This window comes from Pyxidicoccus fallax (assembly GCF_012933655.1).
Classification (GTDB): Bacteria; Myxococcota; Myxococcia; order Myxococcales; family Myxococcaceae; genus Myxococcus; species Myxococcus fallax.
Genome location: NZ_JABBJJ010000058.1, coordinates 1 through 46158 on the forward strand (window position 1 = coordinate 1; position 46158 = coordinate 46158).

11 protein-coding genes and 1 pseudogene are annotated in these 46158 nt (G+C 70.6%); 4 read left to right on the top strand and 8 right to left on the bottom strand.

The annotated features are described in order from the left end of the window. Positions 1-18 precede the first annotated feature (18 nt). Positions 19-32421: pseudogene (locus tag HG543_RS15135) on the top strand (non-ribosomal peptide synthase/polyketide synthase); the annotation flags it as partial. Between the two features lie 121 nt (positions 32422-32542). On the opposite strand, the gene HG543_RS15140 reads toward HG543_RS15135, so the two are convergent. From HG543_RS15140 to HG543_RS15150, 3 genes are all read right to left on the bottom strand, one after another. After that, the gene (locus tag HG543_RS15140) at positions 32543-33772 is read right to left on the bottom strand and encodes a serine hydrolase domain-containing protein (protein ID WP_169345468.1); all 1230 of its coding nucleotides are present in this window, start codon (positions 33770-33772) and stop codon (positions 32543-32545) included. Positions 33773-33812: 40 nt separating this feature from the next. Next, a complete protein-coding gene (locus HG543_RS15145; protein ID WP_169345469.1) occupies positions 33813-35228 on the bottom strand; it encodes a cytochrome P450 in 1416 nt (471 codons plus the stop codon). Between the two features lie 92 nt (positions 35229-35320). Further along, on the bottom strand, positions 35321-37294 hold the full coding sequence (locus HG543_RS15150) for an ABC-F family ATP-binding cassette domain-containing protein (protein ID WP_169345470.1): 1974 nt from the start codon (positions 37292-37294) through the stop codon (positions 35321-35323). Between the two features lie 254 nt (positions 37295-37548). Here HG543_RS15150 and HG543_RS15155 point away from each other — a divergent pair, with 254 nt between their 5' ends. Further along, entirely contained in the window at positions 37549-39123 is a 1575-nt protein-coding gene (locus tag HG543_RS15155) for a protein kinase domain-containing protein (RefSeq protein ID WP_246357038.1), read from the top strand. Between the two features lie 54 nt (positions 39124-39177). Here HG543_RS15155 and HG543_RS15160 read toward each other — a convergent pair whose 3' ends face one another. Beyond that, on the bottom strand, positions 39178-39915 hold the full coding sequence (locus tag HG543_RS15160) for an SIR2 family NAD-dependent protein deacylase (protein WP_169345472.1): 738 nt from the start codon (positions 39913-39915) through the stop codon (positions 39178-39180). Between the two features lie 104 nt (positions 39916-40019). Between HG543_RS15160 and HG543_RS15165 the strand changes: the two genes are divergently transcribed. Further along, positions 40020-40505: a free L-methionine (R)-S-oxide reductase MsrC gene (locus HG543_RS15165; RefSeq protein ID WP_169345473.1), complete on the top strand. Its 486-nt coding sequence runs from the start codon at positions 40020-40022 to the stop codon at positions 40503-40505. A 51-nt stretch (positions 40506-40556) separates the two neighbouring features. Here the strand turns inward: HG543_RS15165 and HG543_RS15170 are convergent, their stop codons facing one another. Then, the gene (locus HG543_RS15170) at positions 40557-41468 is read right to left on the bottom strand and encodes a pseudouridine-5'-phosphate glycosidase (protein WP_169345474.1); all 912 of its coding nucleotides are present in this window, start codon (positions 41466-41468) and stop codon (positions 40557-40559) included. A gap of 99 nt (positions 41469-41567) precedes the next feature. On the opposite strand from HG543_RS15170, the gene HG543_RS15175 reads away from it, so the two are divergent. Further along, positions 41568-42479 carry a DMT family transporter gene (locus HG543_RS15175; protein WP_343073361.1) on the top strand — a complete coding sequence of 304 codons (912 nt, stop codon included), beginning with the start codon at positions 41568-41570 and terminating at the stop codon, positions 42477-42479. Between the two features lie 3 nt (positions 42480-42482). Here HG543_RS15175 and HG543_RS15180 read toward each other — a convergent pair whose 3' ends face one another. The 3 genes from HG543_RS15180 to HG543_RS15190 are packed head-to-tail and all read right to left on the bottom strand — an operon-like array spanning position 42483 to position 46028. Continuing rightward, positions 42483-44186, bottom strand: a complete 1704-nt coding sequence (locus HG543_RS15180) for a sigma-54-dependent Fis family transcriptional regulator (RefSeq protein WP_169345475.1) — start codon at positions 44184-44186, stop codon at positions 42483-42485. A 55-nt stretch (positions 44187-44241) separates the two neighbouring features. Then, a complete protein-coding gene (locus HG543_RS15185; protein ID WP_171817793.1) occupies positions 44242-45417 on the bottom strand; it encodes a DUF2314 domain-containing protein in 1176 nt (391 codons plus the stop codon). Continuing rightward, on the bottom strand, positions 45414-46028 hold the full coding sequence (locus HG543_RS15190) for a deoxynucleoside kinase (RefSeq protein WP_169345476.1): 615 nt from the start codon (positions 46026-46028) through the stop codon (positions 45414-45416). Before HG543_RS15190 ends, HG543_RS15185 begins: the two co-directional genes overlap by 4 nt. Between the last annotated feature and the right edge of the window lie 130 nt (positions 46029-46158).

Genomic DNA, 46158 nt, shown 5'->3' on the forward strand with positions numbered 1-46158 from the left:
GCGCCCCTGCCCCTGCGCGTGGTGGACCTCACCCCCCTTCCCGAGGAGCAGCGTCAGGCCGAGGCCCGCCGTGTCGTGAGCGAGGACGCCGCGCGTCCGTTCGACCTCGCGAAGGGTCCGCTGCTGCGCGTCACCCTGGTGCGCCTGTCCGAGCGCCAGCACGCGCTGCTGCTCAACATGCACCACATCATCTCCGACGGCTGGTCGTCCGGAGTGCTGGTGCGTGAGATGGCCGCGCTGTACGAGGCGTCCTCCGCGGGCCGGCCCTCTCCGTTGCCAGAGCTGGCGGTGCAGTACGCCGACTACGCGGTGTGGCAGCGCTCGTGGCTCCAGGGCGAGGCGCTGGACGAGCAGCTCGGCTGGTGGAAGCAGCAGCTCGCCGGAGCCCCCGCGTACCTGGAGCTGCCCACCGACAAGACCCGTCCGCCCGTGCTGGCGCACCGGGGCAGCTCCGTGGACGTCCGCCTGCCGCGCGAGCTGAGCGAGTCGCTCAAGGCCCTGGCCCAGCGCGAGGGCGCCACGCCCTTCATGCTGCTGCTGGCCGGCTTCCAGCTCCTGCTGTCCCGGTACTCCGGCCAGGATGACGTAGTGGTTGGCTCGCCCATCGCGGGCCGCCGCCACGCGGAGACCGAAGGCCTCATCGGCTTCTTCGTCAACACGCTCGTGCTGCGCGCGCAGCTCGATGCGCGGGCCTCCTTCCGCGACCTCCTGGCCCGCGTGCGCGAGAGCACGCTGGGCGCGTACGAGCACCAGGACGTCCCCTTCGAGCGGTTGGTGGAGGAGCTGCAGCCGGCGCGCGACCTCGGCCGCAGCCCGCTGTTCCAGGCCTTCTTCGCCCTGCAGAACACGCCCGCGCAGGAGCTGGCGCTCCCCTCGCTGTCGCTCCGTTCCATGGACATGGAGGACATCGCCGTCGCCCGGTTCGAGCTGGCGCTCGACATGATGGAGACGCCGGACGGCTTCGCGGGCCGGCTCCAGTTCGACACGGACCTCTTCACCGAGGCCACCGCCCGCCGCCTGATGACGCACCTCCAGTCGCTCCTGGAGGGAGTCGCCGCGCGTCCGGAGGCACCGCTCGCCGAGCTGTCCCTGCTGACACCCGGTGAGCGCCAGCAGGTGCTCCACACCTGGAACGGCTCCGCGAACGCCGAGCCGCCGGACTCCACCTTCCACCACCTCTTCGAGCGCCAGGCCGCCCTCACTCCCGACGCGCCCGCCGTGCGCCACGAGGAGGATGTCCTCTCCTTCGCTCGGCTCAACGCTCGCGCCAACCAGCTCGCGCACCACCTGCGCTCGCTGGGCGTCGGGCTCGACACACCCGTGGCCCTGTGCCTGGAGCGCTCCGTCGACCTCATCGTCGCCATGCTCGGCGTGATGAAGGCCGGTGGCGCCTACGTCCCCCTGGACCCTGCCTGGCCCGCGCAGCGGTTGGGTTTCACGCTCCAGGACTGCGCCGCCCCCGTGCTGGTGACCCGCCAGCGCCTGGCCGACGCGTGGCAGCCGTCCGGCACGCGGGTGCTGTGCCTGGACACCGAGGCCGCGCTGCTCGCCTCGCGGCCCGTGAGCAATCCCTCGCCCACTGCGTCGGCGGACAACCTCGCGTACATCATCTACACGTCCGGCAGCACCGGCACGCCCAAGGGCGTCATGGTGCAGCACCGCTCGGTGCTGGAGCTGCATCGCTCGTTCGCGCAGGCGTTCTACGGTGGCCAGCCCTCCGGCCTGCACGTCAGCGTCAACGTGCCGCTGGTCTTCGACGCCTCCGTGCAGCAGCTCATCCAGGTGCTCGACGGCCACTGCCTGTGCATCGTCCCCGAGGCCACGCGGCAGGACGCCGAGGCGCTGCTGAAGTGGATCGAGCGCAACCGCATCGACGCGCTCGAGGGCACCCCGTCCATGCTGCGACTGCTGCTCCAGCAGGGCCTCCTGGACGGCGACGCCGCGCCGCGCCTGCTGTTCTCCGGCGGCGAGGCCGTGGACGAGGCCGCGTGGAAGGCCTTCTCCAGCGCTCCGCGCACGCGCACCTTCAACGTCTACGGCCCCACCGAGTGCACCGTGGTGGCCACGGCCTCGCGGGTGACGGCGGACACGCGGCCCAACATCGGCGGGCCGCTGCCCCACGTGCGGGCCTACGTGCTGGACGTATACGGGCAGCCGGCGCCGATGGGCGTGCCCGGTGAGCTGTGCATCTCCGGCACGGGCCTGGCCCGCGGCTACCTGAGCCGCCCGGAGCTCACCGCCGAGCGCTTCGTACCCAACCCCTTCAGCGACACGCCGGGCGCGCGCATGTACCGCACCGGCGACAAGGTGCGCTGGCTGGCCGACGGCACGCTGGAGTACCTGGGCCGCATCGACTTCCAGGTGAAGGTGCGCGGCTTCCGCATCGAGCTGGGGGAAATCGAGACCGCGCTCGCGCAGCACCCGGCCATCCGTCAGGCCGTGGTGATGGCGCGCGAGGACGTGCCCGGAGACAAGCGGCTGGTGGCCTGGTTCACCACGCATGGCCGCGCGCCCGAGCCCGAGGCCCTGCGGGCGTTCCTCAAGGAGCGGCTGCCCGAGTACATGGTGCCCTCCGCCTTCGTCCCGCTGGAGGCGCTGCCCCTCACGGTGAACGGCAAGCTGGACCGGCGCGCGCTGCCGGCGCCGGATGACTCCGCCTTCGCCGTCACCTACGTGGCGCCCGCCACCGCCACCGAGGAGCGGCTCGCCGCGGTGTGGGCCGAGGTCCTGCGCGTCCCGCGCGTGGGCCGGCTGGACGACTTCTTCTCGCTGGGAGGCCACTCGCTGGTGGCCACCCAGGTGATGGCGCGCGTGCGCTCCACCTTCGGCGTGGAGCTGCCGCTCCGGGCGCTCTTCGAAGCACCCACGCTGGAGGCGCTCGCCCGGCGCGTGGACCGCGCCATCGCCATGGGTCAGGTGGGTGGACTCTCCGCGCCGCCCCTGCGTCCGGCGCCGCGCGGCGAGGGTGGCGTGCCGCTGTCGTTCGCGCAGCAGCGGCTGTGGTTCCTGGATCAGCTCCAGCCGGGCTCGCCGACGTACAACATGCCGGTACCGCTGCGCCTGGAGGGCGCGCTGGACGTGGGCGCCCTGGAGCGCGCCTTCACGGAGCTGGTGCGCCGTCACGAGTCCCTGCGCACCACCTTCCGCGAGGAGGGCGGCAGCCCGGTGCAGCACATCGCTCCGCCCGCGCCATTCCGCCTCGCGGTGGTGGACCTGAGCACCCGTGAGGACCGCGAGGCCGAGGCGTACCGGCTCGCCACCGCGGAGGCGCAGCGTGGCTTCGACCTGAAGGCCGGCCCCCTGCTGCGCGGCACGCTGCTGCGGCTGGAGGCCTCGCGGCACGTGCTGCTGCTGACGATGCACCACATCATCACCGACGGCTGGTCGCTGGGGGTGTTGGTGCAGGAGATGGCCGCGCTCTATCAAGCGTGCGTGGCGGGCAAGCCGTCGCCGCTGCCCGAGCTGGCGTTGCAGTACGCGGACTTCGCGGCGTGGCAGCGCTCGTGGCTCCAGGGTGAAGCGCTGGAGCAGCAGCTCGACTATTGGAAGCAGCAGCTCTCGGGAGCGCCCCAGGTGCTGGAGCTGGCCACGGACTTCCCGAGGCCCGCGGTGCAGACCTTCCGGGGCGCGCTGGCGCAGGTGAAGTTCCCCACCTCGCTCTCCCGCGCGCTCCAGGCGTTCTGCCAGAAGGAGAACGTCACCCCGTTCATGGCGCTGCTGGGTGCGTTCCAGGCGTTCCTCGCGCGCTATTCCGGACAGGAGAACCTCGTCGTCGGCTCGCCCATCGCGGGCCGCCGGTTCGTGGAGACCGAGGGCCTGATTGGCTTCTTCGTCAACACGCTGGTGCTGCGCGCGCGGATGGAGGCCAACCCGTCCTTCCGCGAGCTACTGGCCCACGTGCGTGACGCCACGCTGGGCGCGTATGCGCACCAGGACATCCCGTTCGAGAAGCTCGTCGAGTCGCTCGCCACGACGCGCGGCCTGGACCGCTCGCCGTTGTTCCAGGTCTTCTTCGCCCTCCAGAACACGCCTGTCCCGTCCGTGTCGGGCGAAGCCCTGTCCATCCACCCGTTCGAGCTGGACAGCCCCGCCGCCAAGTTCGACCTGGAGCTCAACCTCTCCGAGTCCCCCGAAGGCCTCGCGGGCGCGCTCATCTACAACGCGGACCTGTTCCTGCCCGAGACGGCCGCGCGCATCGCCCGCCTGTATGTGGGCTTCCTGGAGACGCTGTTGGAGCGGCCGGAGCAGCCGTTCCACGCGCTGCCGCTGCTGCCCACCGAGGAGCTGCGCTCGGTGCTGGAGGACTGGAACCGCTCTCCTTCCGAGTTCCCTCGCGACGCCACGATGCCGGAGGTCTTCTCCCGCGTTGTCTCCGCGCACTCCGACTCCGTCGCACTGGAGTTCGGCGACCGGCGCCTCACCTACTCCCAGCTCGACGCCGAGGCCAATCGCCTCGCGCATCTGCTCGTCTCTCGCGGCGTGCGGCCCGATGCTCCCGTGGCCCTCGCCCTGGAGCGCTCCGTCGAGCTCATCGTCTCCCTGCTCGCCATTCTCAAGGCCGGCGGTGCCTACCTCCCGCTCGATACCTCGTATCCCCGCGAGCGCCTGGAGCAGATGATTGAGGACGCCCAACCCGTCCTCCTTCTCACCGCTTCGTCCCTCAAGGACGCCATTCCCTCCGGCGACTCGCTACCTGTCGTGCTCGTGGACTCGGTGGACACCTCCACCCTGCCCTCGCACTCCCCCAGCGTCGCCCTCGCGCCCGAGCACCTGGCCTATATCGATTTCACCTCCGGCTCCACTGGCCGGCCCAAGGGCGTGGCCGTCTCCCATCGCAACGTGCTGCGCACCGTCCTCAATGCGCCCTACGCGGACGTGTCGGCGGGCCACTCCTTCCTGCTCATCGCCCCCATCTCCTTCGACGCCTCCACCCTCGAAGTCTGGGGGCCGCTGCTCAACGGCGCTCGCCTCGTCGTCTTCCCTCCGTCGTCGCCGAGTGACCTCGACGTCCTCTCCTCCGTCCTCCAGCACCACTCCGTCTCCACCCTCCACCTCACCGCGGGCCTCTTCTCGCAGATGGTGGAGACCCACGTGCATGGCCTGAAGTCGGTGAAGCAGCTGCTCACCGGTGGTGACGTGGTCAGTGCGCCTCACGTCAAGCGCGTGCTGGGTGAGCTCGGCATCCCGGTGACGGCTTGCTACGGCCCCACCGAGGGCACCCTCTTCACCTCCACCTTCCGCATGACGAATGCGGCTCAGGTGCCCACCTCCATCCCCATCGGTACGCCCATCACCGGCACCCAGGTGTACCTGCTCGACTCGCACCTGCTGCCGGTGGCTCCCGGTACTCCGGGCGAGCTTTTCATCGGCGGCGAGGGCCTGGCTCGCGGCTACGTGCGCCGCCCGGACCTCACCGCCGAGCGCTTCATCCCCAATCCCTTCTCCTCCTCGCCCGGTGCGCGCATGTACCGCACTGGCGACCTGGCTCGCTGGCGCCAGGACGGCGTGCTGGAGTTCCTCGGCCGCAAGGACTTCCAGGTGAAGGTGCGTGGCTTCCGCATCGAGCTGGCCGAAGTCGAAGCGGCGCTGCTGGCCTTCCCGGGCGTGCGTGAGGCCGTCGCCCTGGCCCGCGAGGATGCCCCTGGTGACAAGCGCCTCGTCGGCTACGTCACCGGCGACGCCTCCCTCGACATGAGCGCGCTGCGCGAGGCGCTCAAGGCCCGCCTGCCCGAGTACATGGTGCCCTCCGCGTTGATGCGGCTGGACGCCTTCCCGCTGACGGCCAATGCCAAGGTGGACCGCAAGGCCCTGCCCGCTCCGGAAGCCCGTGCGGAGATGCGCCCCTTCGTGGCGCCGCGTACCGCCACCGAGCAGCAGCTGGCCTCCGTCTGGGCCGAGGTGCTCCGCATCGACAAGGTCGGCCTCCACGACGACTTCTTCGAACTCGGCGGCCACTCGCTGTTGGCCACGCAGGTGGTGGCGCGCATCCGTGCCACCTTCGGCGTGGAGCTGCCGCTGCGCGCGCTCTTCGCGTCGTCCACGCTGGAGGGCCTCGCCCGCGCCATCGACTCCAGTGAGCGCAGGGCCGCGAACGTGCCGCCGCTGCGCGCCGCGCCTCGGGGTGAGCACCTGCCGCTGTCCTTCGCGCAGCAGCGCCTGTGGTTCCTCGACCAGCTCGAGCCGGGTAGCGCTCAGTACAACATCCCCACCGCGCTGCTGCTCGACGGCGCGCTGGACGTGGATGCCCTGCGCCGTGGTTTCGAGGAGCTGGTGCGCCGCCACGAGTCGCTGCGCACCACATTCCGCGCCGAGGCCGGTCAGCCCTCGCAGGTCATCCACCTGCCCGCCCCGCTGCCGTTGAGCGTGGTGGACCTCACCCCCCTCCCCGAGGCGCAGCGTCAGGCCGAGGCTCGCCGTGTCGTGAGCGAGGACGCCGCGCGTCCGTTCGACCTCGCGAAGGGCCCGCTGCTGCGCGTCACCCTGGTGCGCCTGTCCGAGCACCAGCACGCGCTGCTGCTCAACATCCACCACATCGTCTCCGACGGCTGGTCCACGGGCGTGCTCGTGCGCGAGATGGCCGCGCTCTACGACGCCTTCCGCCAGGGCCTGCCCTCCCCGCTGCCGGAGCTGGCGGTGCAGTACGCCGACTACGCGGTGTGGCAGCGCTCGTGGTTGCAGGGCGAGGCGCTCGACTCGCAGCTTCGCTGGTGGAAGCAGCAGCTTGCCGGCGCGCCCCCGCACCTGGAGCTGCCCACCGACAAGCCCCGCCCGCCCGTGCTGTCCTCGCGGGGTGGCACGGTGCCCGTGCGCTTCAGCCAGGAGCTGAGCGAGTCGCTGAAGGCCCTGGCCCAGCGTGAGGGTGCCACCCCGTTCATGCTGCTGCTGGCCGCCTGGCAGCTGCTGCTGTCCCGCTACTCCGGCCAGGATGACGTGGTCGTCGGTTCGCCCATCGCCGGCCGCCGGCACGCGGAGACCGAGGGCCTCATCGGCTTCTTCGTCAACACGCTCGTGCTGCGCGCGAGGATTGACGCCCGTGCCTCCTTCCGCGCGCTGCTCGGCGGCGTGCGCGAGAGCACGCTGGGGGCCTACGAGCATCAGGATGTTCCCTTCGAGCGACTGGTCGAGGAGCTGCAGCCGGTTCGCGACATGAGCCGCTCGCCGCTCTTCCAGGCGTTCTTCTCCCTGCAGAACACGCCCGTGCAGGACATCGTCGCGTCCACGCTGTCCATGCGTCCCATGGACACCGAGGATGCGTCGGCCGCCAAGTTCGAGCTCAACCTCAACCTGAGCGAGATGCCCGAGGGCATCGCCGGCGTCCTCCAGTACAACGCCGACCTCTACTCGGAAGCGACCGCCGCGCGCATGGTGGCCCACCTCCAGGTGCTGTTGGAGGCCGTCTCCGCACGGCCCGAGGCGCCGCTCGCCGAGGTCGTGCTCCTCACCGCGACCGAGCGCCAGCAGGTGCTGCGCGCCTGGAATGACACCGCCGCCGACTTCCCGGTGGACTCCACGTTCCCCGTGGAGTTCGAGCGCCAGGTCGCCCTCACTCCCGACGCGCCCGCCGTGCGCTTCGCGGAGGAGGTCCTCACGTACACGCAGCTCAATGCTCGCGCCAATCAGCTCGCACACCACCTGCGCTCGCTTGGCGCCGGGCCGGATGTGCCCGTGGCGCTCTGCATGGAGCGCTCGGTGGAGATGGTCGTCGCCCTGCTGGGCGTGATGAAGGCCGGTGGTGGCTACGTGCCGTTGGACCCGACCTGGCCCGTCCAGCGCCGCACGCGCACGCTTCAGGACTGCGCCGCTCCGGTGCTGCTCACGCAGCCGCACCTCGCGGCCGCTTGGGATGTCGCCGGCCCGCGGGTCCTGTGCCTTGGCGCCTCGGACGCACTGCCGTCCGGGCTGCCCACGCACAACCCGGCGCCGGTGGCCTCGCCCGACACTCTCGCCTACGTCATCTACACCTCCGGCAGCACCGGCACCCCCAAGGGCGTCATGATTCAGCACCGCTCGGTGCTCAACCTGCACCGCGGCCTGCGTCGGTCCATCTACTCCGGACAGCCGGCCTCCGGCCTGCGCGCCAGCCTCAACGCCCCTCTGGCCTTCGATGCCTCCGTCCAGCAGCTCGTCCAGCTGCTCGATGGCCACTGCCTGTTCATCGTCCCCGACTCCACCCGCCAGGCCCCTCAGGCCATGGTGGACTGGGTGCGCCGTCACCGCATCGACGTGCTCGACTGCACTCCGTCGCTGCTCAAGCTGATGCTCCAGGCCGGCCTCTTCCAGGGCGAATGGGCTCCTCGCGTGCTGCTGCCCGGCGGTGAGGCCATCGACGAGGCCACCTGGTCGCAGCTCGCCGCCGCTCCGGCCACCCGCACCTTCAACGTCTACGGCCCCACCGAGTGCACCGTCGACTCCACCTCCTTCGAGGTGCGCGCTTCCTCGCGTCCCACCATCGGCGGGCCTCTGGCCAACGTGCTCACCTACGTGCTGGATGAGCGCCTGCAGCCAGTGCCCGTCGGTGTGCCCGGTGAGCTCTTCATCTCCGGTGCAGGCCTCGCCCGCGGCTACCTGCGCCGTCCGGACCTCACCGCCGAGCGCTTCCTCGCGGACCCCTTCAGCACTGTCCCGGGTGCCCGCATGTACCGCACCGGTGACAAGGTGCGCTGGTTGGCTGACGGCACGCTCGACTACCTGGGCCGCACCGACTTCCAGGTGAAGCTGCGCGGCTTCCGCATCGAGCTGGGTGAAATCGAATCCGCGCTCGCCCTGCACCCCGCCGTGCACCAGGCCGTGGTGCTCGTGCGTGAGGACGTGCCCGGTGACAAGCGTCTGGTGGCGTGGTTCACCTCGCGCACCACCGCGCCCGAGCTCTCCGCGCTGCGCTCCTTCCTCAAGGAGCGGCTGCCCGAGTACATGGTGCCTTCGGCCTTCGTCCCCATGGACGCACTGCCGCTGACGCCCAACGGCAAGGTGGACCGCCGCGCCCTGCCCGCTCCCGAGGCTTCGCAGCTGGCCTCCAGTGAGTACGTCGCGCCGGCCACGCCGACCGAGGAGCAGCTGGCTGCCGTATGGGCCCAGGTGCTTCGCGTCGAGAAGGTCGGTCGCCACGACGACTTCTTCGCTTTGGGTGGCCATTCACTGCTGGCGACGCAGGTGGTGGCTCGCGTGCGCGCGGCGCTCGGCGTGGAGCTGCCGCTTCGCGCCCTCTTCGAGGTGTCCACGCTGGAAGGGCTCGCGCTGCGAGTGGAGCGCGCGCGTGCGGCCGGACAGGTCGCGGGGCTCTCCGCGCCTCCGCTGCGTCCCTCGGCTCGCGGTCCGGCCGGAGTGCCGCTGTCCTTCGCCCAGCAGCGCCTGTGGTTCCTCGATCAGCTCCAGCCGGGCTCGGCCACCTACAACATGCCGGACACCCAGCGCCTCGAAGGCGTGCTGGATGTGGCCGCGCTGGAGCGCGCCTTCACGGAGCTGGTGCGCCGTCACGAGTCCCTGCGCACCACCTTCCACGTCGAGGGTGGCAACCCCGTCCAGCTCATCCATCCGCCCACGGCCTTCCGCCTCCCGGTGGTGGACCTGAGCGCCCGTGAGGACCGCGAGGCCGAGGCTCGCCGCCTCGCCCACGAGGACGCGGCTCGTCCCTTCAACCTCGCCACCGGCCCGCTGCTGCGCGCCACCCTGCTGCGCCTCTCCGAGCGTCAGCACGTGCTGCTGCTCAACGTGCACCACATCGTCTCCGATGGCTGGTCCACCTCCGTCCTCGTCCAGGAGATGGCCGCCCTCTACGACGCGTTCTCCGCCGGTCGGCCTTCCCCTCTGCCCCCCCTCGCCGTTCAATACGCCGACTACGCGGTCTGGCAGCGGCAGTGGTTGCAGGGTGAGGTGCTGGAGCAGCAGCTCGGCTGGTGGAAGCAGCAGCTTTCCGGGGCGCCTCATGCCCTGGAGCTGCCCACCGACTTCCCGCGCCCGCCCGTCCAGTCCTTCCGCGGGGCCACCCTCCACTTCCAGCTCCCGAGGGAGCTGAGCCGTGCCCTGGAGACGCTGTGCCAGAAGGAGGGCGCCACCCTCTTCATGGGCCTGCTCGCCTCCACCCAGGCGCTGCTCGCCCGCTACTCCGGTCAGCAGGACATCGTCGTCGGCTCACCCATCGCCGGCCGTCGTTTCTCCGAGCTCGAAGGCCTCATCGGCTTCTTCGTCAACACGCTCGCCCTGCGTGCTCGCCTCGACGACAACCCGTCCTTCGCCACCCTGCTGGGCCGCGTGCGCGAGACGACGCTCGGTGCCTACGCCTACCAGGACGTGCCCTTCGAGAAGCTCGTCGAGGAGCTCCAGCCGCAGCGTGACCTGAGCCGTTCGCCTCTGTTCCAGGCGATGGTCATCCTCCAGAACGTCTCGGACGCCGCGGAGGGAAGCTCCGGAACGTCGGCTGCCCCTCTCTCCATCCAGCGCGTGGACGTGGAGGGCAGTGACGCGAAGTTCGACCTGACGTTCTCCTTCGCCAGCACGGCGGAGGGACTCTCGGTGTCCATCAACTACTGCGCGGACCTGTTCCGCGAGGACACCGTGCGTCGGCTCGCCGCGCACCTGCGGACCCTGCTGGAGGCCGTCACCTCCCGGTCCGAGCTGCCGCTGCTCGACGTGCCTCTGCTCTCCGCTGCCGAGCGCCAGACGCTGCTCGTGGAGTGGAACGACACGCGCACCCAGCTGCGTCGGGGCCTCATCCACCACCTCGTCTCCTCCCAGGTGGCTCGCACTCCCGACGCCCTCGCCCTCGTCGCGGGCGAGGCTCGCTTCACCTACCGCCAGCTCGATGAGCGCGCCAACCGTCTGGCTCATGCTCTGCGCTCCCAGGGCGTCGGGCCCGAGGTGCGCGTCGCCGTCCTCCTCGAACGCAACGCGGACCTGCTCGTCTCGCTGCTCGCCATCCTCAAGGCTGGCGGCACCTACGTCCCGCTCGACGCCAACTACCCTCGCTCGCGCCTGACGTACACCCTCGCCGATTCCCAGGCCCACCTGCTGCTGGCTCACCGGCCCCTGCTCGACTCCCTCCAGCTCGACACTTCCGCGCTGAGCACCCTCTGCCTCGACTCGCTGCCTGACTCCTTCTCGCTGCTGCCCTCTTCCGCTCCGGAGTCCTCTGTCGGCGAGGACAACCTCGCCTACGTCATCTACACCTCCGGCAGCACCGGCCAGCCCAAGGGCGTCTCCATCACGCACGCCAATGCCTCCGTCTTCCTCGACTGGGCCACCCGTACCTTCACTCCCGCTCAGCTCGCCGGCACCCTGGCTGCCACCTCCATCTGCTTCGACCTGTCCGTCTTCGAGCTCTTCGCTCCGCTCACCTGCGGCGGCGCCGTGTTCCTGGCTCGCGACGCGCTGGCCCTGCCGTCGCTGCCGGCCGCCTCCGAGGTGACGCTGCTCAATACGGTGCCCTCGGCCGCCGCCGAGCTGCTGCGGTTGGGCGCCATTCCGCCCTCTGTCACCACCATCAACCTCGCCGGTGAGCCGCTGCCCGGCACCCTGGCCCGCGGCCTTTACGCCACCGGCACCGTGCGCCACGTCTTCAACCTCTACGGCCCCACCGAAGACACCACCTACTCCACCTACACCCGCGTCCCCGAAGGCCCCGGCGAGCCCACCATCGGCCTGCCCCTGCCTCAAACCAGCGCCTACATCCTCAACTCCCGCATGGAGTTGCAGCCTGTCGGCGTCCCCGGCGAGCTGTACCTGGCCGGCGTCGGCCTGGCTCGCGGCTACCTCGCCAAGCCCTCGCTCACCGCCGAGCGCTTCGTGCCCGACCTCTTCAGCCCCGTGCCCGGCGTTCGCATGTACCGCACCGGAGACCTGGTCCGCTGGCGGCATGACGGTGTGCTGGAGTACCTGGGCCGTACCGACTTCCAGGTGAAGGTGCGCGGCTTCCGCATCGAGCTGGGCGAAATCGAGTCCAGCCTGCGCCAGCACCCCAGCGTCCAGCAGGTGCTCGTCATGGCCCGCGAGGATGTCCCTGGCGACAAGCGTCTGGTGGCCTACCTCGTGCCGCCTCCGGGAGTAGCCATCGACGCTGACGCCCTGCGCACGCACGTGCGCAAGACGCTGCCGGACTTCATGGTGCCCTCCGCCTTCGTCTCCCTGGAGGCCATGCCGCTGACGCCCAACGGCAAGGTGGACCGCAAGGCCCTGCCCGCTCCCGACGCTTCGCTGCTCGCCTCATCCACCACCTACGTCGCCCCAGCTACCTCCACCGAGGAGCAGCTGGCCGCCGTCTGGGCCCAGGTGCTTCGCGTCGAGAAGGTCGGCCGCCACGACGACTTCTTCGCGCTCGGCGGCCACTCACTGCTGGCCACGCAAGTGGTGGCTCGCATCCGCGCCGCCTTCGGCGTGGAGCTGCCGCTGCGCGCCCTCTTCGAGTCTCCCACCCTGGAGCAGCTCGCCAGGACCATCGACGGCAAGGACCGGGCGGCGGCGAACCTGCCGCCCCTGCGGCCCGCGTCGCGGGACGAGCGTCTGCCGTTGTCCTTCGCGCAGCAGCGCTTGTGGTTCCTGGATCAGCTCCAGCCCGGTAGCCCGCTGTACAACATGCCCACGGCGCTGATGCTGGAGGGCACGCTGGACGTGGGTGCCCTGCAGCGCAGCTTCGATGAGCTGGTGCGCCGTCACGAGTCGCTGCGAACCAGCTTCCACACCGAGGCGGGCCAGCCCTTCCAGCTCATCCATCCGCCCGCCGCCATGCCCATGGGCGTGGTGGACCTCACCACCCTGCCCGAGGCGCAGCGCCGCGCCGAAGCCCACCGTCTCGCGGTCCAGGACGCGGTGCGCCCCTTCAGCCTCGCCAACGGACCGCTGCTCCGGGTGACCCTGCTGCGCCTGTCCGAGCACCAGCACGCGCTGCTGCTCAACATGCACCACACCGTCACCGACGGCTGGTCCACGGGCGTGCTCGTGCGCGAGATGGCCGCGCTCTATGACGCCTTCTCCTCCGGCAGACCCTCTCCGCTGCCGGAGCTGCCGGTGCAGTACGCGGACTACGCCGTGTGGCAGCGCGCGTGGCTACAGGGTGAGGCACTGGAGCAGCAGCTCGGCTGGTGGAAGAAGCAGCTCGCCAGCGCGCCGCCGCACCTGGAGCTGCCCACCGACAAGCCCCGTCCGCCCGTGCTCTCGCACCGGGGCGGCACGGTGCCCGTGCGCCTGTCTCGCGAGCTGAGCGAATCACTGAAGGCCCTGGCCCAACGCGAAGGCGCCACGCCCTTCATGCTGCTGCTCGCGGGCTTCCAGCTCCTGCTGTCGCGCTACTCCGGGCAGGACGATGTGGTGGTCGGCTCTCCCATCGCCGGCCGCCGCCACGCGGAGACCGAGGGCCTCATCGGCTTCTTCGTCAACACGCTCGTGCTGCGCGCGCAGCTCGTGACGCGGGACTCCTTCCGCGCCCTGCTCGGCCGCGTGCGCGAGACGACGCTGGGCGCCTACGAGCATCAGGATGTGCCCTTCGAGAAGCTCGTGGAGGAGCTGCAGCCGGTTCGCGACATGAGCCGCTCGCCGCTCTTCCAGGCGTTCTTCTCCCTGCAGAACACGCCCGTGCAGGAGATGGTGCTGCCTTCGCTCGCCCTGCGCCCGCTCAGTGGCGAGGGACCCGAAGGCCCCACGACCACCAAGTTCGAGCTGAACCTCAGCCTGTCGGAAACGGAGGACGGCTTCGGAGGCGGGTTCCAGTACAACACCGACCTCTACACCGAGACGACCGCCACCCGCATGGTGGCCCACCTCCAGGTGCTCCTGCAGGCCGTCGTTTCGCGGCCCGACGCGCCGCTCGCGGACGTCGAGTTGCTCACCTCCGCCGAGCGCCAGCAGGTGCTGCGTGCCTGGAACGACACCGCCGCCGACTTCCCGGTCGACTCCACCTTCCACCAGGTCTTCGAGCACCAGGCCGCCCTTACTCCCGACGCGCCCGCCGTGCGCTTCGAAGAGGACGTCCTCTCCTTCGCCCAGCTCAACGCTCGCGCCAACCAGCTCGCGCACCACCTGCGGTTGCTCGGCGTCGGGCCCGATGTCCCCGTGGCGCTCTGCCTGGAGCGCTCCGTGGACGCCCTCGTCTCCCTGCTGGGCATCATGAAGGCCGGCGGCGGCTACGTGCCTCTCGACCCGGCCTGGCCCGTCCAGCGCCGCGCCCTCACCCTCCAGGACTGCGGCGCTCCGGTGCTGCTCACCGCTCAGCACCTGGGCTCCTCCTGGGTGGCTGAGAACGTCCACGTGCTCTGCCTGGACACCGAGGCGCAGACGCTCGCCTCGCGGCCTGCGCACAACCCCGTGCCGGTGGCTTCGCCCGACAACCTCGCCTACGTCATCTACACCTCCGGCAGCACCGGCACCCCCAAGGGCGTCATGATTCAGCACCGCTCGGTGCTCAACCTGCGCCACGCCCTGCGCCAGTCCGTCTACTCCGGCCAGCCCTCCGGCCTGCACGTCAGCGTCAACGCTCCTCTCTCCTTCGACGCTTCCGTCAAGCAGCTCGTCCAACTGCTCGATGGCCACTGCCTGTGCATCGTCCCCGACTCCACCCGCCAGGACCCTCAGGCCATGGTGGCCTGGGTGCTCCGCTACCGCGTCGACGTGCTCGACTGCACGCCGTCGCTGCTCCGGCTGATGCTCCAGGCGGGCCTCTTCCAGGGTGAGGTGGTGCCTCGGCTGCTGGTGCCCGGTGGCGAGGCCATCGATGAGGCGACGTGGCAGCAGCTCGCCGCCGCGCCGACCACTCGCACCTTCAACGTCTACGGGCCCACCGAGTGCACCGTCGACTCCACCGCCTTCGGCGTGCGTGCGGACACCCGCCCCACCATCGGCGGGCCTCTGGCCAACGTGCTCACCTACGTCCTGGATGAGCGCCTGCAGCCGGTGCCCGTCGGTGTGCCCGGTGAGCTCTTCATCTCCGGTGCCGGCCTCGCCCGTGGCTACCTGCGCCGTCCGGACCTCACCGCCGAGCGCTTCCTCGCGGACCCCTTCAGCACCGTGCCCGGCGCTCGCATGTACCGCACCGGCGACAAGGTGCGCTGGTTGGCTGACGGCACGCTGGACTACCTGGGCCGCACTGACTTCCAGGTGAAGCTGCGCGGCTTCCGCATCGAGCTGGGTGAAATCGAGTCCGCCCTCGCCCTGCACCCCGCCGTGCATCAGGCCGTGGTGCTCGTGCGCGAGGACGTCCCCGGCGACAAGCGGCTGGTGGCCTGGTTCACCTCTCGCACCACTGCGCCCGAGCTCTCCGCGCTGCGCGCCTTCCTCAAGGAGCGGCTGCCGGAGTACATGGTGCCTTCGGCCTTCGTCCCCATGGACGCGCTGCCGCTGACGCCCAACGGCAAGGTGGATCGCAGGGCCCTGCCCGCTCCCGAAGCATCGCAGCTGGCCTCCAGTGAGTACGTGGCCCCCGCCACGCCGACCGAGGAGCAGCTGGCTGCCGTCTGGGCCCAGGTGCTGCGCGTCGAGAAGGTCGGCCGCCACGATGACTTCTTCGCCCTGGGCGGCCACTCCCTGCTGGCCACGCAGGTGGTGGCTCGCGTCCGCGCGGCCCTCGGCGTGGAGCTGCCGCTTCGCGCTCTCTTCGAGTCTCCCACGCTGGAGCAGCTCGCGCTGGAGGTGGAGAAGGCCAGCAGGTCCGCGGGCATCCCCGCGCTGCGGCCCGCGCCTCGTGAGGGCCACCTGCCGCTGTCGTTCGCTCAGCAGCGCCTGTGGTTCCTCGACCAGCTCCAGCCGGGCTCGGCCACCTACAACATCCCCAACACGCAGCGGCTCGACGGCGTGCTGGATGTGAGTGCGCTGGAGCGGGCCTTCACGGAACTGGTGCGTCGTCACGAGTCCCTGCGCACCACCTTCCATGCCGAGGCCGGCAACCCCGTCCAGCTCATCCACCCGCCCACGGCCTTCCGCCTCCCGGTGGTGGACCTGAGCGCCCGTGAGGACCGCGAGGCCGAGGCTCGCCGCCTTGCTCACGAGGACGCGGCCCGTCCGTTCAACCTCGCCACCGGCCCGCTGCTGCGCGCCACCCTGCTGCGCCTCTCCGAGCGCCAGCACGTGCTGCTGCTCAACATCCACCACATCGTCTCCGACGGCTGGTCCACCTCCGTCCTCGTCCGGGAGATGGCCGCCCTCTACGACGCCTTCAGTCGCGGCCTGCCCTCGCCTCTGCCCGAGCTGCCGGTGCAGTACGCCGACTACGCGGTCTGGCAGCGGCAGTGGTTGCAGGGCGAAGCGCTGGAGCAGCAGCTCGGCTGGTGGAAGCAGCAGCTTTCCGGGGCCCCGCATGCTCTGGAGCTGCCCACCGACTTCCCGCGCCCGCCGGTGCAGTCGATGCGTGGCGCGACCTTCCAGTTCCAACTCCCCAAGGAGCTGAGCCGTGCACTGGAGGCCCTGTGCCAGAAGCAGGGCGCCACCCTCTTCATGGGCCTGCTCGCCTCCACCCAGGCGCTGCTCGCCCGCTACTCCGGCCAGCAGGACATCGTCGTCGGCTCGCCCATCGCGGGCCGCCGCTTCTCCGAGCTCGAAGGCCTCATCGGCTTCTTCATCAACACGCTCGCCCTGCGTGCTCGCTTCGATGACAGCCCGTCCTTCACCACCCTGTTGGGTCGCGTGCGCGAGACGACCCTCGGCGCCTTCGCCCACCAGGACGTGCCGTTCGAGAAGCTCGTCGAGGAGCTCCAGCTCCAGCGTGACCTGAGCCGCTCGCCCCTGTTCCAGGCGATGGTCGTCCTCCAAAACGCCGCGGATGCGGCGTCTGGAAACCCGGCCACGCCTGCGTCCTCGCAGGAGTCCCTCTCCATCGAGCCCGTCATGGTGGAAGGCGGCGACGCGAAGTTCGACCTCACCTTCACCTTCGCCAGCACGCCCGATGGCCTCGCCGGTTCGGTGGGCTACTGCACCGAGCTGTTCCGCGAAGACACCATCCGCCGCCTCGTCTCCCACCTGCGCGTGCTGCTGCAAGGCCTCGTCGCTCAGCCCCAGCTTCCCGTGGCGGACCTGCCGCTGCTCGATGAGGCCGAGCGGCAGCAGGTCCTGCGCGGCTGGAATGACACGAACTCCTCCTACCCGCGTGAGGACTCGCTCCAGGCGCTGTTCCAAGCTCACGCCCAGCGCGCTCCCGAGGCCGTGGCGCTCGTCTTCGGCGACACGCAGCTCACCTACCGCCAGCTCGACGAGCGCTCCAACCAGCTCGCCCGCGCCCTCCGCTCCCTCGGCGTCACCTCCGGTACTCCCGTTGCCCTGGGCCTGGAGCGCTCCTTCGAGCTCATCGTCTCGCTGCTCGCCATCCTCAAGGCGGGTGGCTTCTACGTGCCCCTGGAGATGACCTACCCACAGGAGCGCCTCACCCTGCTCCTGGAGGACTCCGGAGCTCCGCTGCTGCTGACGGATTCTCGGCTTGCCTCGCGCCTGCCTCCGTTCTCTGGACGCACCCTGCTGCTGGACTCCGAAGCCGCCTTCATCTCCAGTCAGCCCACGCACTCCCTCGACGTCCCGACGCCGGCCGAAAGCCTCGCCTACGTCATGTTCACCTCCGGCTCCACCGGCCGGCCCAAGGGCGTCATGGTGACCCATCGGGGCGTGGTGCGGCTGGTGTGCGGTGCCTCGTACATCCAGTTCGGCCCCGAGCACGCCTTCGTCCAGCTGGCGCCCATCGCCTTCGACGCCTCCACGTTCGAAATCTGGGGCGCGCTGCTGAATGGCGGCCGCCTCGTGCTTGCGCCTCCTCACGCCCTCTCGCTGGAGGAGATCGGCGCGCTGGTGCGTCGCTACTCGCCCACCACCCTCTGGCTCACGGCCGCCCTCTTCGAGCAGGTGGCGCTCTACCAGGGCGAGGCACTGGCCCAGGTGCCTCGGGTGCTCTCCGGCGGCGACGTGCTGCCCGCCCAGCGCGTGCGTGAGCACCTGGCGCGCATGGCTCCGGGCACCGTGCTCCTCAACTGCTACGGCCCCACGGAGAACGCCTCCTTCTCCACCACCCACACCCTGCATGCCGGCACCTCGCCGAGCCACTCCATTCCCATCGGCCGGCCCATCTCGCAGTCCACCACCTACGTGCTGGATGCGGCCCTGCGGCCCGTGCCCGTGGGCGTGCCCGGCGAGCTGTACGTCGGTGGCGACGGCCTGGCCTGGGGCTACCTGCGCAGGCCCGACCTCACCGCGGAGCGCTTCGTTCCGCACCCCTTCTCCGACGTCCCCGGCGAGCGCCTCTACCGCACCGGTGACCTCGCTCGCTGGCTGGCGGACGGCTCGCTGGAGTTCCTGGGCCGCGCCGACTTCCAGGTGAAGGTGCGCGGCTTCCGCATCGAGCCGGGCGAAATCGAGACCGTGCTGCGCCAGCAGCCCGGCATCGCCGAGGCCTTCGTGATGACGCGCGAGGACCGCCCCGGCGACAAGCGTCTGGTGGCCTATGTCGTCGGCGGGCCTGACGTCTCCGCCGAAGCGCTGCGCGAGGCCCTCAGGGCCCAGCTGCCCGAGTACATGGTGCCCTCGGCCTTCGTGCCCATGGGCGCGTTGCCGCTGACGCCCAACGGCAAGGTCGACCGCAAGGCCCTGCCTGTTCCCGAGACCTCCCTGGCGGCCTCCAGCGAGTACGTCGCTCCGGCCACGCCTACCGAGGAGCAACTGGCCGCCATCTGGGCCCAGGTGCTTCGCCTGGAGAAGGTGGGTCGTCACGACGGCTTCTTCGCCCTGGGTGGCCACTCCCTGCTCGCGACGCAGGTGGTGGCTCGCATCCGCGCCGTCTTCGGCGTGGAGCTGCCGCTGCGGAAGCTGTTCGAGTCCTCCACCCTGGAAGGACTCGCGAGGGCCATCGATGCCAGCGAGCCCGTGAAGGCGAACCTGCCGCCCCTGCGGCCCGCGTCGCGTGACGAGCGGTCTCCGCTGTCGTTCGCGCAGCAGCGCCTGTGGTTCCTCGACCAGCTCCAGCCCGGCAGCGCGCTGTACAACATCCCCACGCCGCTGATGCTCGACGGCGTGTTGGATGTGAGCGCCCTGGAGCGTGCCATCAATGAACTGGTGTGCCGTCACGAGTCGCTGCGCACCAGCTTCCACGCCGAGGCGGGCCAGCCCTTCCAGCGCATCCACCCGCCCGCGGACATGCCGCTGGCCGTGGTGGACCTGCGCGAGTTGCCCGAGGAGCAGCGTCGCGCCGAGGCCCGCCGCCTCGCGGCCCAGGACGCGGTGCGCCCGTTCAACCTCTCCACCGGGCCGCTGCTGCGAGTGACGCTGCTGCGCCTGGCCGAGCACCAGCACGCGCTGCTGCTCAACATGCACCACATCGTCTCCGATGGTTGGTCCATGGGCGTGCTCGTGCGCGAGGTGGCCACGCTGTACGGCGCCTTCTCCACGGGCCACACGTCTCCGCTGCCGGAGCTGCCGGTGCAGTACGCCGACTTCGCGGTCTGGCAGCGCTCGTGGCTGCAGGGTGAAGCGCTGGAGGAGCAGCTCGGCTGGTGGAGGCAGCAGCTCGCTGGAGCGCCGCCGCACCTGGAGCTGCCCACCGACAAGCCCCGTCCGCCCGTGCTGTCCTCGCGAGGCGGCACGGTGCCCGTGCGCCTGTCGCGCGAGCTGAGCGAGTCGCTGAAGGCGCTGGCCCAGCGTGAGGGCGCCACGCCCTTCATGCTGCTGCTGGCCGCCTACCAGCTGTTGCTGTCGCGGTACTCCGGCCAGGATGACGTGGTGGTCGGCTCGCCCATCGCGGGTCGCCGCCATGCGGAGACGGAGGGCCTCATCGGCTTCTTCGTCAACACGCTCGTCCTGCGTTCGCGGTTGAGCGGGAGCCAGTCGTTCGCGCAATTGCTGCGGCAGGTGCGAGCGATGACGCTGGGCGCCTACGAGCACCAGGACGTGCCGTTCGAGAAGCTGGTGGAAGAACTCGAGCCGGTTCGCGACATGAGCCGCTCGCCGCTCTTCCAGGCGTTCTTCGCGCTGCAGAACACGCCCGTGCAGGACGTCGTCGCGTCCGAGCTGACCATGCGGCCCCTGGAGGTCGAGCGCGCCGCCTCCTCCAAGTTCGAGCTGAACCTCGGCCTGTCGGAGACGCAGGACGGCTTCGGAGGCGGGTTCCAGTACAACACCGACCTCTACACCGAGGCGACCGCCACCCGCATGGTGGCCCACCTCCAGGTGCTTCTGCAGGCCGTCGTCTCGCGTCCCGATGCGCCGCTCGCGGACGTCGAGCTGCTCACCTCCGCCGAGCGCCAGCAGGTGCTCCGCGCCTGGAACGACACCGCCGCCGACTTCCCGGTGGACTCCACCTTCCACCACGTCTTCGAGCACCAGGCCGCTCTCACTCCCGACGCGCCTGCCGTGCGCTTCGAGGAGGACGTCCTCTCCTTCGCCCAGCTCAACGCTCGCGCCAATCAGCTCGCGCACCACCTGCGGTTGCTCGGCGTCGGGCCCGATGTCCCCGTGGCGCTCTGCCTGGAGCGCTCCGTGGACGCCCTCGTCTCCCTGCTGGGCATCATGAAGGCCGGCGGCGGCTACGTGCCTCTCGACCCGGCCTGGCCCGTCCAGCGCCGCGCCCTCACCCTTCAGGACTGCGGCGCTCCGGTGCTGCTCACCGCTCAGCACCTGGGCTCCTCCTGGGTTGCTGAAAACGTCCACGTGCTCTGCCTGGACACCGAGGCGGCGCTGCTCGCCTCCCGGCCTGCGCACAACCCCGTGCCGGTGGCCTCGCCCGACAACCTCGCCTACGTCATCTACACCTCCGGCAGCACCGGCACCCCCAAGGGCGTCATGATTCAGCACCGCTCGGTGCTCAACCTGCGCCACGCCCTGCGCCAGTCCGTCTACTCCGGTCAGCCCTCTGGCCTGCACGTCAGCGTCAACGCTCCTCTTTCCTTCGACGCTTCCGTCAAGCAGCTCGTCCAGCTGCTCGATGGCCACTGCCTGTGCATCGTCCCCGACTCCACCCGCCAGGACCCTCAGGCCATGGTGGACTGGGTGCGCCGCTACCGCGTCGACGTCCTCGACTGCACGCCGTCGCTGCTCCGGCTGATGCTCCAGGCGGGCCTCTTCCAGGGTGAGGTGGTGCCTCGGCTGCTGGTGCCCGGTGGCGAGGCCATCGATGAGGCGACGTGGCAGCAGCTCGCCGCCGCTCCGGCCACTCGCACCTTCAACGTCTACGGCCCCACCGAGTGCACCGTCGACTCCACCGCCTTCGGCGTGCGTGCGGATACCCGCCCCACCATCGGTGGGCCTCTGGCCAACGTGCTCACCTACGTCCTGGATGAGCGCTTGCAGCCGGTGCCCGTCGGTGTGCCCGGTGAGCTCTTCATCTCCGGTGCCGGCCTCGCCCGTGGCTACCTGCGCCGTCCGGACCTCACCGCCGAGCGTTTCATCGCGGACCCCTTCAGCCCCGTGCCCGGCGCGCGCATGTACCGCACCGGTGACAAGGTGCGCTGGCTGGCCGATGGCACGCTCGACTACCTGGGCCGCACCGACTTCCAGGTGAAGCTGCGCGGCTTCCGCATCGAGCTGGGTGAAATCGAATCCGCGCTCGCCCTGCACCCCGCCGTGCATCAGGCCGTGGTGCTCGTGCGCGAGGACGTCCCCGGCGACAAGCGGCTGGTGGCCTGGTTCACCTCTCGCACCACTGCGCCCGAGCTCTCCGCGCTGCGCTCCTTCCTCAAGGAGCGCCTGCCGGAGTACATGGTGCCTTCGGCCTTCGTCCCCATGGACGTCCTGCCGCTGACGCCCAACGGCAAGGTGGACCGCCGAGCGCTGCCCGCTCCCGAGGCCTCGCAGCTCGCCTCCAGTGAGTACGTGGCCCCCGTCACGCCCACCGAGGAGCAGCTGGCTGCTGTCTGGGCCCAGGTGCTGCGCGTGGAGAAGGTCGGCCGCAATGACGACTTCTTCGCCCTGGGAGGCCACTCGCTGCTGGCCACCCAGGTGGTGGCTCGCGTCCGCGCGGCCCTCGGCGTGGAGCTGCCGCTTCGCGCCCTCTTCGAGGACTCCTCACTCGCGAGCCTCGCGCGGACCATTGATGGACTGAGCGTCGGGGCCAAGGCGGGCCAGGTGCCGCCGCTGCGCCCCGCGCCTCGGGATGCGCAGCTGCCGCTGTCCTTCGCCCAGCAGCGCCTGTGGTTCCTCGATCAGCTCGAGCCCGGTAGCGCGCTGTACAACATGCCCACGGCCCTGCGGCTCGACGGCGTGCTGGATGTGGCCGCGCTGGAGCGGGCCTTCACCGAGCTGGTGCGCCGTCACGAGTCGCTGCGCACCACCTTCCAGGCCGAGGCCGGCAACCCCGTCCAGCTCATCCACCCGCCCATGGCCTTCCGCCTCCCGGTGGTGGACCTGAGCGCGCGCAAGGACCGCGAAGCCGAGGCACGCCGCCTTGCTCACGAGGACGCCACGCGTCCGTTCAACCTCGCCACCGGCCCGCTGCTGCGCGTCAGCCTGCTGCGCCTGGCCGAGCGTCAGCACGTGCTGCTGCTCAACATCCACCACATCGTCTCCGACGGCTGGTCCTCCTCCGTCCTCATCCGCGAGATGGGGATGTTCTACGAGGCCTTCCGCCAGGGCCTGCCCTCGCCCCTGCCCGAGCTGCCGGTGCAGTACGCCGACTATGCGGCGTGGCAGCGCTCGTGGCTGCAGGGTGAGGTGCTGGAGCAGCAGCTCGGCTGGTGGAAGCAGCAGCTCGCCGGGGCCCCGCAGGCACTGGAGCTGCCCACCGACTTCCCGCGTCCGCCCGTCCAGTCCGTCCGCGGTGCGTCTCTGCGCTTCCAGTTCCCCAAGGAGCTGAGCCGTGCATTGGAGGCCCTGTGCCAGAAGCAGGGCGCCACCCTCTTCATGGGCCTGCTCGCCTCCACCCAGGCGCTGCTGGCGCGCTACTCCGGGCAAGACGACGTGGTGGTCGGCTCGCCCATCGCCGGCCGTCGTTTCTCCGAGCTCGAGGGCCTCATCGGCTTCTTCATCAACACGCTCGCCCTGCGCGCTCGCCTCGACGACAACCCGTCCTTCTCCACTCTGCTGAGCCGCGTGCGCGAGACGACGCTCGGCGCCTTCGCGTACCAGGACGTGCCCTTCGAGAAGCTCGTCGAGGAACTCCAGCCCCAGCGCGACCTGAGCCGCTCGCCGCTCTTCCAGGCGATGGTCATCCTCCAGAACGCCGCGGACGCCGCGGACGCCGCCGCCAGAAGCTCGGGCGGAGGTTCATCGTCTCAGGAGGCTCTGTCGATCAGCCCTGTCGAGGTCGAAGGCGTCAGCGCCAAGTTCGACCTGACGTTCTCCTTCTCGAACTCCGCGGACGGCATCTCCGGGTCCATCAACTACTGCGCGGACCTGTTCCGCGAGGACACCGTGCGTCGGCTCGCCGCGCACCTGCGGGCCCTGCTGGAGGCCGTCACCTCCCGGCCCGAGCTGCCGCTGCTCGACGTGCCCCTGCTCTCCGCTGCCGAGCGCCAGACGCTGCTCGTGGAGTGGAACGACACGCGCACCCAGCTGCGTCGGGGCCTCATCCACCACCTCGTCTCCGCCCAGGTGGCTCGCACTCCCGACGCTCTCGCTCTCGTCGCGGGCGAGGCTCGCTTCACCTACCGCCAGCTCGATGAGCGCTCCAACCGTCTGGCTCATGCTCTGCGCTCCCAGGGCGTCGGGCCTGAGGTGCGGGTCGCCGTCCTCCTCGAGCGCAACGCGGACCTGCTCGTCTCGCTGCTCGCCATCCTCAAGGCTGGCGGCACCTACGTCCCGCTCGATGCCAACTACCCCCGCTCACGCCTGACGTACACCCTCGCTGATTCCCAGGCCCACCTGCTGCTGGCTCACCGGCCCCTGCTCGACTCCCTCCAGCTCGACACCGGCAGCCTCTCCACCCTCTGCCTCGACTCGCTGCCCGACTCCTTCTCGCAGCTGCCTGGCACTGCGCCCGAGTCCTCCGTCCGCGAGGACAATCTCGCCTACGTCATCTACACCTCCGGCAGCACCGGCCAGCCCAAGGGCGTCGCCATCACGCACGCCAACGCCTCCGTCTTCCTCGACTGGGCCACCCGTACCTTCACCCCCACTCAGCTCGCCGGCACTCTCGCCGCCACCTCCGTCTGCTTCGACCTGTCCGTCTTCGAGCTCTTCGCTCCGCTCACCTGCGGCGGCGCCGTGTTCCTGGCTCGCGACGCGCTGGCCCTGCCGTCGCTGCCGGCCGCCTCCGAGGTGACGCTGCTCAATACGGTGCCCTCGGCCGCCGCCGAGCTGCTGCGGCTGGGCGCCATTCCGCCCTCTGTCACCACCATCAACCTCGCCGGTGAGCCGCTGCCCGGCACCCTGGCCCGCGGCCTTTATGCCACCGGCACCGTGCGCCACGTCTTCAACCTCTACGGCCCCACCGAGGACACCACCTACTCCACCTATACCCGCGTCCCAGAAGGCCCCGGCGAGCCCACCATCGGCCTGCCCCTGCCTCAAACCAGCGCCTACATCCTCAACTCCCGCATGGAGCTGCAGCCCGTCGGCGTCCCCGGCGAGCTGTACCTGGCCGGCGTCGGCCTGGCTCGCGGTTACCTCGCCAAGCCCTCGCTCACCGCCGAGCGCTTCGTGCCCGACCTCTTCAGCCCCGTACCCGGCGCTCGCATGTACCGCACCGGAGACCTGGTGCGCTGGCGGCATGACGGCGTGCTGGAGTACCTGGGCCGCACCGACTTCCAGGTGAAGGTGCGTGGCTTCCGCATCGAGCTGGGCGAAATCGAGTCCAGCCTGCGCCAGCACTCCAGCGTCCAGCAGGTGCTCGTCATGGCCCGCGAGGATGTCCCTGGCGACAAGCGTCTGGTGGCTTACGTGGTGCCTCCTCCGGGAGTGGCCATTGAAGCCGACGCGCTGCGCACGCACGTGCGCAAGACACTGCCGGACTTCATGGTGCCCTCCGCCTTCGTCTCCCTGGAGGCGATGCCGCTGACGCCCAACGGCAAGGTGGACCGCAAGGCCCTGCCCGCTCCCGACGCTTCGCTGCTCGCCTCATCCACCACCTACGTCGCCCCAGCAACCTCCACCGAGGAGCAGCTGGCCGCCGTCTGGGCCCAGGTGCTTCGCGTCGAGAAGGTCGGCCGCCACGATGACTTCTTCGCCCTGGGCGGCCACTCGCTGCTGGCCACCCAGGTGGTGGCTCGCGTCCGCGCCGCCTTCGGCGTCGAGCTGCCGCTGCGTGCCCTCTTCGAGGACTCTTCACTCGCGAACCTCGCGCGGGCCATTGATGGCCTGAGCGTCGGGGCCAAGGCGGGCCAGATGCCGCCGCTGCGCCCCGCGCCCCGGGATGCGCAGCTGCCACTGTCCTTCGCCCAGCAGCGCTTGTGGTTCCTCGATCAGCTCGAACCCGGAACCGCGCTGTACAACATGCCCACGGCCCTGCGGCTCGACGGCGTGCTGAATGTGGCCGCGCTGGAGCGGGCCTTCACCGAGCTGGTGCGTCGTCACGAGTCGCTGCGCACCACCTTCCAGGCCGAGGTTGGCAACCCCGTCCAGCTCATCCACCCGCCCACGGCCTTCCGCCTCACGGTGGTGGACCTGAGCGCGCGCAAGGACCGCGAAGCCGAGGCACGCCGCCTTGCTCACGAGGACGCCACGCGTCCGTTCAACCTCGCCACCGGCCCGCTGCTGCGCGTCAGCCTGCTGCGCCTGGCCGAGCGTCAGCACGTGCTGCTGCTCAACATCCACCACATCGTCTCCGACGGCTGGTCCTCCTCCGTCCTCATCCGCGAGATGGGGATGTTCTACGAGGCTTTCCGTCAGGGCCTGCCCTCGCCCCTGCCCGAGCTGCCGGTGCAGTACGCCGACTATGCGGCGTGGCAGCGCTCGTGGCTGCAGGGTGAGGTGCTGGAGCAGCAGCTCGGTTGGTGGAAGCAGCAGCTTGCCGGCGCGCCTCATGCCCTGGAGCTGCCCACCGACTTCCCGCGTCCGCCCGTCCAGTCTGTTCGCGGTGCGTCCCTGCGCTTCCAGCTCCCCAAGGAGCTGAGCCGTGCGCTGGAAACGCTGTGCCAGAAGCAGGGCGCTACCCTCTTCATGGGCCTGCTCGCCTCCACCCAGGCGCTGCTCGCCCGCTACTCCGGCCAGCAGGACATCGTCGTCGGCTCGCCCATCGCCGGCCGCCGCTTCTCCGAGCTCGAGGGCCTCATCGGCTTCTTCATCAACACGCTCGCCCTGCGTGCTCGCTTCGATGACAACCCGTCCTTCTCCACGCTGCTGGGGCGCGTGCGGGAAACCACCCTCGGCGCCTTCGCCTACCAAGACGTGCCCTTCGAGAAGCTCGTCGAGGAACTCCAGCCCCAGCGCGACCTGAGCCGCTCGCCCCTGTTCCAGGCGATGGTCATCCTCCAGAACGCCGCGGACGCCGCCGCCAGAAGCTCGGGCGGAGGTTCATCGTCTCAGGAGGCCCTGTCGATCAGCCCTGTCGAGGTCGAAGGCGTCAGCGCCAAGTTCGACCTGACGTTCTCCTTCTCGAACTCCGCGGACGGTATCTCCGGGTCCATCAACTACTGCGCGGACCTGTTCCGCGAGGACACCGTGCGTCGGCTCGCCGCGCACCTGCGGACCCTGCTGGAGGCCGTCACCTCCCGGCCCGAGCTACCGCTGCTCGACGTGCCTCTGCTCTCCACTTCCGAGCGCCAGACGCTGCTCGTGGAGTGGAACGACACGCGCACCCAACTGCGCCGTGGCCTCATCCACCACCTCGTCTCCGCCCAGGTGGCTCGCACTCCCGACGCCCTCGCCCTCGTCGCGGGCGAGGCTCGCTTCACCTACCGCCAGCTCGATGAGCGCGCCAACCGCCTCGCCCACGCCCTGCGGGCTCAGGGCGTCGGGCCCGAGGTGCGCGTCGCCGTCCTCCTCGAGCGCAACGCGGACCTGCTCGTCTCGCTGCTCGCCATCCTCAAGGCTGGCGGCACCTACGTCCCGCTCGATGCCAACTACCCCCGCTCGCGCCTGACGTACACCCTCGCCGATTCCCAGGCCCACCTGCTGCTGGCTCACCGGCCCCTGCTCGACTCCCTCCAGCTCGACACTTCCGCGCTGAGCACCCTCTGCCTCGACTCGCTGCCTGACTCCTTCTCGCTGCTGCCCTCTTCCGCTCCGGAGTCCTCTGTCGGCGAGGACAACCTCGCCTACGTCATCTACACCTCCGGCAGCACCGGCCAGCCCAAGGGCGTCTCCATCACGCACGCCAATGCCTCCGTCTTCCTCGACTGGGCCACGCGTACCTTCACTCCCGCTCAGCTCGCCGGCACCCTGGCTGCCACCTCCATCTGCTTCGACCTGTCCGTCTTCGAGCTCTTCGCTCCGCTGACGTGCGGGGGAGCCGTGTTCCTGGCCCGTGACGCGCTGGCCCTGCCGTCGCTGCCGGCCGCCTCCGAGGTGACGCTGCTCAATACGGTGCCTTCCGCCGCCGCCGAGCTGCTGCGGCTGGGCGCCATTCCGCCCTCTGTCACCACCGTCAACCTCGCCGGTGAGCCGCTGCCCGGCACCCTGGCCCGCGGCCTTTACGCCACCGGCACCGTCCGCCACGTCTTCAACCTCTACGGCCCCACCGAGGACACCACCTACTCCACCTACACCCGCGTCCCCGAAGGCCCGGGCGAGCCCACCATCGGCCTGCCCCTGCCTCAAACCAGCGCCTACATCCTCAACTCCCGCATGGAGTTGCAGCCTGTCGGCGTCCCCGGCGAGCTGTACCTCGCTGGCGTCGGCCTGGCTCGCGGCTACCTCGCCAAGCCTTCCCTCACCGCTGAGCGCTTCGTGCCCGACCTCTTCAGCCCCGTGCCCGGTGCGCGCATGTACCGCACCGGAGACCTGGTGCGCTGGCGGCATGACGGCGTGCTGGAGTACCTGGGCCGCACCGACTTCCAGGTGAAGGTGCGTGGCTTCCGCATCGAGCTGGGCGAAATCGAGTCCAGCCTGCGCCAGCACTCCAGCGTCCAGCAGGTGCTCGTCATGGCCCGCGAGGACGTCCCTGGCGACAAGCGTCTGGTGGCCTACCTCGTGCCGGCTTCCGGCCATTCGCTGGACACCGACGCGCTGCGCATGCACGTGCGCAAGACGCTGCCGGACTTCATGGTGCCCTCCGCCTTCGTCTCCCTGGAGGCCATGCCGCTGACGCCCAACGGCAAGGTGGACCGCAAGGCCCTGCCTGCTCCCGACGCTTCGCTGCTGACTTCGTCCACCACCTACGTCGCCCCAGCCACCCCCACCGAGGAGCAGCTGGCCGCCGTCTGGGCCCAGGTGCTTCGCGTCGAGAAGGTCGGCCGCAGCGACGACTTCTTCGCCCTGGGCGGCCACTCCCTGCTGGCCACCCAAGTGGTGGCTCGTATCCGCGCCGCCTTCGGCGTCGAGCTGCCGCTGCGCGCCCTCTTCGAGTCCCCCACCCTGGAGCAGCTCGCGCTCGCTGTGGAGAAGGCCAACAGGTCCACTGGCGTCCCCGCGCTGAGTCGTGCCGCGCGCGAGGACCGCGTGCCGCTGTCCTTCGCCCAGCAGCGCCTGTGGTTCCTCGATCAGCTCCAGCCCGGCAGCCCGCTGTACAACATGCCCACGCCGCTGATGCTCGACGGCGTGCTGGATGTGGCCGCGCTGGAGAGCGCCTTCACGGAACTGGTGCGCCGTCACGAGTCGCTGCGCACCAGCTTCCACGCCGAGGCGGGCCAGCCCTTCCAGCGCATCCATCCGCCCGCGGACATGCCGCTGGCCGTGGTGGACCTGCGCGAGTTGCCCGAGGAGCAGCGTCGCGCCGAGGCCCGCCGCCTGGCATCGCAGGACGCGGTGCGCCCCTTCAACCTCTCCACCGGGCCGCTGCTGCGCATCACCCTGCTGCGCCTGTCCGAGCACCAGCACGCGCTGCTGCTCAACATGCACCACATCATCTCCGACGGCTGGTCCACGGGCGTGCTCGTGCGCGAGATGGCCATGTTGTACGGGGCCTTCTCCACGGGTCGCACGTCTCCTCTGCCCGAGCTGCCGGTGCAGTACGCCGACTTCGCGGTGTGGCAGCGCTCGTGGCTGCAGGGCGAGGCGCTGGAGCAGCAGCTCGGCTGGTGGAAGCAGCAGCTTGCCGGCGCGCCGCCGCACCTGGAGCTGCCCACCGACAAGCCCCGTCCGCCCGTGCTGTCCTCGCGAGGCGGCACGGTGCCGGTGAACCTGCCCCGCGAGCTGAGCGAGTCGCTGAAGGCGCTGGCCCAGCGCGAGGGCGCCACGCCCTTCATGCTGCTGCTCGCCGCATGGCAGCTGCTGCTGTCGCGGTACTCCGGTCAGGACGATGTGGTGGTCGGCTCGCCCATCGCGGGCCGCCGCCATGCGGAGACCGAGGGCCTCATCGGCTTCTTCGTCAACACGCTCGTGCTGCGCTCGCGGCTCGTGGTTCGGGACTCCTTCCGGGCCCTGCTCGGCCGCGTGCGCGAGACGACGCTCGGTGCCTACGACCATCAGGATGTTCCGTTCGAGAAGCTGGTGGAGGAGCTGCAGCCGGCTCGTGACATGAGCCGCTCGCCGCTCTTCCAGGCGTTCTTCTCCCTGCAGAACACGCCCGTGCAGGAGGTCGCCGCGTCCGAGCTGACCATGCGTCCCCTGGAGACAGACGGCACTGCCGCCGCCAAGTTCGAGCTCAACCTCGGTCTATCCGAAGGCCCCGAGGGCTTCCGCGGTCAGCTCCAGTTCAATGCCGACCTGTACACGGAGGCGACCGCCACGCGCATGGTGGCCCACCTCCAGGTGCTGCTGAAGGCCGTGGCCGCGAGCCCCGACGCACCGCTCGCGGACGTCGAGCTGCTCACCCCGACCGAGCGCCAGCAGGTGCTCCGCGCGTGGAACGACACCGCCGCCGACTTCCCGGTGCCCTCCACGTTCCCCGAGTCCTTCGAGCACCAGGCCGCCCTCACTCCCGACGCGCCCGCCGTGCGCTTCGAGGAGGACGTCCTCACGTACGCCCAGCTCAACACTCGCGCGAACCAGCTCGCGCATCACCTGCGCTCGCTTGGCGTGGGCCCGGACGTGCCCGTGGCGCTCTGCATGGAGCGCTCCGTGGACGCCATCATCGCCCTGCTGGGCATCATGAAGGCCGGCGGCGGCTACGTGCCGCTCGACCCGGCATGGCCCGTCCAGCGCCGCACGCTCACCCTCCAGGATTGCGGTGCACCCGTGCTGCTCACGCGGCGGGAGCTTGTCGACGGTTGGCGTCCCACGGCGACACGCGTGCTGTGCCTGGACAGCGAAGCGGAGCTGCTCGCCCCCCGGCCCACGCACAACCCGGCGCCGGTGACCTCGCCCGACAACCTCGCCTACGTCATCTACACCTCCGGCAGCACCGGCACCCCCAAGGGCGTCATGATTCAGCACCGCTCGGTGCTCAACCTGCACCGCGGCCTGCGTCGGTCCGTCTACTCCGGACAGCCGGCCTCCGGCCTGCGCGCCAGCCTCAACGCCCCTCTGGCCTTCGATGCCTCCGTCCAGCAGCTCGTCCAGCTGCTCGATGGCCACTGCTTGTGCATCGTCCCCGACTCCACCCGCCAGGACCCTCAGGCCATGGTCGACTGGGTGCGCCGTCACCGCATCGACGTGCTCGACTGCACTCCGTCGCTGCTCAAGCTGATGCTGCAGGCCGGCCTCTTCCAGGCCGAATGGGCTCCTCGCGTGCTGCTGCCCGGCGGTGAGGCCATCGACGAGGCCACCTGGCAGCAGCTCGCCGCCGCTCCGGCCACTCGCGCCTTCAACGTCTACGGCCCCACCGAGTGCACCGTCGACTCCACCTCCTTCGAGGTGCGCGCTTCCTCGCGTCCCACCATCGGCGGGCCTCTGGCCAACGTGCTCACCTACGTCCTGGATGAGCGCCTGCAGCCGGTGCCCGTCGGTGTGCCCGGTGAGCTCTTCATCTCCGGTGCCGGCCTCGCCCGCGGCTACCTGCGCCGTCCGGACCTCACCGCCGAGCGCTTCATCGCGGACCCCTTCAGCCCCGTGCCCGGCGCTCGCATGTACTGCACCGGTGACAAGGTGCGCTGGCTGGCGGACGGCACGCTCGACTACCTGGGCCGCACCGACTTCCAGGTGAAGCTGCGCGGCTTCCGCATCGAGCTGGGTGAAATCGAGTCCGCGCTCGCCCTGCACCCCGCCGTGCACCAGGCCGTGGTGCTCGTGCGTGAGGACGTGCCCGGCGACAAGCGTCTGGTGGCCTGGTTCACCTCGCGCACCACCGCGCCCGAGTTCTCCACCCTGCGCACCTTCCTCAAGGAGCGGCTGCCGGAGTACATGGTGCCTTCGGCCTTCGTCTCCATGGACGCGCTGCCGCTGACGCCCAACGGCAAGGTGGACCGTCGCGCCCTGCCCGCTCCCGAGGCCCAGAGCCTGACGGCCACGCACGACTACGTGGCCCCGCGCGACGTGCTCGAGCACCAGCTGGCGGGCATCTGGGAGGAGCTGCTCAACATCCGGCCCATTGGCGTCAAGAGTCACTTCTTCGAGCTCGGTGGCCACTCGCTCCTCGCGGTGCAACTGGCCGCGCGCATCCGCGAGCGCACGGGCCGGGAGCTGCGCCTGGCCTCGCTGTTCCAGGCCCCCACCGTCGAGCAGCTCGCCGCGCTCCTGCGGCAGGCGCCCGCGCCCTTCTCTCCGCTGGTGCCCATCCAGACGGGCGGAAACCGCCGGCCGTTGTTCCTCGTCCACCCCGTGGGCGGGAACGTCCTCGCCTACGCCGAGCTCGCGCGGCAGCTCGGCCCGGAGCAGCCCGTCTACGGCCTCCAGGCTCAGGGGCTCGACGGGCAGCAGCCTCCGTTGAGCGCCATCGAGGAACTGGCCGCCTACTACATCGAGGTCCTCCGCACGGTGCAGCCGCACGGGCCCTACCTGCTCGGCGGCTGGTCGATGGGCGCGGTGGTGGCGTTCGAGATGGCCCGCCAGCTCCAGGCCCGTCAGGAGCAGGTGGAGTTCGTCGCGATGATCGACCCCACCCCCGCCGCCGCGGACCGCGTCCGGGCCAACGTCGATGACCCGCTACAGGTGGCGGCCATGTTCGCCAGGGACCAGGGACAGCTCGCGGCGCAGGGCGACTGGATGCCGGACGCGTCGCTCGCCGGCAGTGACGTGGACACGGTGCTCCAACACCTCATGGAGGAAGGCCGCAAGGCGGGCCTGCTCGTCCCGGAGGTGGGGCTGCCCCAGGTGCGCGCGCTGTTCGACGTCTTCGCCGCCAACCTGCGCGCCTTGAAGCACTACGAGCCCCGACCCTTCGCGGGCCGCGTCACCGTGCTCCGGGCCAGCGAGGGGATTCCGGAGTCCGCCCAGGCCCCTGGCCGGGGTTGGGGCGCGTTCTCCGAAGCGGTGGAGGTGCACGAAGTCCCGGGCAACCACTACACGGCCCTGCGCGCCCCCAACGTCCAGGCCCTGGCCGAGCGCCTCGCGACCCTCCTGAAGAAGGCCCAGGAGGCGGCGGACGCGGCGAGCGAGGGAGGCGACGACAAGGCACCCGCGGCCTGATGATGCCGGGCCTCCCAGGCGAACCTCCGGGAGGCCCACGGCCTGGAAACGACGAGGGCGCCCACGCCGAGGAGGCGGGGCGCCCTGCGTCAAGACAGAGGCCGCGAATCAGCTCAGAGCCTCACGACTTCGGCTTGCCCAGCCACGTCCGGAGCTGATTGGAGACGCGCATCGCCGAGCGGTCCTGGTTGGTCAGCACCACCGTGACGACGTCGTTGTCGAGGTAGATGTCCAGGTTCGAGCTGATGCCCACGAAGCCGCCGCTGTGGCCCACGATGCGGTGCTTGGGGAAGATCTGGAACCCCAGTCCGTAGGCGCGCTCGCCGGACAGCGGCTCCTGGGTGAACATCTGCTCCAGCGTCTTCTGGCTCACGAGCTTCCCCGCGCGCAGCGCCACGACGAAGCGGTGCAGGTCCTCCACCGTGGAGTAGCCACCGCCGGCCGGCCCGCCGCGGATGACGTGCTCGAAGAGGTTGTTGCGCCACACCACGCCGGCCGGGGTCTCCTGCCGCACGTAGCCCACGGCCAGGTTCGGCACCACCGTGTCCAGGTCGTAGCACTCCGTGTCCTTCATCCCCGCGGGCTTGTAGACGTGCTCGCGGACGTGGTCGAAGTAGCTGCGGCCCGTCACCTTCTCGATGATGGCGCCCAGCACCACGTAGTTGCTGTTGCCGTACGCCCAGCTCGTGCCCGGAGGGAATGCGCGCTTCCCGTCGCGCACCAGCGGCTTGAAGTCCTCCACCGTGCGGAACAGCGCCCGCGACGAGCGCTGGAACTGCTCGGTGAAGTAGCTGCCCAGGCCCGAGGTGTGGTTCAGCAACTGGCGCACGGTGACCTGCTTCGCCACCTCGGCCGGCAGCCAGTCCTCACCGAGGTACTTGGAGACGGGGTCCTCCAGCGACAGCTTCCCCTGCTCCACGAGCTGGAGCACGGCCACCGCGGTGAACATCTTGTTCATCGACCCGAGGTTGAACCGGGTGTCCAGGCGGTTGGGGACGTTCCACGTCCGGTCCGCCTGGCCCCATACGCCCGTGGCCAGGACCTTCGAGCCTCGCGCCACCAGGATGGCGCCGGAGAAGGCCTCCTGCGCCGCCAGCGGGTCCACCAGCGCCTTGAGCGCCGCGGGCAGCTCGGCATCCGTCTTCGGAGCGGGCACCGTGGGCATCGCGGGCGCCGCCGGCGCGCTTCCATTCGCCTTCTGCACCATCGTCGGTTGAGGCCCCTGCTTCGGGGGAGCGGTCGTGGCCGGGCCTCCGGGCTTCGTGCTGCTCGCGGAAGCGGGGGCCGTCAGGAGCAACGAGGAGCACAGGCCGGCGATGGCGCACCGGGCCGCGGAGCGGAATGAGGACATGTGCACTTCCCTTCGAGCGAGTCCAGCCGTGAGCCGGCGACTATCCCACGGCGGCGAGCGGCGCCTCGGAAGAAGTCGAGGCCGGCAGCCGCGCACGGGCCGACACCACCTTCATCCACAGGTTCTCCGGGTAGTGGGCGCCGCCCGTGACGGCCTGGACGGGCTTGCCCGGCATCAGCTCCAGCCGGAAGCGCTGGGCCACCATCGCGCTGGCCAGCGTGGCAATCATCGACGCGAGCTGCGCGCCGATGCACACCCGCTGCCCCGCGCCATACGGCAGGTACACGAAGCGGGGACGGGCCCGCACCTGCTCCGGCTCGAAGCGGCTCGGGTCGAAGGTGTGCGGGTCCTTCCAGTAGGCCGGGTGCCGGTGCATCACGTACGCCGACGACATCAGCATCGTGCCCTTCGGCACGTCGTACTCCCCGAGCTTGTCGTCCTGCACGGCCGGCCGGCCCATGCCCGGCGCGGGCGAGTAGTGCCGCAGCGTCTCGTCGAACACCTGGCTGACGTACTGGAGCGCCGGCAGGTCCTGCACCGTGGGCAGCCGCCCGCCGAGCGCGCGGTCCACCGTGTCGAACATGCGCTCGCGCACCTCGGGGTACTGCGTCAGGCAGTACCACATCCACGACAGGCCGATGCCCGCGGAGACGTGCCCGCCGTAGAGGAACTCGATGAACTCGTCCCGGACCTCCACGTCGGTGAGCTTCTCGCCCTTCTCGTCCGTCGTGGTGATGAAGTGGCCCGCCAGGTCGTCGGACTGCTCGGCCAGGGCCATCCGCGCGCGAACCTTCTCCCAGACGAACTCGTTGAGCCGCTTCGCCGCGGGCAGCACCTTCGGGAAGTTCGTCAGGAAGTACGTCCGCCGCAGCTTGCGCGGCATGGGCAGGTACTCCTCCACCACCGAGCGCACCCGGATGGAGTAGAGCATGTAGTGGAAGGCCGCCTCGCAGACGTCGTCCGGCGGGTCCTCCGAGTACACAATCTGCCCCATGGCGGAGATGACCAGCCGGGACATCTCCGGGAACAGCTCCACCGGCGTGCCCGCGCGCGCGAGGGCCTCCCAGCGCGTGTCGAGCAGCCGCTCGATGACGCCCACGATTTTCGGCGTCAGCGCCGTCACCTTGTCGCGCTGGAAGGCGGGCTGAATCATGCGGCGGTGGCGCTTCCAGTGAGCGCCCTCGCTGCTCGACAGGCCCTGCCCCATCACGATGCCGCGCTGCCCCGCCTGCATGTTCTTGGGGTAGTTGTTGACCGCGGCGTCGGCCAGGAAGTGCTTGATGTAGGCCGGATTCGTGACGAGGTAGACGCTGCCCCCCGGCGGCCTCAGCCAGACGATGTCTCCGTACTTCTCGAAGAAGCGCAGGAACGCCTTGTTGATGTCGCGCCGCTCACGAAGCGAGTGCCAGATGTAGGGGATGAGCGGGACAGCGGGGGGCCGATGGAGCTTGGACATGGGATGACGGAACGGTCCGCAAGGTGGAATCGCGCAAATGTTCCATGTCCATCATACTGCGAGCACCAGTCCGGGTCTCCCCCCCCTCCCCGTCATCCCAGGGAAGCCGAGGCCTGGGCCAGCTTTTCCTGGGCTTCCTCCCACCGGGCATAGAGGGACTCCAGCTCCTCCTTGCCGGCGCGGTGCGTGTCCATCAGCGGCTTGGCGCGCGCGAAGTCGTTGTAGAGCGCGGGGTCCGCGAGCTGCGCCTCGCGCTCCTTCTGCTCGGCCTCCAGCGAGGCGATGCGCTCCTCCAGCTTCGCGATTTCCTTCTTGATGGGGCCCTCGACGACGCTGCGGCGCTGGCGGGCCTCGGCCTCCATGCGCTTGCGGTCCTTCTCCGTCATCGGCCCGGTGGCCGCCTTGTCCGCGCGGCCATTCCCCGCCGCCGCGGCCGCCGCGGCCTCCGCCGCCTGCCGCATCTGCTCCTGGTGGTACAGGTAGTCGTCGAGGTTGCCCGGGTGCGGCGTCAGCTTCCCGTCCGCCACCTCCCACACGTGGGTGGACAGGTTGTTGATGAAGCTGCGGTTGTGGCTGACGAAGAGCAGCGTGCCCGTGTAGCTCTTCAGCGCCTCGATGAGCATCTCGGACGAGTCCAGGTCCAGGTGGTTGGTGGGCTCGTCCATCAGCAGGAAGTTGGAGGGCACCAGCAGCAGCTTGGCCAGCGCCACGCGCGCGCGCTCACCGCCGCTGAGCACGCCGATGGGCTTCTCCACGTCGTCGCCGCTGAAGAGGAAGGCGCCCAGCACACCGCGCACGTAGCTCTCCGGCTTGTCCGCCGCGAGCGGCCGCACCTCCTCGATGATGGTGTTCTGCCGGTCCAGCTTGTCCGCGTGGTGCTGCGCGTAATAGCCCACCACCACGTTGTGCCCGAGCGTCACCTTGCCGGTGTCCGGCGCCAGCTCGCCCGCGACCATCTTCAAGAGCGTCGTCTTGCCCGCGCCGTTGGCGCCCACCACGGCGATGCGCTGTCCGCGCTCCAGGCGCCCATTGAGGTTGTCGTACACCGTCTGCGCGCCGTACCGCTTGGAGATGCCCTCCAGCGTCACCACGTCACGGCCGCTGCGGTCCACCTCCGGGAAGCGGAACTTCATGGTGCTGCGCTCCTCGAGCACCTGCACCTTCTCCAGCTTCTCCAGCATCTTCGCGCGGCTCTGCGCCTGCCGCGCCTTGGTGGCCTTGGCGCCGAAGCGGTCGATGAAGCCCTGCAGCTCGGCGCGGCGGGCCTCCACGCGCTCGGCGCGGGCCTTCAGGAGTTCCTTCTCCTCGGCGCGCAGGCGCTTGTAGTCGTCGTAGTTGCCGGCGTACTCGCGCACGCCCTCCAGCTCCAGGGACACCACCCGGTTGATCTGCCGGTTGAGGAAGTCCTTGTCGTGGGAGATGAGGACCAGCGCCTTGTTGGAGCGGCGCAGGAAGTCGTCGAACCACGTGAGCGTGGGCACGTCCAGGTGGTTGGTGGGCTCGTCCAGCAGCAGCAGGTCCGGGTCCTGGAGCAGCAGGCCGGCGAGGGCCGCGCGCATGCGCCAGCCGCCGGACAGGGCCGACGTGGGCTTGAGCAGGTCCGCGTCGCGGAAGCCCAGGCCCTTGAGGATGCGCTCGGCGTGGTGCTTGCCGTAGCGGTTCTCGAAGTCGTCCAGCTCCGCGTGCAGGTCCGACAGGGACTGGGACAGCTCGAGCTGGTCGTCCTCGTCGGTGGCCTCGGCGAGCGCCGCCTCGGTCTCCTTCAGCCGGGCCTCCAGGGCGTCGCGGCCGGGCACGGTGCTCATCACCGCCTCCACGACGGTGCCCTCGGGCAGGCCGGCGATTTCCTGGGGCAGATAGCCCGCGCGGGCCTTCCGGGCGTACTGCACGGTGCCCGAGTCCGGCTGGTTCACCCCGGCCAGTATCTTCATCAACGAGCTCTTGCCCGTCCCGTTGGCGCCGACGAGACCTACACGGTCCCTGGGGCCCAGGGTGAAGTTGTCGTTGTCGAAGAGGACCTTCTTTCCGTAGGCGAGACAGAGGTCCTGGGCGATGACGAGGCTCATGGCGGGCGGGGATGTAACAGTCCTCGGGCCCCTCGGGAACGTCAGATGTGCCTGCCCGGCCGCCCCGGGGCCAACCGGCCCCTTTCCGGACCCCGCCAGGGCCTGCCTATACTCCGGGCCACATGGCTGCCCCCTGCCCCCACTGCGGAAGTACCGACGGCGTCGACCACCTGTGTTCCGGCCAGAGTCTGCAGCTCCTCGGGCAGGTGCTCGATGGGCGGTACAAGATTGAGAGCGTCCTGGGCCAGGGCGGCATGGGCATGGTGTTCCGCGCCACGCAGACGTCGGTGCAGCGCCCGGTGGCGGTGAAGACGCTGAACCCGTCGCTGGCCGCGGCGCCGCAGTTCTTCGAGCGCTTCCGCCGCGAGGCCGAAATCGCCAGCCGGCTGCGCCACCCCAACGTCATCACCATCTTCGACTTCGGCCGCGCGCCAGACGGCACGTGTTACTTCGTGATGGAGCTCCTGCAGGGCGAGAGCCTCAAGGAGATCGTCAAGCGCGAGGGCCCCATGTCCCTGCGCCGCGCGGTGAACCTCATCGAGCAGGCCTGCCAGGGCCTGGCGCATGCGCACGCGGAAGGCTGCGTGCACCGTGACCTCAAGCCGCACAACATCATGGTGCAGCAGCTCAGCGGCAAGGACTTCGTCAAGGTCCTCGACTTCGGCCTGGTGAAGGCGATGGAGGCCGAGGAGGAGGAGCAGCTCACCTCCACCGGGCAGGTGCTGGGCACGCCGCAGTACATGCCGCCCGAGCAGGCCGGCGGCGAGGCCGTAGACCCGCGCTCGGACCTGTATTCGATGGCGGGCGTCCTCTACTACTGCCTCACGGGCAGCTCGCCGTACGGCGCGAACACGGTGCGCAAGGCGCTCACCGCGTCGCTCACGCAGCCGGTGCCGGCCGTCAACAGCAAGCGCCAGGGCGCTCCGGTGCCGGCCGCGCTGGATGCGTTCTTCAAGAAGGCGCTCGCGCCCGAGAAGGAGGACCGCTACCAGAACGCCCAGGAGTTCGTGGACGCGATGCTGGACACGGTGGCCGACCTGTCCCCCGAGGAGCTGGACGCGATGCCCAGCGGCGGCTCGGCGTCCACGGGCAACGAACGCGGCAGTGGCAGCAGGCCGGGCAGCCGCGCGGGCCGTCCGAACAGTGGAAGCGGCAGCGGCGTGCGGGCCTCTCGCGCCGGTGCGCCCGCGGTGGGCCGCGGCTCCACGCCGTCCAACGTCGTCGTCGCGCGGGGGCAAGGTGCGGCGGGCAGTGGCTCGTCGCCCAGCCGCGCGCGCCCCGCCGTGCCCCGGGCCGCGCCGCCTCCCGAGCCTCCGCCGCCGCCTCCCGAGCCGCAGGGCATGTCCACCGGCAAGAAGGCCGCGTTCGTCGCCGTGCCGCTGGTGCTGCTCGCCGTCGGCGTGGCGGTGGTGATGGGAAGCGGAGGCCCGGCGGCGCAGCCTTCCACGACGGAGACGCGCCGCGACGCCCAGGCCACGAGGCCCTCGACGGCCGCGGGTGCCAACGCGGGCACCGCGCCCGTGGCGGCCCAGGCCGTGAAGGTGTCCATCAAATCGAGCCCGGCCGGCGCCGCCATCCTCCTCGGAGGCAACCGGCAGGTGGGCACCACGCCGGTGACGCTGGAGCTGCCGCGCGACAAGACGCACGAGCTGACCTTCGAGCTGGCGGGTCACCAGAAGGTCACGCGCACGCTGGACTTCAGCCTCATGGCGGGCGACGCACAGACGGTGGACGTGACGCTGGAGCCGGTGCGCGCCGCCGCGCCGTCCCGCCCGGCCAGGCCCGCGAAGTCGGGCGGCGGCGGGCAGGACATCTCCATCTTCGAGTAGCCCCGCGCTCCCGCGCCGCCGACTTCAGCGGCCCGCCGCGCGAGGCCGGCCGTTTCACACCCGCTTCGCCAGCTTCGGGAGCACCTCGCCGCTCTTGCCGGTGACGTGGTGGTCGAAGCTGCTGGCGTTCTGCGGCGGGTCCAGGTTGACGAGCCACGTCTCCCCGCCCGCCTCGGACACCCGGTCGACGATGCCCGCGGCCGGGTAGACGGCGCCGGAGGTGCCCGCCGCGAGGAACACGAAGCGCCCGCCCGACGTGGAGCCCCTCAGCGCGAAGTCCTCGATGCGCTGCATGTCCGCTGGGTCCAGGTACTCACCGAACCAGACGATGTGCGGGCGCAGCTTCCCGCCGCAGTCGCCACAGGTGGGCACGGTGCCTTCCGGGTAGGCGGTGGTGTCATCGAACGGGGTCCGCTTGCACTTGCTGCAACGCGTCTTGAAGAGGGTGCCGTGCATCTCCACCACGCGCTGGCTGCCCGCCCGCCGGTGCAGGCCGTCCACGTTCTGGGTGGCCATGAGGAAGCGGTCGCCCAAGTGGCGCTCCCAGGCCACCAGCGCGTCATGGCCGGGGTTGGGGTGCACGGCGGAGGCCGCCGCGCGACGCTGCGAGTAGAAGCGCCACACCAGGGCCGGGTCCTTCACGAAGCCCTGGGGCGAGGCCACGTCCTCGATGGGGTGGTTTTCCCAGAGTCCGTCCATGCCACGGAAGGTGGGGACTCCACTCTCGGCGGAGACCCCGGCTCCCGTGAGGACGAGCAGCCAGGTCTTGGAGTCGAGGATGAGCTGTTCCATGGCGCGGCTCCCGTGCGGCGGAAAAGGATTCAGGGTATTGAGGGACGACGACATCGCCGGGGCCTGACGCCCCGACGAAGGTTCCCCTTTCGAGGTTCTCCATCATGGCGGAAGTCACCCTGGATCTGCGCGGCATGCCGAAGGCAGAGGCCTACGCGGAGTTGAAGCAGCACGTCCGTGCGGTGCTGGAAGGCATCGATGACCCCATCGCCGGCATGTCCACCATGAGCTGCCTGCTGCACCACGCCTTCGGCCACCTGTGGACGGGCTTCTACCGCGTGGTGACGCCGGGCAAGCTGCTGCGGGTGGGCCCCTACCAGGGCACGCTCGGCTGCCTGGAAATCCAGTTCGGCAAGGGCGTGTGTGGCACGTCCGCGGCCAAGGGCGAGACGGTGGTGGTGCCCGACGTGCACGCCTTCCCCGGCCACATCACCTGCGACGGGCGCTCGGCGTCGGAAATCGTCGTCCCGGTGTACGGGAAGAACCGCGAGCTCATCGCCGTGCTCGACATCGACTCCGAGCACAAGAACACGTTCGACGACGTGGACCGCCGCGAGCTCGAAGAGCTGATGAAGTGGTTCCAGCAGTAGCGCCGTCGTCAGGGGACGGAGCGTACTGGCCCCGCCCCCTGCCCGTACTGCTCAGGCGCCCCGGGCGTAGGCCACGGCGAGCTGCCCGGCGAAGCGGGCGTTGTTGGTGAGCAGCGCCAGGTTGGCCTTGAGCGTCTTGCCGCCGGTGCGCTTGGCCATCTCCGACAGGAGGAACGGCGTCACGGCCTTGCCACGGACGCCCTGCCGGTCCGCGTCGGCGAGCGTGGCGGCGATGTGCAGCTCCACCTCGTTGCGCGGCAGCGCGGTCTCCTCGGGAGGAGGCACGGTGTAGAGCAGCCCGCCCTGCCCGAGCGTCTCGAAGCGGGCCCGGGCGACGCGCGCGGCGGTGTCCACGTCGTCCACGCGGTGCTCCAGCTGGATGCCGGAGCCCCGGCTGTAGAAGGACGGCAGCTCGTCGGTGCCCACGCCGATGACGGGGACGCCGGCGGTCTCCAGCAACTCCATCGTCTTGGGCAGGTCCAGCACGGACTTGGCGCCCGCGCACACCACGGCCACGGGGTAGCGGGCGAGCGCCGCGATGTCCTGGGAGATGTCCCAGTGCTCGGAGGCGCCGCGGTGCACGCCGCCGATGCCGCCGGTGGCGAAGACGCGGATGCCGGCGGCGGCGGCCAGCTCACAGGTGGCGCTCACGGTGGTGCCACCGGAGGCGCGAGTGGCCACGGCGATGGCGAGGTCCCGCGAGCCCAGCTTGAGCAGGCGCTCCTTGCCCTCCGCGAGCCGGCGCATGGCCGTCTCCTCCAGGCCGATGCACACTTCTCCGTCCACCACGGCGATGGCGGCGGGGACGGCGCCCGCGCGGCGGACGGCCTCCTCGCAAGCGCGGGCGGCGGACAGGTTGTCCGGGTAGGGCAGGCCCTGGGCGACGACGCTCGTCTCCAGCGCCACGATGGGTTGACCGGCGTCGCGAGCGCGGCGCACCTCGTCCGAAAAGCGAAGGTCCATGGGCGCGGCTTTAACCCCGGGCGGCCATGCGGACAAGCGCCGCCAGGGGGCAAACGTCGGCTTGCACGCGCGTTCGCCGCGCCCTATGCCGTCGCCGCCGTGTCCACGTCCGCCGCTGCCGCCGCTCCCGCTCCCGCCACCCGGGCCTTCTCCGCCTCCGACCTGGCCATCATCGGCGTGGTCATCATCTGGGGCACCAACTACACGGTGGTGAAGGAGGCGCTGGGAGTCATTCCCCCGCTGGCCTTCATGTCGCTGCGCTTCGCCATCGCCGCGGTGGCCATGGGCGCGCTGCTGTGGCTGGTGGAGGGCTGGAAGCCGCTGCCCAGGCGCGTGTTCCTCAAGCTCACCGCGCTCGGGCTGATTGGCAACACGGTGTACCAGCTCTGCTTCGTGCTCGGGCTGGCGCACACCACGGCGGCGAACGGCGGGCTGCTGTCGGCGGTGACGCCGGTCATCGTAGCCGCGCTCGGAGCGATGCTGGGCGTCGAGCGCCTGACACGGCCGGTGGTGATGGGCCTGTCGCTGGCGGTGGTGGGCATGGTGCTCGTGGTGAGCGCGCGAGGCCCGGCGCTGGGCGCGGCGACGTGGCTGGGAGACGGGCTCATCCTGACCGGCTCGCTGTGCTGGGCGGTGTACACGGTGGGCATCCGCTCGGTGGGCACGGAGGTGTCCGCGCTGCGCATCACCGCCATCACCATGCTGACGGGCGCGCCGGGCGTGGTGCTCGCGGGAGTGCCCTCGGTCATGAGGATGGAGACCGCGCCCATTGGCTTCAACGCGTGGGCGAGCGTGGTGTACTCGGCGCTGGTGCCGCTGGTGCTCTCGTACTTCATCTGGGGCCGCACCGTGCAGAAGGTGGGCAGCAGCCGCGCGGCCCTCTACAACACCGGCATCCCCGTGGTGGCCGCCCTCACCGCCTGGGCCGTGCGAGGCGAGCGCCCCACCCTCCTCCAGGCCCTGGGCGCGGCCCTCATCCTCACGGGCGTGCTGCTCAGCCGGAGGAAGTAGTCCTCACCCGCGCCGGCCGCGCTCGATGGAGATGCCGTACTCTTCAATCTTCTTGTCCAGCGTGGGCCGGCTGATGCCGAGCAGCGCCGCGGCGCGGACCTTCTTCCCGCCCGCCTCGCGCAGCGCCTCGGCGATGGCGTCGCGCTCCAGCCGGGCCACTCGCTCCTGCAACGTCTGGGGCCCGGAGGCGGCGCCGCCCTCCTGGATTTCCGGTGGCAGGTGCAGCGCCCCCACCCGGCTCCCGCCGTACAGCAAGCCGAGCCGCTCCCCCACCAACTCCAATTCGCGCACGTTCTGCGGCCACGCGTAGTCCACCAGCAACCGGCGCGCCTCGGGGCCCAGCATGGGAGGCTCCTTGCGCAGCCGCCGCGCGGCCCGCGTGGTGAACGCCTCCAGCAGCGTCAGCACGTCCGCCCGCCGCTCGCGCAGCGGGGGCACCTCCAGCTCGAACCCCGCGAGCCCTCTGGCGAGCGACGCTTCCACGTCCCCCCGCGTGGCCAACAGCGGCAGCGGCGCCGGCGCGGTGGCCATCACTCGCACGTCCACCGGCTCCTCGCCACCCTGCCGCGCGGGAGCGGACCGCCGGGCCAACAGCCGCGCCAGCCGCTCCGCGGTGGGACGAGGCAGCGCCTCCACATGCTGAAGCAGCAGCGAGCCCCCATCCGCGCGCAGCAGCGCGGACGACACCGGAGGCTGCCCCGGCGCGCTGGCCCGGCCGAACAGCGCCTCCTCCACGGCCTCCTTCGGCAGCCGGCAGTCCACCGTCACCACCGGCCCCAGCGCCCGGGGCGAGCGCGCGTGGACGTGCCGCGCCAGCAGTGTCTTGCCCGTCCCCGCCTCGCCGTGCACCACCACGGGCGCCGCGCTGGCGGCCGCCCGCTTCGCGGCATCCAGCACCGCCCGCATCGGCCGGGACGCCCCTTCGGGAGCCAGCACCGGCGCCTCCGCCTCCGCCCGCGAGCGCACCGCCGTGTACGCCTCGCCTCCGAGCCGTCCCAGCGCGGCCAGCAACTGGCCCTCGCCCGCGGAGAAGGAAGGGTCGGCGCGAGTCACGTACAGCACGCCGAAGGGCATGCCCCCGGACGCCACCAGCGGCGCGCACATCTCATCCTCGCCCTGGACGAGCTCCTTGCGCTCCAGGGCCGCCTGGGCCATGGCCCGGGGCACCGTCAGCGCCTCCGCCCCCACCACCGACGCGGTGAGCAGGCCGGCGGAGCTACCCAGCAACGCCGCCGTCCGGTCCGCGTTGAGGGCATGGGCCACCTCGTCCGCGAGCCGTCGCAGCACCATGGCCTCGCTGGTGGCGCCCAAGAGCGCCGTGCCCGCCGAGTACATCGCCGCCGCCGTGCCCACGTGCGGCAGCACCTCTTCAATGGGCACGTGTCCGGGCGACGCCGGCCCACCGCCCACCAGCGTCACCGCCGGAGGCTCGAAGAGGGCCGTCGTCGTGCCCACGCGGACCTGGTCACCCGGCTGCAGCGCCACCTCGCCGGAGACGCGCTCGCCATTGACGAGCGTCCCGTTGCGCGAGCGCAAGTCGCGCAGCCACGCCTGCCCCTCGTGGAAGGTGATCATCGCGTGACGGCGCGAGACCTGATCATCCTCCAGCGGGATTTCACACGACGGGCTGCGGCCGATCGTCGCCTCCGTGAGCACCTCGTATCGGCGCCCCGCGGATGGACCGGTAAGCAGCAGGAGTGCGGGCATGATGGGGCGCGGAGCCTACCGTCCCGCCGGACGCGGGCAAGCGCTCCGCGGCGCGTCACATGGGTCGCTCTGCGTTCAGCAGCGCACGGATTTCCTGCTCGTCCAGCGTCCGACCTTCCCGGGTGATGGCGAGCGCGTTCACCTGGGTCTCATCCACCTCCACGTGTGCGCCCTTGCGCCACTCCGTGGTGTGCACCGCGCCATCCACCAGCTTGCCCACCACGCTGCCCTCATCCCGGGCCATGACCTCCAGCCACAGGTTCTCCACCACGGTGTTCCCGTCGGGGTGGGTGTCGAAGGGAGCGCGCACCAGGAAGGTGAGCGGCTCCATCAGCCCCTTGCGCTGGAAGCGCGCCAGGAAGGCGGGCAGCAGCGCCTGGGCCTCGCGGTGCATGGCCTGCGTCTGCTCCTCCGGCTCCTTCTCGAAGCGCTCACGGTACGGCGCCAGCAGCTGTGACGTGTTGTGTCGTCCCAGCGGGGACACCACGGAGAGGAAGAGCCCCTCGTGGCCCTCGAACGTCTCCAGCGGCACGCCCAGCAGGTTGGTGCGCGCCTCCTCGGACGGCACCAGCATGAAGGTCTGCCCCTCGCTGGTGCCCACCTGGGTGCGCAGCGCCGGCCCCTGCCCGAAGGCCAGGTCCGTGCACAGCTCGTGGAGGAAGCTCTCCGCCGCGAGCAGGTCCCCTTCCGCCAGGTGGAAGATCTCCAGGTCGCGGGCGCCGAACTTCTCCATGCCATGCGAGTGGACCCACAGCGGCGTGTCGCCCTCCGTGGCCTGCACCGCGTGCAGGTGGACATGGTCCCGGATGTCGAAGTCCAGCTCGGTGATTTCCACCACGTCGTCCGGCTCGTGCAGCTTGAAGGCGGTGACGTCCACCAGCACGCCCTGCACGTGCTCCAGCAGCGTGCGCACGGCCCACAGCGCCTCGAACACGGGCAGCGTGGGCTGCGGGCCTCCGGGCTCCACCGACAGCCGGTAGAACGCCTTGGAGCGCCCCAGCCGCTCGAAGGCCTCCGGGCTGCCGCTGAAGACCTCCTTGCTGAAGCGCGGCAGGTGCTCGGCGCCCACGGTCAGCCGGACCAGCACGTCCGAGCTGTCCGCCTTCAGCGAGAAGCCCTGGCCGTCCTCGTCCGGGGTGAACTCCACGTCATCGGTGGCGAAGGACGCGCGCAGCGCCTCGAGGGGCACCGGCCCGGCCTGCTCGATGGCCAGCAGGTAGACCTCAATCACAGGTGCTTCTCGATCTGACGGAACAGGTCCACGCGGTCCACCAGGTTGGTCAGGTAGTCGAGCTTGTCCGTGGCCAGCACGAGCACCGGCGACAGCCGGTACCCGTCGAACCACTCTTCATAGAGGGCATTGAGGCGCTGCAGGTAGCGGGTGGGAATGTCCTTCTCCATGGCGCGCCCCCGCAGGCGGATGCGCTCGCGGAGCGTCTGCACGGGGCAGCGCAGGTAGATCATGAGGTCCGGCGGTCGCAGCGACTCGGAGATGGTCTCGTACAGCTCGCAGTACGTCTTCCAGTCGCGCTTGTCGATGAGCCGCTGCCGGTGGAGGTTCTTGGCGAAGATCTCCGCGTCCTCGTAGAGGGTGCGGTCCTGCAGGACGGTGCCCGACGTGCGCTCCAGCTCCCGGTGCAGGCGGAACTTGTGCGTCAGGAAGAAGAGCTGCGAGCGGAACGCCCACGTCTTCATGTCCTTGTAGAAGTCGGCCAGATACGGGTTCTGGTCATTGGGCTCGAAGGACGGCGTCAGCCCGTACTTCCGGCAGAGGAAGGACGTCAGCTCCGTCTTGCCGGCGCCGATGTTGCCCGCGATGGCGATGAACTTTTTCCTGGCCACGCCACCCCTGCTTGTAACCCCGCCGAGCGGCGCGCACCAGAAACAACGTGTAGGTAGGACGTGGTAGAAGAAGTGCATGTCCCTCCACCGTCCCGCCCGCCGCGCGCCCGGTGCCGCCACCCTCCCGGGT

What these genes read in the sequence shown, in the direction of transcription:
- HG543_RS15180 (WP_169345475.1), bottom strand. Translation starts at nt 44,186, where the DNA reads ATGCCCGCACTCCTGCTGCTTACCGGTCCATCCGCGGGGCGCCGATAC.
- HG543_RS15150 (WP_169345470.1), bottom strand. Translation starts at nt 37,294, where the DNA reads ATGAGCCTCGTCATCGCCCAGGACCTCTGTCTCGCCTACGGAAAGAAG.
- HG543_RS15170 (WP_169345474.1), bottom strand. Translation starts at nt 41,468, where the DNA reads ATGGACCTTCGCTTTTCGGACGAGGTGCGCCGCGCTCGCGACGCCGGT.
- HG543_RS15155 (WP_246357038.1), top strand. Translation starts at nt 37,549, where the DNA reads ATGGGCATGGTGTTCCGCGCCACGCAGACGTCGGTGCAGCGCCCGGTG.
- HG543_RS15140 (WP_169345468.1), bottom strand. Translation starts at nt 33,772, where the DNA reads ATGTCCTCATTCCGCTCCGCGGCCCGGTGCGCCATCGCCGGCCTGTGC.
- HG543_RS15165 (WP_169345473.1), top strand. Translation starts at nt 40,020, where the DNA reads ATGGCGGAAGTCACCCTGGATCTGCGCGGCATGCCGAAGGCAGAGGCC.
- HG543_RS15145 (WP_169345469.1), bottom strand. Translation starts at nt 35,228, where the DNA reads ATGTCCAAGCTCCATCGGCCCCCCGCTGTCCCGCTCATCCCCTACATC.
- HG543_RS15160 (WP_169345472.1), bottom strand. Translation starts at nt 39,915, where the DNA reads ATGGAACAGCTCATCCTCGACTCCAAGACCTGGCTGCTCGTCCTCACG.